The following is a 54767-nucleotide window of genomic DNA, read 5'->3' as shown; positions in this document are numbered from 1 at the left end:
TCGATCATGAGTAGCGACGAACCACGACAGACGATCCACGGGAGCACCGCACCGTCGACGGATACCCGCGAGGCGCGGATGGGTGAAGGGGCCGACGACCGCTTCAACTCGAAGCTTCGGGAGGCGTTCGGCACGTCGCCGTTTATCCTCACGAAGTTCGACCAGTTCATGAACTGGGTTCGCGGCAACTCGATGTTCATGCTACAGTTCGGGATCGCCTGCTGTAGCATCGAGATGATCCACACCTACGCGATCAAACACGACGTCGACCGCTACGGCGCTGGTGTCCCCCGCGCCTCGCCGCGGCAGGCCGACGTCATGATCGTCCCCGGGACGATCGTCTCGAAGTTCGGGCCGCGCATGAAACGCGTCTACGACCAGATGCCCGAACCCAAGTTCGTCGTCGGGATGGGATCGTGTACGATCTCCGGCGGTCCGTTCCAGGAAGGGTACAACGTCGTGAAAGGTGCCGAGGAGATCATCCCGATCGACATCCACGTCCCGGGCTGTCCACCACGGCCCGAGGCGCTGATCTACGGCATCCTCAAACTCCAAGAGCGGATCCAGAACGGCGAGTCCTCTCCCGTCGTCGTCAAGCCCTACGAACTCGAGGAGTTCGGCGACCTTCCGGAGGACGAACTCGTCCAGAAACTCGCAAGCGAGATCGACGAAGACGACCTGGTCATGCGCTATAACTGGGCTGATTCGCCATGAGCACGGGAACGGAGTCGATGCCGGAGGAGGAGACCGACCGGGTCGACGAACTGGCCAACCTGCTCGGTTCCCGCGCGCTCGCACGCGACGATCACGTCAACGCACCCGGATTCGTCGTCAACCCGGAAGACGTACAGGACGTCCTCTTCGACCTGCGCGAGAAAGCTGGCTACGACCACTGCTCGTGTATCACCGCACAGCAGTACGAGGATCGCTTCGAGACGATCTATCACCTGAAGAAGTACGCCGACCCGACCGACGAGGTGAGTATCGTCGTCCCGACGCCCCTCGACTACCCAGTCAGCCAGAGTGCCGAACCGGTCTACCGGACGGCAGACTGGCACGAACGCGAAGCCTACGACCTTGTCGGCATCGAGTACGAGGACCATCCGGATCTCCGTCGAATCCTCCTGCCGGAGACCTGGCAGGGCCACCCGCTCTCTGCGGGGTACGATCAGGAGAAACCACAGGTCGTCACTCTCTCGGAACACGCGAACCCGCTCGAGCCCGACCACGAGGATCCCGAGTCGGATACGATGTTCCTGAACGTCGGGCCACACCACCCGGCGACTCACGGCGTCCTCCACGTCAAGACAGTTCTCGACGGCGAGACGATCGCCCACCTCGAGCCGGACATCGGCTACCTCCACCGCTGTGAGGAGCAGATGTGCCAGCAGGGCACCTACCGTCACCAGATCATGCCCTATCCCGACCGCTGGGACTACGTCTCCTCGGGCTTGTTGAACGAGTGGGCGTACGCACGCGCGATCGAGGATCTCGCAGAGATCGAGGTACCCGAGTACGCACAGATCGTCCGGACGCTCGGCGCCGAACTGTGCCGGATCGCCTCGCACATGCTCGCGCTCGGGACGTTCGCACTCGACGTCTACGGCGAGTTCACCGCGACGTTCATGTACACGTTCCGCGACCGCGAACTCGTCCAGGACATCTTAGAGGACCTGACGGGTCAGCGGATGATGTTCAACTACTTCCGCGTCGGCGGCGTCGCGTGGGATCTGCCCGAACCCCGCGAGGAGTTTTTCGAACAGACCCGAGACTTCCTCGACGAACTCCCCGCGAAGGTCGCCGAGTACAACGACCTGATCACCACGAACGAGATCTTCCAGACGCGGTGTATCGACACCGGGGTCCTAGAGCCCGACGTCGCGAAGGACTACGGCTGTACGGGACCGGTCGCCCGCGGCTCCGGCGTCGACTACGACCTTCGGCGCGACGATCCCTACGGCTACTACGAGAACTTGGAGTGGGACGTCGTCACGCGAGACGGCTGTGACAACTACGCCCGGGTGCTCTGTCGGATGGAGGAAGTCGAGGAGTCGGCGAAGATCGTCGAACAGTGTCTCGACGTCCTCGAGGGGTGGCCCGAGGACGACCGTGAGGTGCAGGCGAACGTGCCGCGAACGTTGAAACCGGATGCGGACGCGGAAGTCTACCGGGCGGTCGAGGCCGCGAAGGGCGAACTCGGCATCTACATCCGCTCGGACGGGACGGACAAGCCGGGGCGGTTCAAGATTCGCAGTCCCTGCTTTTCGAACCTGCAAGCCCTAGAGGAGATGTCACAGGGAGAGTACATCCCTGACCTGATCGCATCGCTTGGCAGCCTGGACATCGTACTCGGAGAGGTGGATCGATGAGCGCGGTGACTCCCCTTCAAAACGGCGACACGGTGTTGTTGCCCGAGCGGATCGCCGACCTGACCGGGCTCGGCGAATTCGGTGTCGCCGGCGAGTTACTCGCGGCCTTTCTAGGCGCGTTCGTCATCGCCAACCTGATGATGGCGATGACCGGCGTTGCCGGCCCGTGGGCGAAACGAAAGATTACTGCCGCGTTCACCGACCGGATCGCGGTCAACCACCTCGGCCCGGCCGGTATCTTCATTATCGTCGCCGACGCGGTCCGACTCCTCTCGAAAGAGAACATTATCCCGGAGAACGCGGACCGACCGGCCTACGACCTCGCGCCGATCGTCATCGCGGGGTCGGCGTTGCTCGGCTTCGCGGTGATTCCGATGGGAAGCGGCATTCACCTCGCGGATCCCGAAGTCGGACTCGTGTTCGTCTTCGCCGTCGCCGGTATCGCTTCGATCGGACTGGTGATGGCCGGCTACGCGTCGGGCAACAAGTACTCGATGCTCGGCGGGCTGCGGGCGGTCGCACAGAACGTCGCCTACGAGATTCCGCTCGTGGTGACCGGGATGTCGGTCGTCCTCTTTGCCGGCTCGCTTCAGATGGGGACGATCGTCGAAGCGCAAGCACAACCGCTCGTCGACCTCGGCGTGGTCTCGATCCCGTCGTGGTACGCGCTGGTCAACCCGTTCGCGTTCGTCCTCTTCCTGATCGCAAACTTCGCCGAGGTCGGACGGAACCCGTTCGACATGCCCGAAGCACCTGCGGAGCTGATCGCTGGCTACCAGACTGAGTACTCCTCGGTCTACTTTGTGCTCGTCTACTTAGGCGAGTTCCTCCACATCTTCCTCGGCGGGGCGATCATCGCGACGATCTTCCTCGGCGGACCCGCTGGACCCGGTCCGGCCGAACTGGGCATCGTCTGGTTCCTGCTGAAGATCTGGGCCGTCTTCTTGCTCACGCAGTGGCTCCGCTCGGCGATCCCGCGTGTACGTATCGACCAACTGATCGAAATCGGCTGGAAGGGCCTGCTGGTCCTCTCCTTTGCGAACCTTGCACTCACCGCGGCAATCGTGGGGGTGATCGCATGATCGGACTACTCAAATCCATGGCGACGACGATGAAACACGCATTGAGCGGCTCGACGTTCACCGTCGAGTACCCCGAGACCGCACCGGACGTCTCACCCCGGTTCCGAGGCGTCCACAAGTTCAGCCAGGAGCGCTGTATCTGGTGTCGTCAGTGTGAGAAGGTCTGTCCGAACGACACGATCCAGATCGTGATGGACGACCAGCGAAACGGCGAACAGTACAACCTCCACATCGGACAGTGTATCTACTGTCGGCTCTGTGAGGAGGTCTGTCCCGTCGACGCCATCTTGCTCACGCAGAACTTCGAGTTCACCGCCGACACGAAACACGAGTTCGTCTACAACAAAGAACAGCTCAAGGCCGTCCCGTGGTACAAGGACATCGACCCGCTCGAGTCGCGCGAACCCGACCGGGGCGCGTGGATCGGCGAAGGTGAAGGGGAGGTCGACTACCAGTAACAATGATGGAAACGATCGCGTTCGCGCTGTTTGCGTTCGTGACGGTCGCCAGCGCGCTGGGCGTGGTCCTCCTGAAGGACCCCTGGCACTCGGCGCTGATGCTCGGCGTCGCACTACTCAGCGTCGCCGTCCACTACGTGATGCTGGCGGCGGAGTTCGTCGCCATGATGCAGATCCTCGTCTACGTCGGCGGGGTGCTCATCCTCATCACGTTCGCCGTGATGTTGACCCAGCGTGACGAACCCGAGACAGCCGCGGACTCCGACGAGGTGGTACAGCCATGACGAGACGACCGGAACTCAGGCTCGGCACCACGCTCGCCCCAGGCCTCCTCGCGGTCGTCCTCTTCGGCATGATGGGACTGATCGCGTGGAACACACAGTTCGGCGGGATGGCCGGCTTTCCAGATGGGATCTCGATCACCTCCGAGATCGGTTACGCCATGTTCGACCTCGAGCCGCTGCAATCCGAGGAGGGCGCGATCGGCGAGACCGAAGCGTTTCTCGCGGCGTTCTTGCTGATCGCGATCACGCTCGACGCGGCGCTCGACGCCTCGCTCGTCCTCGCGAAACGCGAGGAAAGCGGTGAGTCCGTCACGGCACTCATCAGCCGAAGTGGGGATTCCACGAGCGCCGCCGGCACCGGAGCCGCGGCCGCGGACGACCGATCGACCGCCACCGACGGCGGTCGCGACTCCGACGCGTCGACGGCGACCGTCGATTCGAGCGACGGAGGTGAGTCCCGATGACGGTCGGAATCGAGTACTACGTGCTCCTCTCGATGCTGTTGTTCTGCATCGGGCTGTTCGGTATTCTGACGCGCCGAAACGCACTGATGTTCCTGATGTCCGTCGAGCTCATGGTGAACGCGGCGAACATCAATCTGATCGCCTTTGCGTTCTACCACGGCAATCTCACCGGGCAGGTGCTCGCGCTGTTCGTGATGGCACTTGCCGCCGCGGAGGTCGCGATCGGACTCGGGATCATCCTGGTGTTGTACCGCAACTTCCGTGACGTCGACGTCACGGTTCCGACGACGATGAGGTGGTAAGATGGAAGGTGTATTCGACTTCGCGCCGGCGATCGCGGTGTTCCCGCTCGTGGCGTTCGTCATCGCGCTCGCCTTCGGCAAACATCTGCCGAAGAAGGGGGCGATACCGGGTATCCTCGCGACGGGGGGCTCGTTGCTCCTCTCTGCGTTGATGCTCGTGGCCGTCTCGAGTGGCGAAGTGTATCACGAGACGTTGTACGAGTGGGCGGCAGGCGATGCGACCAGTGCGACCGGTGTCGAGGGGATCGCGTTCACGTTCGGGATCCTGATCGATCCGCTCGCTGCGTTGATGCTGGTTATCGTCTCGCTCGTCGCGTTCCTCGTCCACGTCTTCAGCCTCGGCTACATGAACGCCGAGGGAGAGACCGGGCTGCCCCGATATTACGCCGGTCTCGGCCTCTTTACGTTCAGCATGCTCGCGTTCGTCTACGCGGACAACCTGCTGATGGCCTTTATGTTCTTCGAACTCGTGGGGCTGTGTTCGTTCCTGCTGATCGGCTTCTGGTTCCGCACGAAATCCGCCCCGTCGGCGGCGAAGAAGGCGTTCCTGGTCACCCGATTCGGGGACTACTTCTTCCTGATCGGGGTCGTCGCTATCGCGGCGACGTTCGGTACGCTCCAGTTCGCCGGCGACGACTCGTTCGTCGCGGCCGCACAGACGGCCATCGACGACGGTGGGACGCTGTTCGGCTTCGACGCACAGACGTGGGTGACGATCACGGGACTGCTCGTGCTGGGCGGCGTACTCGGCAAGTCCGCGCAGTTCCCGCTTCACACCTGGCTCCCCGACGCGATGGAGGGCCCGACGACCGTCTCCGCACTGATTCACGCGGCGACGATGGTCGCCGCAGGCGTCTACCTCGTCGCCCGGATGTTCGGTTACTACGCGCTGTCCCCGACGACGCTCGCGATCATCGCGTTCGTCGGCGGTTTCACCGCGCTCTTTGCCGCGACGATGGGCGTCGTCAAAGACGACATCAAGCAGGTGCTTGCGTACTCGACGATCAGCCAGTACGGCTATATGATGCTCGGACTCGGCGTCGGCGGCTACGTCGCCGGGGTCTTCCACCTCATGAACCACGCCTTCTTCAAGGCGCTTCTGTTCCTCGGCGCTGGGGCCGTCATCGTCCTCATGCACCACGAACAGGACATGTGGAAGATGGGCGGCCTCAAAGAGAAAGCGCCTGTTACCTACTACACGTTCCTCGCCGGCGCGCTCGCACTCGCGGGGATCATCCCGTTCTCGGGCTTTTGGTCCAAAGACGAGATCCTCTACGACGCGTTCATCGTCGGCCTGGAGGAGCCGGTGATCATGGCCGCCTACGCGATGGGCCTCGTGGCCGTCTTCTTCACCGGCTTCTACACGTTCCGGATGGTCTTTTTGACCTTCCACGGCGAGCCGCGATCCGAGGCGGCCGAGGATCCACATCCGATCGGCTGGTCGATCAAGGCACCGTTGATCGTCCTCGGCGTTCTCGCGGTCGTCGCGGGCGTCGCTAACCTCGCGCCGGTGTACAAGCTCACCGGCCTCGAGTTGACGTTCCTCGAGTCCTGGCTCGACGGCGAGTACGGCGCGATCGAGGCGCTGACGTACGGTGCCTACGGCGAGATGCTCCACTACGAAACCGGCGTGGTCGGCACTGAACAGCTGACCGTCATGATCGCCGCCGGACTCTCGCTGTTGCTCGCGTTTTCCGGCGCTGGAGTCGCCTGGAAACTGTACAACGTCCCAGAGCCGGTCGTCTACCGCGACCGACTCGGCCGCGTGGGCGACGTCATCGAGGCCAACTACTACCAGGACGAGTACCAGGTCTGGCTCGCCGAAGGCGTGACGTTACCGCTTGCTCGAGCGGCCGACCGGTTCGACCAGACGGCGATCGACGGCGCTGTCGACGGCGTCTCGACTGCGAGTCTGTTCGGCAGTGATCGGCTGAAACGAATCCAGACGGGTATCGTGACGAACTACGCGGCACTCCTCGTGACCGGGTTCATCGTCCTCTTACTCGTCCTCGGCTACGCTGGAGGGTGGTTCCTATGATGATCGAGATACTGATCGGGGTCGCACTGGTCGGCGCGTTCGCGACGTTCCTCGCGCCGAATCGCATCGCTGGCAAGCTGGCGTTCGCGATCAGTCTGATTCCCGCGGGGCTGTCGCTATGGATGTTCTCGGCGTTCGACGGCAGCGGAAACGCCTTGCTCGGCGGTGATCTCGCCTTCGAATCACAGGCGGCGTGGATCACGCTCGGCGCATACGACATCACGTGGTTCGTCGGTCTCGACGGGATCAGCCTGCCGTTGGTCGTGTTGACGACGATCCTCGTCACGCTGGCGATCGTTAGCTCGTGGACGCCGATCGACGACCGCGAGTCACAGTTCTACGGGCTCGTGTTGTTCATCGAGGCGAACCTGATCGGCGTCTTCGCGGCGCTGGATTTCTTCCTCTGGTTTGTCTTCTGGGAGGCCGTGTTGATCCCGATGTACCTGTTGATCGGGATCTGGGGCGGCCCGCGCCGGAAGTACGCCGCGATCAAGTTCTTCGTCTACACGAACGTGGCGTCGCTTCTGATGTTCGGTGCGTTCATCGCGCTCGTCTTCGGTCTCGGTGACTCCGTGACGAGTTTCGCCTTACCCGAGATCACGGCCGCTATGGCGGCGGGCGAACTCGGGAGTTTCTACGGTCTCGATGCGACGACGCTCGCCTCGGCCGTCTTCGTCGCGATGTTCGTCGGATTCGCGGTCAAGGTACCGATAGTGCCGTTCCACACGTGGCTTCCCGACGCTCACGTCGAGGCGCCGACGCCGGCCTCGGTGTTGCTGGCCGGCGTCCTCCTGAAGATGGGGACGTACGCCTTGCTCCGATTCAACTTCACGATGTTCCCGACCGAGATCATCGAGCCGTTCGTGCTCCCGATCGCGGCGATCGCGGTCATCAGCGTTATCTACGGCGCGATGCTCGCGCTCGCACAGACGGACCTGAAACGGATCGTCGCGTACTCCTCCGTGTCGTCGATGGGCTACGTCATCCTCGGGCTGATCGCATTCACCCAGTTCGGAATCGGCGGCGCAACCTTCCAGATGGTTTCTCACGGCCTCATCTCCGGACTGATGTTCATGGCCGTCGGCGTCATCTACAACGCCACCCACACCCGGATGGTCACCGACATGTCCGGGATGGCAGACCGAATGCCCGTCGCCGTCGGCATCCTGATCGCCGGCGCGTTCGGCTACATGGGGCTGCCGCTGATGAGCGGCTTCGCCGCGGAGTTCTACATCTTCTTCGGCGCGTTCGAATCGACGTTCCTCGAGTACGCGCCGATATTCACGGCGCTGGCGATGTTCGGCATCGTCGTCGTCGCCGGCTACCTGCTGTTTGCGATGCAGCGGGCGGTCTTCGGACCGTACAACCTAGAGACCGACTACGAGGTGGGTCGCGCGCCGCTTCACGACGTCGCCCCGATGTTCGTGTTGCTCGGGCTGATCATCGTCCTGGGCGTGGCCCCCGAACTGATATTCGAGATGATAACCGACGCAGTCGATCCGATCCTCGACGGAGGTGAGCTGTAATGGCGGTCGTCGAACTTCCCGAATGGGCCGCGCTCGCACCGGTGTTGATCCTCGCCGGGACGGCGCTTGCACTGTTCGTCTTCGACAGCATCAACCCGCGATCGACCAACCGGACGGTACTCGCCGGCACCGCAGCCATCGGCTCGTTGGTCGCCCTCGGCGTCGCCGTCTGGTTCACCGTCGCCGGCGTCGGTGCGTCCGGTCTCGAGGGCTTCGGCGCCATCGAACTGTTCGACGGCCAACTCGTCGTCGATCAGATGGCGCTTTACTTCATGATCATCGTCGCCGTCGTGACGGCGCTCGTCTCGGTCGCGAGCTACGACTACATGGAGGGCCACACCTACCAGGCCGAGTACTACTCGCTGGTCATGCTGGCGGCGACCGGAATGGCGACGATGGCCGCGGCCAACAGCCTCGTCACTATTCTCATCGCCCTCGAGTTGGCGAGCCTGCCGTCGTACGCGCTCGTCGCGATCTTGAAGGACAATCGTGGAAGCATCGAAGCGGGGCTGAAGTACTTCCTGATCGGCGCGCTGTCGTCGGCCATCTTCGTCTACGGCATCTCGCTGGTCTACGGTGCGACCGGCTACCTGCAACTCGACGCGATCGCGACCCAACTCGAGACGGGTGCCGCCGACGGCGAGTTCGCTTACGGCGGGCTGCTCGGTCTCGGGATCCTCATGCTGATCGGCGGCTTCGCGTTCAAGACCGCCAGCGTCCCGTTTCACTTCTGGGCGCCCGAGGCCTACGAGGGCGCACCCGCGCCGATCGCGGCGTTTCTCTCCTCGGCCTCGAAGGCCGCTGGCTTCGTCATCGCGTTCCGCGTGTTCACGACGGCGTTCCCACTCGATGCGACCTCGGCGTTGATCGGCGTCGACTGGACGCTCGCGTTCGTCATCCTGGCGATCGTCACGATGACGGTCGGGAACTTCGCCGCGGCGACCCAGCAAAACGTCAAGCGGATGCTCGCGTACTCCTCGATCGGCCACGCCGGCTACGCGCTGATCGGCCTCGCCGGACTCGGTGCGGGAAGCGAGCTCGTGATGGGTGCGGCGATGATGCACCTGCTGGTCTATGGCTTCATGAACACCGGTGCGTTCCTCTTCGTCGCGCTCGCAGAACACTGGGGCGTCGGACGGACCTTCGAGGATTACAACGGCCTGGGTCAGCGAGCACCGGTCGCTTGTTTCGCGCTCGTCATCTTTATGTTCAGTCTGGCGGGCATCCCGCCACTCGGTGGCTTCTGGAGCAAGTACTTCCTATTTACCGGCGCGATCGAGGCCGGCTTGCTGGTGGTCGCGGCCGCACTGATCGTCAACAGCGCGCTCTCGCTGTACTACTACTCGCGTCTGGTGAAGGCGGTCTGGTTCGAGGAGCCACCCGCCGCCCGCGACTCGCTCGGACAGCCGACGGGGCTGTACGCGGCGATCGTCTTCGCCGCAGTGATGACGGTCGTCTTGCTCCCCGGCTTCGGACCGGTCGTCGAGACCGCCCTCGACGCGGCGGCGGCCATGATCGCTTGATCTGCGCGCAGACCCGGTACTTTTTACCCGGCGGCGTTCCAACCCGCGACAGATGGTTTTCCGGCTCGTGCTCGGCTGTGGGACCGTTGGCCGCCACGTCGTCGAACAGCTCGCCGAGCGCGACAGCGCTGGACGGTTGCTGGTCGTGACGGACGACGAGAGCGTCGTCGGTGCACTTCGAGACGAGAGCGTTCCAGCACGACACGCCGATCCAACCGAACCGACAGTTCTAGAGAACATCGAGCAGCCGGACGTGATCTTCGTCGGCGGCGATCGAACCGACGTCAACCGCGCGACGCTCGAGGCAGCCAGTGATCGATTCCCTGCGGCCTCGATCGTCGCACACATCGGCGGGAACCCGACCACGGCCGACCGACGGAGCTTCGACGACCTCGCAGACCACGTCGTCGATCCGAACGACGCCCTCGTCGACGGCGTCTTAGACGAGGTCGCCCGACCGACGACCGAGGCCGCGATCGAGTTACGCTCTCACCTCGAGTCGATCGACGGCCGTCTGGGCGTCGTCATGCACGACAATCCAGATCCGGACGCGATCGCGAGCGCCGTTGCACTCGTCGATCTCGCCGAATCCGTCGGTATCGAGGCTGAAGCCTGTTACTTCGGGGAGATCTCCCACCAGGAGAACCGGGCGATGATCAACTTGCTCTCGCTCGACCTTCGAAACCTCGTCGCCGGTGACTCCCTCGAACGATACGACGCGTTCGCGCTGGTCGATCACTCGCGACCAGGGGTAAACGATCAGTTGCCGGAGACGCTGCCGATCGAGATCGTCATCGACCACCACCCACCGCGCGCCCCGGTTTCAGCCGCGTTCGTCGACCTGCGCGAACACGCCGGCGCGACGAGTACCGTGCTGACGGAGTACATCGATCAGTTCGGCGTCGGATTCGACCCGACGACGGCGACCGCGTTACTCTATGGGATCCGCGTCGATACGAACGACTTCACACGCGAAGTCTCTCCGGCGGACTTTCGTGCGGCATCGATCCTCTGGCCCCACGTCGACACCTCCGTCCTCGAGCGGGTCGAACAGCCAACGATCGAGGGCGACACGCTCGAGACGATCGCTCGAGCGATTAAGAACCGAACACAGGACGGATCGATCGTCGTGGCGAGCGCCGGCCGGATCACGAACCGGGACGCCTTACCGCAGGCGGCGGATCAGTTACTCGCGATGAACGGCGTCGACACGACGCTCGTGTTCGGGTTCAGAGACGAGATGGCGTTTCTCTCCGCGCGCTCGAGAGCCAGCGAGATCGACCTCGGCGAGACGCTCCGGGACGCCTTCGACAGGATCGGCAGCGCCGGCGGACACGCCGACATGGCGGGTGCCCAACTCGAGATCGGCATTCTCGGCGACGTCGACGACGCCGACGAGGTCGAGTCGATCGTCAGCGTCGTCGAGGAGGTCATCACGAACCGGTTTTTCGAGGCGATCGAGACGCGTCCCGGCGTCCCCGTCGGTGCCTACACGCAGACGAGCGAGTGGCTGTTCACTCGAACCGGCGATCCCGAAGACGGCGAGTCAGCGTAGTCGACGTCGACACCGATCGTCCCAGCAACTCGGTGACAGCGCTTTTGCGCACGGACCGCTTACGATCCACGTATGGATGTCGTGTCGGAAAGGAGAAAACCCCAGGTCGAAGAGTACATGACCCAGGACGTGGTGACGGTTTCGCCCGACACCACCGTCGGGTCGGTCGCAACGCAGATCGCAGAGAGCGAGAAACACAGCGGCTTCCCCGTCTGTGAGCGCCGTCGCGTCGAGGGGTTCGTCAGCGCCCGCGACCTGTTGCTGGCAGACGACGACGAACCGATCTTCAAAGTGATGACGACCGACCTCCTGGTCGCCCATCCCGAAATGAAGGTCACCGACGCGGCCCGCGTCATCCTCCGGTCGGGCATCCAGAAGCTACCCGTCGTCGACGACGCCGGGAACCTCGTCGGGATCATCTCGAACGCCGACGTGATCCGGAGCCAGATCGAACGCGCAACCCCAGAAAAGGTCGGTAAACTCACTCGAACGCTCGAGCAGATCCACGATGTCGACCTCGAAGAAGATCGGCGAACGGTCGCGCTTGCCGAGCTCACACCGACGCAGGGCCGGGTGTACGCCGACGAACTCGAGGGGCGGCGCTACGAACTCGAGCGTGGACTGGCCGAACCGCTGGTGGTGATCGACAACGACGGCACGCTGTTGCTCGCGGACGGCCACCACCGCGTGCTCGCAGCGGACCAACTGGGAATCGACGAGATGGACGCCTACGTGATCGTCATCGATTACGAGATCGAACTCGGCATGGCGGAAACGGCAGAGAAGGAGGGCCTCGAGGGTATACAGGATATCGATATCGTCGACTACGCCCGACACCCGCTGGTGCAGACGACGAAACGCCTCCAGTCAGACGGCTGACACGGTCTGCTGTAAATCGTTACCGGCGAAACCCCGAGCCGTCCGTGGTTTCACCGGTACACCGGTACAGCGATCCGTATGAGCCCGAAAACGACTGTCGCCAGCAACCGTTCGTGTGCGTACGCGATCTCGGGGGCCGATCCGTGACGTCGCCACGGAGGTCGAGCCTACTCGTGGCGGTTCGCCTCCTCGAGGAAGACGAGTGCGCCGCCGAGCAACGCGACGTTCTTGCAGAAATTGATCTTGTTGGCCTGTCGCTCCTCGCCCTCCATCGTCCAGAAGTCGTGGATTCCAGGCGTCGTCCCGAGGAAGAAGACGATGAGCGCGCCGGCAGACGCTCGCGGGAACTTCCAGAGCAGGACGCCGAGGTTGGCGACGAAGAGCATCCCGGTGACGAACGGCACGAGCACGTCCGCCATCGGGACGCCCTTCTCCTCGGCGACCGCGACTCGCTTGTCGTTGTTCTGGAAGCCGTCGACGGCCATGTACATGAGGATTCCACTGTACAACATGCGGCCGAGACGCGACGGGGGCTCGCTCTCGCTCTCACTCGAGGTCGCCGCTGGAGATTGCGATCGTGTCTTCGTCATCGATCAGACCACCTCGAGGCGGCTGACGTTTGCGGGGAGGTGGCCGACGGTCTCGTACTCGCCGTCGTCGGTGCGGCGCATGATTCGCCCCTCGACGTCGTCGCGCTGGTCGGGGACGTCGAACAGCCCCGAGCCACAGACGACGTCGCCGTCGTGGACGACCCACGCCTCGACGATCTCGTGTGGCTCGCCCGGGAACGGAACTCGCTCGAAGTCGCGACCGAAGTTCGTCGATTCGAACAGTGCCACGTCGTGGTCGTCGTTGACCCACGCCGGCGGCGCCTCCTCGCCGCCACAGAAGAAGAGGGTCCCGTCGTGAACGAACGCACATCGGATGTACGAGAAGTCGTTGCCCTGATCGAGCCGGGTCCACGACTCGCCGGCGTCGGTCGTCCGGTATAGCCCGCCCTCGCCGACCGCGTGGCCGAGTCCGAGGTTCTCGAGATCGAGGTCGAGGTAGCCGGTCGCCGCCAGCCAGACGTCCTCCGAAATCGGCAGCACCTGATGGACGTCGTCGACGATCGTATCACGACGATCGATCCACGTCTGCCCGCCATCTCTGCTCAGGTGGATCCCGCCGGCCTCGACGCCAGCGATCAGCTGATCCGGTCGCCCCGGCACGGTCTCGAGCGCTCGCAGACGAGCGTAGTGGGGGTCGATCGGCGACTCCCAGTGGCCTCTCGAGGGGAGTTCGCGAAAGCCCTTCAGTTCGGCCCACGTCTCCCCGTCGTCGGTCGAGCGGAACAGGTACGGGTCGTTCGTGCCGGCGTAGAGCACGCCGTCGGCGGTCGCCAGGATCGACCAGACCTCGCTCTCGCCGGCGTGCCAGAAGCGATCACCGAGTGGCACCTCGAGGTCGGTCCACGACTGACCCCCGTCTCGAGAGCGGTACGCGCCGGTCGAGGAGGCGATGAACACGCCCTCGGTGTGGTCCCACGACTCGACGGCGGTTACCACGCCGCAGTCGAGTACCTGTTCGGCCTCGTCGCGGTCGAACGGTACCTCCTCGACCCGATACAGTCCATCATCTGTACCGATCAACAGTGACATACTACGTGTGAGCGTTGCCCACATAATAAAGTTTTACCAAGCTGTAAAACGCTACGTTAGACCGAGTCGAACGGGACTCGAGGGAGATTGGCCACGAGCGACGATTTCCCAGTCTTCACACCACCCATGACTTCGACACAGCCAACCCGACGCCCGACGGACGCAGCGCACCTTGAGGACGAGCCGGATCTCCCGAGAGAACTCCTGAACCTGCCGTGGATCGACTGCCACAACCACGCCCACACCCTCTCGTGGGACGACCGCGAGCGCTACGCCCTCTCGGGCTGTCGATCGATGGTGATGGTTGCCTCGGGCTACCACTGGACGCCGTACAAACCCGTCCGCGGCGAGGACATCCGCTACCTCTGGGACGACGCGATCAACCGCCGCGCGGCGATCGAGCGTAACCACTTCTTCGAGGCGAAACTCGGCCTCGGCGTCCACACCGGCGTCCGAATCGAGAACCCCGACGAACTGCTCGAGGCGATGGACGACTACTGCCAGCTCGAGGAAGTCGTTGCGGTCGGCGAAACCGGCGTCACGCCCGCCCAACACGTCGAGCGCTGGGACGTCGACCACCAGCAGGCCGTCGTCGAGGCCCAAATGGGACTCGCGGCGCGCCACGATCTCCCTACCATCCTACACACGCCGAATCAGTCGGCCGACTCGAGTCGCTCCTACCGGCCTGAACTCGGGACGCCGGGCTACGAAAAGAACACCACCCTCGGCCAGGAGCCGGTACTCGAGGGCGAGAACCCGGCTCTCGAGGCGGTGAAACTGGACCTCGAGGCGGCCCACGCGGCGGGACTCGATGAGGAGCGGGTCGTCGCCTCCCACGCCGACGGTAACAACACCGAGTACCTGATGGAGGAGACCGACTGCTACCTGAGTTACACCATCGGCCACTCGTGGCTGATCGGCGTCGACGCCGCCGACGTCGCGGACGCGATCGACGCCTACGGCCCGGAGCGGATCATGGTCGACACCGACTGCGCCAACGTCCTCAGAACGGACCCGTACGCGCTGAAGCGGGCGATCTTCGAGCTGTACCGGTACGGAATCGATGTCGACGCGATTCGACAGGTCGTCTACGAGAACCCGCGCGAGGTCTTCGGACTTGCCGACGGCGGTTCGGAGTGATCGGGCGGCGCTACTCGTAGGCGCAGTCGTTCGTCAGCGTCCCGAGCTCCTCGATGCCGACCGTCACGCTGTCGCCGTCCTCGAGCAGCGTCGGCGGCTCGCGGTAGACGCCGACGCCGGGGGGCGTCCCGGTGAAGATGAGATCGCCCGGACGCAGCGTAAACGCCTGACTACAGAACGAGACGAGTTCGCCGATCCCGAAGATCAGGTTCGACGTCGTCGATTCCTGCAATCGTTCGCCGTTCACTTCCGTCCAGATCTCGAGGTCGTGGGGATCGGACACCTCCTCGGGCGTGACCAGTTCCGGGCCGATCGGTGCGAAGGTGTCGAGGCTCTTGCCCCGAACCCACTGGCCGTCGCCGTGCTGGAGGTCACGCGCCGAGACGTCGTTGCCGATGAGGAAGCCGGCGACGTGGTCCATCGCCTCGTCCTCGTCGACCCGTCGCGCCTCCTGGCCGATCACAATCACGAGTTCCGCCTCGTAGTCGACCTTCTCGGTGTAGTCGGGGTCCCACGAGATCGTCTCGCCGGGGCCGGTCACCGCCGTCGGGAACTTCGAGAAGAGGACCGGCTCGTCGGGGATCGGATTGTCCCCCTCCTCGGCGTGATCTCGATAGTTGAGGCCGACGCAGACGATCTTCTCCGGCTCCGTGATCGGCGCGAGCGACGTCACCTCGTCACGGTCGTAGACGCCGACGCCGGTCTCTGCGGCGTACTCGAGAGCGAGTTCGGCTTTCCGTTCCCACTCCCAGGTCTCGAGGAGGGCGACGCTTCGCTCCGGGAGGGAAATGTCGATCGCCGCCCCGGATTCCGAGAGGTTGACGACCGTTTCGTCGTCGGTCGCGACGCCACACCACGGTTCATCCGCTGTCGCCGTTTGCGTCTGATATTGTCCGAGTCGCATGGTTAGAAGTCGAGACCGGCTTCGTCGATCAGTCGGCAGCCGGACTCGACGAACCGATCGAACTCCTCGTGGACGAGGGGGTTCTGGAGTTCGCCGTCACGTTTGACCGGTTCGCCGTCTACGAGCACGGTGTCGATGTGGGACGGATCGGACTGGAAGACGACGGTCTCGATCGGCGAGTGACACGGTGCCGTCATGAAGTCGTCGGCACGCACCATGACGATGTCCGCGCGCTTGCCGGGCGTGAGCGTCCCGATCTCGTCTTCCAGACCGAGCGCCTTCGCGCCTTCGATCGTCGCCATCTCGAGGGTGTCCCTGGCCGTCGTCTGGACGCCCGTGACTTCCTCGTCGCTCTCGAGGATCGCCTGGTTCTCGAACATCCGCTGGACCTGCAGGCCGACCCGCATCTGGCTGCCCATGTCGCCGCTGATGTTCGAACAGACGTCGACGCCCCAAGCCGGTCGGCCGCCGGCCTCCAGCACCTTCCCCGTCACGGGGATGCCGTGGCCCATCTGCATCTCGACCTCCGGCGTCGCCGAGAAGGAGACGCCCTGCTCGACGGCGTGGTCGATGTCCTCCTGGGCGAAGTGGTTCCCGTGGGCGATGTTGACGTCCGGCCCGAGCATGTCCTCGAGCGCGCCGAAGCCCTGGTAGTCGTCGCCGTAGACCGAGGACGGCCAACACGCGGCGCCCATGTGAAGCGTCGCGAGGGCGTCGAGTTCGCGGGCCAGTTCCAGATCACTGCGGGCGGTCTCGTCGGTACAGAAGTCCGGCCCGCGGAGCCCGAGCGCGAGACTGAGCAGATCGTCATCCTGGATCTGATCGGTGTAGAGGTCGCGGATCTTCGCTTCGGGGAGGCCGACGTCGCTGTCGAACCACCACTTCGCCGCGTCGTCACCCGGCGGCCCGTAGGTGTACACCGCGCGCAGTCCAGCATCCTGCAGCGCGTCGACGGCCCGTTCGCCGTGCTCGAGCGTATTGGGGTACGACCAGTCCAGTGCCGTCGTCGTCCCCGTATAGAGCTTCTCGAAGGCACCGAAGAGGCCGCCGAGATACATGTCTTCGGGCTGGTAGAGCCCGGTGATGTTGCCGAGCATGTGCTCGAAGTATTCGCCCATGAGCGACCAGTCACCGGCGATGCCCCGTACCTGGGTCTGTGCGAGGTGGATGTGTGAGTCGACGAATCCAGGGAGGACGATGTGGTTCTCCGCGTCGATGACCTCCGCGTTAGACGTCGAGAGCCCGTGGCCGATCTCGACGATTTCGCCGTCCTCGATGAGGATGTCCGCCTCGTCGTGTTGTCCGACATCCGGATCGAGGGAGACGACCGTTCCGTTCCGTATGATTGTTCGTGTCATGCTCAGTTAAAGGATCTGACCAAGAGGGTAAAAGTTTACCGCTCGGTAAAAGACTGGTTCGCCGATCGGAACAGTCGTATTATGTACCTCTCGCCCCGAGTGATCGTATGAGCGACTCCAGCGAGACGGTCTCCGCAAAAGACACCGAGGAGGTGATCATGGAAGCGACGTTTCGTGCGTTGAGCAAGCACGGCTACACCGACCTCCGGATGCGCGACATCGGCGAGGAGATGGACCTCACCCGACAGGTCATCCACTACCACTTCGACGGGAAGTACGATCTGATGTCGTCGTTTCTCGAGTACGTCATCGAACAGTACGAAGGGAGCGTTCAGGTCGACGAAGAGACCGATCCACGGTCCGAACTCGACGCCCGGATCGACCAGTGTCTGTTCGGACCGGAGTTCGAGGAGTTCACCCACTGGGATCGGATGAAAGTGTATCACGAACTGTACACGTACGCCCAGAACGACGGCGAACACAGAGAGATTTTCGACGACCACTACGAACGTATCCGCGGAAGCATCGTCGAGGTCGTCGAAGACGGAATCGAGCAGGGGCAGTTCCGATCGGTCGACGCCGAACGAATGGGACAGTTGATCACCGACGTCATCCACGCTGCCCGCGGACGGCGGATCTCACTCGGACACGAAGACGCCCCCGAGGAAACCCGCCGAGCTATCGACGAGTTCATCCTCGATTCATTGCACTCCTGACAGCTCTTCTGTCCGTCTTCCGGAGAGTGCCAGACGGCAAACCAAGTAAGGAATCGAGACAGCAGTGCGTATCATACGGACTGCGACGTGTCCGTCCGGCCGATCGCACACCGGCGGGCGATCGACCGGCAATCAGTCATCACAGATCGTATCTACACGTCGCGGTCGACGACGAACCGAGTAAACTCGCGAAGCGTTTCCGACGTCTCCTCGTCGAGGTCGAGTCTGTCGATCTCGGCGCGAGCCTGTGCCGCGAGTTCCAGCGCGCGTTCGCGAGCGTCGTCGATGCTTCCGGCCTCCTCGATGATCGAGAGCGCCTCGAGCACCTCCTCGTCCGTGTTAGTGTCGGCCTCGAGGATCCCCTGCAGTCGGTCGGCTTGCTCGGGTGGACTCCCCTCGATAGCATCGATCACGAGCAACGTCTTTTTTCCCTCGCGAACGTCGTTGCCGAACTCCTTGCCGAACTCGCCGGCCCGACCGAGCGAGTTCTCGACGTCTAAGATGTCGTCGCCGATCTGGAACGCGACGGACGTCAACTCGGCGTATCTGGCGACGGCCTCCTCGACCTCCGGGGGTTGGTCGGTGATGATCGCCGCGAGCCGGGCGACGATGCGGCCGAGACAGCCGGTCTTGCACGCACCCATCTCGAGGTACTGTTCGGGCGTGATCCGCACTTCACGTTCGTTGTGCCAGCAGATGTCCATCCCCTGGCCGAGGTGGGTGCGATTGAGTTCGTACATCAGCATCTCGTAGGCAGCGAGCCGTCTGTCGGCCGGGAGATCCGCCGGATTCTCGGTCAGGATCTTGAGCGGTAGGAAGTACATCGCGTTGCCGGCGTTCAACGCGACGTCCTCTCCGTAGATGTGATGTAACGCCGGTTCTCCCCGGCGCATCGACGCCTCGTCTTCGACGTCGTCGACGATGATCGTCCCGTTGTGGAGGATCTCCGGAATACACGCGTACGGCAAATACTCGGACGGATCGTGTCCGAACCCGTCAACGAAAACGAGAAAGAGCACTGCACGCCAGCGTTTGCCGCCCCGATCGAGCAGATCCCAGAGGGGATCCGACAGCGCCCGCTGGATCCCCTCGGGATCGTACTCGTAGGTCGGCTCGCCGAAAAACGACTCGAGGTATTCGGCGTCGATCTCCCGTGGGACGAGGTCGTCGATCGCCTCGTCTACGGCCGGCCGCCACTCGGCAAGCGTCTCCCGCATACCCGTCTCGAGAGTGACCGGGGTAAAAAAGATTCAGTTATTCGTGTACCAGACCGATTGGACGAATTACAGGTCGAGAGGTTGTTGCACGATCGATGAAAAGAGAAGTCGACGACGCGCAAGCGACGCCAGTTCGTTCGAGGTTTCCGTACTCAAGTCGACGGCCGCCGTCGTCGAAGACGATTCGTCACTCGAGGCGGTCGCGGTGTTCGCTTGTGATCTCGCGGGCTCGCTCGAGGGTGTGTGTCTCCGTCCAGCGCACCTGGTCGCCGTCGCCGTAAGCCAGGGCCGTCTTGAGTTCGTCGCGGAGGACGCCGCTCTCGACGGCGAGTACGGTCCCCGACGAATCGCCCAGTTCGTAGACGCCGGGGCGGTCGGGTGCGCTCGAGACCGTCGATCGATCGAGGTCGCGCCAGGGTTTTTGGAGTGGCATTGGTCAGGCGTCGTGGTCCTCGTCGACCAGTTCGTAAGCGTGTTCGCTCATCTCGTCCTCGGCGAAGACGAACACCCGGCCATCGACAGCCGAGAGATCCGCCTCGACGTGGATCGAGTACGCCTCCGTCGACACCGTCACGCCCGGAAAGAGGACCTCCTCGTCGTCTCCCTCGAGCATCACCCGCCCGACCCCGGTCGTCTCGAGGATGCCGTCGTGGGTGTCGCGGTCGTTGACGTAGGTCATGACGCCCTCGACGCCGTCGGGGTCGGTGACGAGGACGTGGACATCCTTGCCGGGCGGCGTTTTGATCCACCCCGTGACGGGTTCGGGCGGACCATGGTAGAAGACTTCCCGCCCGTCGAGGTACTGGACGACGACGCCGCCCTCGACGAAGTCGACGCCGATCGTACTGGGTGCGACGTTGCTCCGTGTGCTCATCGGTGTCGTATTCGATCGGACGGGGGAAAAGCGGTGTGTTCTCGCGGCTTCGCCCGCTCGTCGGTGAAACCTATCAATATTCAGAGAGGATACCATCTGTCGAGACCGTCAGCCGTAAATACGCCCTCTGTGAGTGATTTCGTATGGACGGCCGCGCCGTCGCACCCGCAGCCGGAACGGTTCTCAACGCACTCGCCACCGGAACCGGATCCGCGTTCGCGATCGACCTCGAGACGACAGCCACGGTCGAACTCACCGACGACGGCGAGGTCGTCGGCGACGTCGACGAACAGCCCGACGCCGACACGACACTTATCGAACGCTGCGTCGAGGTGACAGTCGACGAGTACGCCGAGACCGCCGGGCTCGATCCGTCGACCGTCGGTGCCAGCGTCAGAACCGAAAGCGAGGTCCCGATGGCCGGCGGGCTGAAGAGTTCGAGCGCCGCAGCCAACGCGACGGTGCTCGCGACTCTCGACGCGCTCGCCGTCGCCGACGCCGTCGAGCGAACCGACGCCTGCCGACTCGGCGTCCGCGCGGCCCGCGAGGCCGGCGTTACCGTGACCGGTGCGTTCGACGACGCCAGCGCGAGCATGCTCGGCGGCGTCACAGTCACCGACAACGAGACCGACGAGTTGCTCGCTCGCGACGAACTCGACTGGCACGCGCTCGTCTTCACACCGCCCGAACGGGCCTACAGCGCCGACGCCGACGTCTCCGCCTGCGAGCGAATCGCGCCGATGGCCGATCTCGTCGCCGAACTCGCCCTCGAGGGACGATACGGCGAGGCGATGACCGTCAACGGCTTCGCGTTCTGCGGGGCGCTTGGCTTTTCGACCGGGCCGATGATCGACGCCTTGCCCGACGTGACCGGCGTCTCGCTGTCCGGAACGGGTCCAAGCTACGTCGCAGTCGGCGACCGCGAAATGCTCGAGGCGGTGTCGGAGCGGTGGAACGAACGCGATGGAACGATGCGACTATTGCAAACGCGGACCGACGGAACACGAACGATATGACTCGAGAATCCACAGCCACGGGAGAGGAGACGAGGGGTCGAACCCCGGAGGAGATGAGCCTGGACGAACTCCGCGAAGAGATAGAGACGATCGACCGCGAGATCGTCGAACTGATCGCACAGCGAACGTACGTGGCGGACGCGATCGCCCAGGTCAAAGAGGAACAGGGCCTGCCGACAACGGACGAATCCCAAGAACAGCAGGTGATGGATCGCGCGGGCGACAATGCTGATCAGTTCGATGTCGACGAGAATCTCGTGAAAGCGATTTTCCGACTGCTGATCGAGTTAAACAAGGTTGAACAAAGGAATAGCAGATAGCGCTAAGCGGGCCTCTGAGTGCGTGTACTGCCCTACCAACGAACGGAGATCTTCCGGTTGCTGTCCAGTTGGTTCAGTAGAGTGAGTACATTGGAACTGGCGGACACTACACGTGCCTATTGACCGCTGAACGGTCTATCAAGTCTGGTAGATATTCAGAATATCGTGCTGAATAGAGAGCGCATATCTTGCATGGGGTTTCTCCAGAAGTAGCCCCCACCGAGTGCTCAATACAGTCATCAGTATTGTCCGCAATCAGTTCACCGGCTCTTCCCTACTGATTCATCAGGGAACGGGCCGTATCGTCGTGTATGAAGACAATTCACCGGTTCGGGGTGGCGGTTGGACTCGTGGTACTCTCGGGCATCGTGAGCCTGTTCGCAGCTCCGTCGCTCCCCGCCGACCTTGTCACGCACTGGAACGCCGCCGGAGAACCGGATGGCACCATGTCGAAGCAATTCGCACTCTGGCTGTTTCCCGCGATGACCGCAGGGCTGTTCGCTGTGTTCGCCGTGATTCCTCGGATCGGTCCACTCCGTGAGAACATCGCGGAGTTCCGGGCCTACTACGACTGGTTCGTCGTCATCTTCACCGGATATCTGGTCCTCGTCCACGCCGGGGTCATCGCATTCAACCTCGGCTACGAGTTCGATTTCACGGCCCTCATCTTGGTCGGCGCGGCTGGTCTGTTCTACTACGTCGGCATCTTCCTCCCGCACGCCGAGCCGAATTGGTTCGCCGGTATCCGGACACCGTGGACGCTCAGCAGCGACGAGGTCTGGAATCGGACCATGCCCTCGGTAGTTGGCTGTTCAAACTCACCGCCGTCCTCACGCTGGTCGGACTCTTCGTCGGCGACCTAGCGATTTATTTCGTTCTCGTCCCACTGCTCCTGACTGCCGGGATTACTGCCGTATACTCGTACTACCTGTACGAGCAAATCGAAGGGGAACCAGATTCGGCCTCGGGATCGGATCTGTAAGTCGCGGCCCCGAAATTCCGGTTACGTGTCCCGGCTGCGGTTTTTGATCTCGTTCAACGCAATGAGTAGATACAGCACGCCGAACCCGCGAATTACTGGAATGAGTCCGTCCTTCCATTCGACTGTCTCTGGGTTTTCGTACGAGATGTTCATACTGAACCGGAGTGCCCGCTTCGGAACGAAGAGTGCAATAGCACCGGCCAGTCCAAGGACGTACATCGACACACGATACACCGTTCCTCCCAGTACGCTCACGACCACGAAAATCACGCCTTCCGCTCTAATCGCTGGCGTAAACGAGGGGCTGGGGCTCACCTCATCAGACTTTTTGAGGGCGAGTTTCTCGAACGCTTCTCGAACTCGTGCTGGAACCAGGGCCATGACGAGTCCCACGAGGACGAAACCAACTCGGGCCATAACTGACAGTAGGTCGGGAGAGACAATAACGGTATGTCTCCGTTGAGTCCACTTTCTTCGCCCCGTGATTGACCGCAGTCCCAGCTCAGTAGTCAAATCCCAACTGTCTCGTGACGTTTCCTTCTATGTACGTCGAATGTAACCTCCGATACAACAAAATGGAGTGGATGCAAAGGATGAGGTTATGGGAGTAATCGAACTTGACGGGTTGACAAAGGATTATGGAGATGTTCTCGCTAACGACGACGTCTCGTTCACCGTCGAAACTGGCGAAATCTTCGGATACCTCGGGCCAAACGGTGCAGGGAAGACGACGACGATTCGAACACTGCTGGGGTTACTCGAACCGACATCCGGAACAGCGACTGTTCTCGGCGCAGATGTTCACGATGAGGGCGCGCTCATCGACGCCAAGCAGCGAATCGGGTATTTACCGGCGCATCTCGGATTCAACGAGGAAGTGACTGGCGCAGACGTCTTGGACTATCATGCATCCGTCAAGGGTGGTGACCGGCGAGACGAACTCCTCAATATATTCACACCCCCGGTGGAGCGTCCTATCCGCGAGTATTCATCCGGGAACAAACGCATGCTCGGCATCATCCAAGCCTTCATGCACGATCCCGAACTCGTGATTATGGACGAACCGACATCCGGCCTCGACCCGCTTAAGCAAGAGGAGTTTAACGAATTCGTCAGGAACGAATGTGAGCGGGGAAAGACGTTATTCTTCTCGTCTCACGTGCTGAGCGAGGTCCGACGCGTCTGTGATCGGGTCGGGATACTCCGCGACGGGAAACTCGTTGGATTAGAGGATATCGAGACGTTGATGGACCAAGGTGGGAAGCGTGTCCGACTTCGAACGACTGACGAGGCGAGAACTGAACTCGCAGCACTCGATGGGGTCAGTGATGTGCAGACGTTCGCTGACGGAATCCAATTCATTTACACTGGCGAGTACAACACGCTTCTCCGCGAACTTGCGACACATGACGTGCGTGAGATCGACATCAGCGAACCACCGCTCGAAGACGTCTTCATGCACTATTACGGGTCAGCGGGAGCAGGAGAAGCCAACCAGGGGGTTCATTCGGATGCTTGAAACCACGCGATATGAGACGAGTCGGCGTCTTCGAGGAACGGTGATTCTGACGATTGGGGTGAGTCTCTACGTGGCCTTTATCGTCTGGTATTTTTCTCTCGTTGATGCATCCGCTTACGCGCAGATCGCGGAGTCAGTGCCGCCTGCGATGAGGGAAGCGTTCGGCATTCAAACGATTGGAACGATAGAAGGGTGGCTCGGGGGACAGATTTACACGTTCGTATGGTTGGTGGGGCTCGGAATCTACTTTGCATACTCAGCAGCGGGGAAGATTGCAAGCGATATCGAGAATGACCGAATGGATCTGTTGCTCTCATTTCCGGTATCTCGGAGCCAGTTACTTCTCGAAAAATTCGCATCGATGGTGCTTCCACTTGTCCTGCTGAACGTAGTTGTGGGCGGTGTCACGTACGGTCTCGTACTGGCGATTGGCGAAACGATTGATCCGATGCATCTCGTGTTGGCGCATCTCCTCTCGATTCCGTATCTCCTTGTCTGCGCTGCGATTGGAACAGTTCTCTCGGTACTCGTGAACCGGGCGGCGGTTGCAGAGCGGGCTGCCATCGGGCTGATGTTCGTTCTCTGGCTCGTTGAGTCCGCAGTTGGCGCGGCGGAGGAATTCTCGTGGATTCAATACATCAGCCCAACCCATTACTACTCTCCAACACCGGTTCTTATTGATGGTACGTACGAGGTGATGGATTCTGGAATTCTCCTTGCTGGATTTTTGGGATTACTCATCGTGAGCCAAGTACTGTTCCAGCGGCGAGATATCTAGGGAAGCTTGGCTCAGAGGCTCTGTTGAAATCTCAGCAAGTAATATATTTGACCCGGTTGCGGTCAATACAGGGGAAGGACGCATCGTTCAGTACAGAGACTGTAGTCATTATCTGTGTTCACCACCGACTACGTTTATCCTCAAGAAACGTGTACTGTTAGCTATGGCTTCCGGTGATCCTGTTGTGGTTGAGGAGTGGTTTTGGATGCGCCATTCGAACCCAAAAAGCGTCTGGACGCGAATTCCGGTTGCTCCTGCTGTTGCGTATGCTATTTACCGGCGTTCTTGGCGTCTCTTGTTACTCTCGATACTGTGGGGAGTGGTCAATCCAATCTTATTCTCCCCACCCAAAGATGAAGAAGCATGGATGACGCGGGGCGTTCTCGCTCAACAGTGGTGGGTTCGAGGAGAAGGCCACGGTATCCTCGGGGTATCCAAGCCAAACATTTTCAGCACGGCAGCTGTGCTGACAAGCATCTATACGCTGTATGCTGCGTGGCGTCAGCGCCCGTTGAAGACCGCTCTTGGAACCATTCTGACCGTCGTGCTGAACTTCTGGTGGTTACGACATCTGGTTGAACGTTACGACAGACATGTTACGTAGCAATAATCGCCGTGCTGAATATATCCTCTATATTCAGCGGGCACTCTGTTGACTTATCACTGATATACCTCCTTTCAATTCGGGGGCGCAGCGTTCTTGTGGTGGATGACGGACGACTATCATCAGTCGAGTGAATGGGCACAGCAGCACCGACAATCCTTGACGACGCGGCACACCCACGAGGACGTACTCACGGACAGAGAGTTTGAACTCCTCCTAGAAGCGTGTAGTTCACTGCCGGAACCGCGAGACTTGCAGGCACGATTCGTATGTCTGGCTGCTGGCCGACTCGGACTCCGGGCTGGCGAGATTGCGCACTTCCGTGCAGATTGGCTCGATTGGGATCGGATGCTGCTTCGCGTTCCACAACACGAACCCTGTGAGTGTGGTTATTGTCGTCGCCAGGCTTCACAAGAAACCACCCACAATGAGCAACTCACACAGGAAGAGGCAATGGAAGCGCGTTGGCATCCGAAGACGGTTGCTTCCGCCCGCTCGATCCCGATTGATTTGTCGCTCCGGCTGGAGTTGTGTCTGGAGCGATTCACTGACCAGTGCGCATCGTTCCCTCGGTCACGAACCACAGTCAATAGACGAGTGAACGCTGTCGCTGAGGTCGCAGATATTGAGGGTCGAGTATATCCCCATTGTCTCAGGGCGACCGCTGCCAGCTACCACGCATATCAAGGGGTCGCACCCGTTCCACTCCAGGCGCTGATGGGCTGGAGCGACCTGGCGACAGCGCAAAAATACATTCGCATTTCCGGGAGAGCCACTGCCGACGCTCTTCGGCAAGTCCATCACCGGTGAAGGAAGCGAGAGCTATCGCCACATGCTGTAGCCCTACGCCTGACAGGTTTTGAGGGCTATGCAAGATACAGGGCGCAAATGTGGCACGAGATTCGGCTTGATCTGCGAAGGGGTGATCGGTCAGCACAGCGGGCGCATTTATCGGTGCAGGCTGTGTACGTTCTCCTGTATGCCTGAAGAAGTCCTGTTCAAATCAGAGAGCAACCAGAGTCGAGAAGAGATCGCATCGTACCTCCGGAAAGTCGCGGACAACCTCGAAAGCGGAAACCCCATCAACCTGAAAGCAGGCTCCGAGTCTGTAACACTGAATCCCCCTGCCCGGCCGACCTTCGAGGTCAAAGCTGAACGCGAAGGTCCGGCTGGCAACATGACTGAACGCAGCATCGAGTTCGAGCTCGAATGGGACGAGAACGACGGTGGGGAAGGCACTAAAAGTGGTCAGTTAGAAATCGAGTAGTCACTCCGCACGTGTAGTGAGCAGATAGTTCACTGATTTCGGTCTGAAAGAAACAGAGGCGTCGTGCTGCAACCACCCTCTCTATCCAGCAGGCGGCTTTTGGCAGAGTTCAGAAAAATCGGTCGTGTCCCAAACTCGTCTAGAGTCGTAACTGACTCCTGTGGAAACAGGGTCACCTCTGGTACCTACCCCGAAGTGACCCATGCACGCCACAATCGACGCGCAATTCACAGTTAGTCTCGACCCAGACAAAACGCTACCGCTTGCCACGCTCGCTGAATCTCTTACCGAGATTCAGATCGAGGCCACTATCCTTGAGGAGATCCTCAGAAGCCTCGACGAGGTGCTCGTCGAGACGTATTGCGGGGAGAAACACGCGCGCGGAAACGGCGACCGCCGTTTCCAGCGCGCTGGCACCACGACACGAACAGCCGTTACAACTGCTGGAGAACACGAATTCACGCTCCACCACGTCAAAGATACCGCTGCTACTGAGGACGATCTAACCTACTTCCGGCCACTCGAGGATCTCGTCGAATTCGACGGACAGCGCATCTATCAAGAGGATGTTTCGCTCCAGAGTACCGACCTCGCTACGTCGCTCAGCTTTCGTGATTCCGTCGCCCACGGCGACGGCTTCACTCCGATGCCTTCGAAAACGACGATCAGCCGTCGAGTCCGCGAGTACGGTAGGAAACTCGGTGACTTCGTTCGTGATCGGCTTCCTGGGACGAACGCAGACACTGTCGTTCCTGACGGAACGAAGTGTCATAGCCAGGACGATCACTGCACGTTCCACGACGTTAACGTCACCCTCGGACAGACCACCGAGGAAGACACGGAAACGACGCTTTTAGACGTCAATCTCAACGATTCTTGGAATGAGACAGCAGCGACTCTCGAGGAGACCGAGGCGATCACTGACGACGCGTAATGAGTACGAAAACTTTTGTGAGTTAATCTCGATGCATGAGTAATGGAACGCTCACGTCGAAAGGAGATTAAGCGTCACTTAGCTGAGGAAGAAATCGATGAACTGCTGCGCGAGGCTGAAGACGACCATCACCTCCGTCGGCTTGGGTTTTTGAAAAATCTCTACCAGGGCGACTCAATTCCGGAGGCCGCCGACCGAGAAGGTCGGTCGGCCACCACCGGTGGTCGCTGGGCGGATGACTGGAACGAAGACGGGTTAGAAGGATTGATGCCGAGTTTCGGAGGCGGCCGGCCTCCGAAACTCAACGAGAATGAACAAGAGGAGCTGGTCGAGATGCTTCGAGACGGTCAATCGTGGAAATCGCAGGAGATTCAGCATCTTCTCCAGGAAGAATTCGGCGTTTCTTACAGTCCAAATTACCTCGGTACCTTCCTTCGTGAGCTTGGTCTTTCGTACGCGAAACCACGGCCAAAGCGTCCATACCGGCCAGAAAATCCTGATGAAATCCTCGAAGAGCGCGTCAACGACGCGCTCGACGAGGATGACCAGCCACACAACAAACATGAGCAAGAAGACGAAGGAGGGTGGATGGTTGACGACGATATCTGCACTGATGGCGGTACCGTCCTCGGGTTTTTTGATGCGTCGAAGCCACAGCCGTACGATAATTCGCGGCGTGTCTGGTATGTAGACGATCCACACATTGAACGGGAGTTAGTCAAGACGCACGATTCTGCAGTTGGATTCACGCCCTCAGCGGGGAGAGTTTGGTGACATTCACCAAAGACGAAAAGAAAGAGCGGATTTGTGGCGTCCTAGAACAGGTACGCGAGCAGAATCCCGGCAAGCGGATTCTGCTCGTCTTGGACAAGCACGGAGCACATAGGTGTAAGTACACGCGCAAGCGCGCGCATCAACTTGGGATCGACCTGATTTTTATTCCATCAGGTTCACCGCACCTGAATCCAATCGAACAAGTCTGGGATTATCTCAAGTGGACAATGGCACCGATCGTCATTGAGAACGAAGACGAGTTCAAAAACCTCGTTCAGGAGACTTTCGAGAAAATAACGCAACGCATCAGCTTCGCAAAGAAGTGGTGCGAGAAGTTCCTTGACTTTCAAAAGTTATCTTAGTCATTAAGAGCAGGTTCGCTGCGCTCGCCTCTGAGCGAAACACTTTAACTGGGAACATAGTCGGGTGATGCTAACGCATCATCCTTGCCCGCTACGCTTTCACAGCGCCAGCTCTGTTCGATCAACAATCTGCTTCCGAAGAGCGTCATCGAATCTTCGTCCTCGCCGTACCTCGTCTTCACACCTGTCGAACTCGATAAGTCTCATGTCCGCCAATTGGGGGAGTAGAACGTGATGGAGTTCGTAACAAACCGTGAGGTACTCCCCGGAGTTGAGAGTTTCTCCCTTACGAAGAATCGGATCAGCAGACATCGAACTCTCGTCGAGGAGCGCAGTAATACTCGTCGCTGTTGCGCTGAGAGTACCCGTTTGATTCGATCTTGGTTACAGCGTTCGTCACTCACAGGTTAAGTAGTTGCTACCGATTTGGCCACGCTCGTCTTTGGTCACTCCGAATGCTCGTTCTTTTCGACTTCTGTGACGATCACGTCCCAGTCGGGATGTTCGACCCCATTCCGACATTCGAACCCGCCTTCCACATCGATTCCACTCTCGTAGGCCCTGCGAAGGAGGGCTTTCAGCTCCGCGTTCAATTCCTCCTTCGACGTAAGCGAGGTTTCCTCAGACGTCATCTTCCCGCGCCCCTTTCGTGTTTCTCCACTGTGAGTTCGTGTTCTGGTGTGATGGTGATCTCACCGTAGCTGTGTACGGTTATTGCGTGCCCCTCGTGCGTGAATGCAGCGTGGGTATCCCCGTTCGCCCCGTTGCGAACGCGGACGAGCGCATCTAATTCGTCGGCGTCAACAGTGGAATGGAGTGGGTCGAGTTTTACAGGATCAGTATCCATTACGTCCGCCAGCGTTGCGACAACAGCCATGCTCGCTGGTGTCTCCTCCTGATCAAACTGTGCGCGAACAGTCCCAGATTCCTGAGAGTACTCGACCGCTTCGACTCCAACCCCAGCTACCTTCGTGTCCATCTTGCCCGATTCTAGCCGCCTGCGTCGGTTCAATAGGAACACTGATTATACAGGGGGTTTATAAAAGTCGCACTCCGAACGATCACAGCGAACTGCTGAGCGTCGCTCCAATGAGACGTCGATGCCCACGTCGAAGGCGTGAGGAGAGCGATTGCTGGGTGATATCGAGCTCGTCAGCGATCTCTTCGAGCGACACCTCGCGTGGGGTGTCGAAGTAGCCCCGCTCGTAGGCCAGTATCAGCGCCTCGCGTTGGGTCTCGGTCAACTCGTAGCCCTCGCCCTGGATCGGAAGCATGGCGTGGACGGCGGTGATTGTTATCGGAATATCGTTTTCCTGGCAGTACTCTCGAAACTCGCCGATTGTCTCCTGACTCTCGCCGCGCACCTCGAATCGCCACTCGTCTTTCGTACCGATTCCGGAGAGCACGACGACGTTGGCCTTGGCCAGCGCGCTCAGGATGCCGAAGTACTCTTGTTCCCACTCGGCACGCATGAGATACTCGTCTTCGATGCTATCGACCATTCGGATGTTGCTCACGCCGGCGTGTTGTTCGAACTCAGCTTCGATGTCCTCCGTTTCCACATCGCGTACCCAGAAGTAGGGGATAATCAGCGTCTGGTGTGGAATCAGCCGCTCCAGTTCGACCGTCACACCCGGCAAGTTTTTGAACACACTCCCCAGTGGGAACTCCGCTGTCGGACTCGTAAACTCCATCACAGTCGCCATGCGGAACCCTTCGTCTAGCAGACAAATAACCGGCATGGGTGGTGTATCATGGCTTCGAGACGAGCCAATGCACAGTTGGTGGCCGGGATAGTGTATGCTGCAAGCGGGGAGTCCGTTTGATACCCGGAAAGCCATGGTACACCATGTCATCTCCTTTTGTACGACCGGGCAATCTAGTCGCACAAGCGAGCATGAGTGTAATAACGGAGATTCGCATCCCATCCGATGCTTTTGAACTCGGGCAAATTCTCAGTCTCGAGGATGCGTCGGCAATCGAACTCGAAACGCTCGTCCCGAGTGGGGACGTCACCGTGCCGCTCTTCTGGGTCTACGAACCGGTCGAAAACGGCTTTCTCGATACGGTCGAGCGCTATCCAACGGTTAATAGCGTCACGGAGGTGGACGTGTTCGACGACCGGACGCTGCTCAGGCTCGACTGGGATGCGAGTCAGGATCACTTTTTTCAGTGTATATTGGAACACGACGGGCAGATACTGGGTGCGACTGGATCGTCGGAAGGGTGGAATTTCGAGATACGATTCTCAGACCGCGAAACGTTTAGTCAATGCCAGACCTGTTGTGAGGATGCGCACATCTCCCTGGAATTAACCCGTATATACAATCCGACGGACCCCGATGCTGGTCCGTGGTACGGCTTGAGTGAGCCCCAACGAGAAGCGTTTTCGCTTGCCATTCGAATGGGATACTACGACATTCCACGCGGCTGTACGACCGCGAAGTTGGCTGACGAGCTCGGAATTTCCGATCAGGCAGTAACGGAGCGACTGCGTCGTGCTATTGGTACGTTCGGGAGATACGCACTTCTCACTCCCGAATCAGCGGCACAAGTGGACTGACTGTTCCCATGACACACCATGGGATAGAGCCAGGGATTTGAGCGTACGTTGTGTGAGTATGGATAAGAGTCGAGAGCTGGGGACACGTGATATCCAGTCAGTTGATGCGATTTCCGGTTCTTCGGGGCGTGAGAAATCGATCTCCCCCAATACGATTCTGTCGGCAGTGGCGAATGAACATCGACGTGCCATCCTCAACGCGTTGGACAACGCTTCCGAGAGGACACTGGAATACGATGTGCTCGTAGATCGCGTTGCAGACCGGGTTCGGGACGAAGATGCGAACCTGGAGTCAGCCGAACACCGACAACGCGTCCGGATCGCACTTCACCATACCCATCTTCCAAAACTGGACGAGGCTCGGATAATCGACCATGAGGCTGAAACGGGGCACGTCCAGTTTGTTGGCGGTGAACTGGAACAAGATCTCCTGACGTTGGTCGAGCCGTACGAAGCCCACGAGTGACAGAATATCGGATCGACTTCCCCTTCGTTCGAATTGAAACGATCTGGGTGAACGAGGATGGGGAACAGTTGATTGATACTACAGTTCCATCGCCGCGTCGAGGGTAGGATCGGCATCAAGGATCGTAGACAGGGTCGGCTGTATTTGGTCTAATTGCTTGGTCGGGGCTACGAGTTGGCGCTCTGGAGCATAGTTTATGTATCCTCCTGCGGCCAACTTCGGGAGGTGGATATGAAGTGGGGGCCACACCCTATCGTGAACGAAGGCGAGACGGTTTGCGTGATCTCGGATCACCTTGCACAGGAGGAGCACGCCGTTGAGTCACCATTTACGGGCCTGCTAATCGGGATTCTGGCGAACCCGCGGGTGCTGCCCGGTCGACCGTTGGCCCAATTGGTCGAACTCTCTGAGGACGAATACGATGCGGCCGAGTCGACGTTCGAGCAGATCGGGTTTCAGGCGCAGCGAACGTTTCATTGGATGGGCCAGAAGAGCGAAGACATCGTCAAGACGACTCTCGATGATGCCGACGACGTAACCGAGGGAAAAATCAACGATGGATGAAATAACGAAGACGACGACGCAATCACAGCGACTGTTGACACGCCGTAACGCCGAAACCTCTCCACGTTTGATAGATAAATCCTCTGAGTCGGTCACGCCCTTCCTGACAGAAGCCGGGTAGTTCGAACAACCAGTGCTGAACTCCCAGTGCTAATGCCGCACGAGATTCAGCTCGATTTGCGAAGGTGGTGATCGTTCAGGACAGTGTCGATACTGATTCAGCGAGGAGGAGCCGATACTGTACCAGGCCGACAAGCTGGGCACTGACCACCTGGTCGAGTCCACGCTGGCGGACGGTTCGCTCGTTCACACCGGCTGTGAGGACAACAACCAATTCTCGAGGCCGTGGAATCGGGCTAGCCGCCGGTGTTGAGCACGATCGATCACGGTCTGACGGTCCAACGCGTGATCGACGTGATCTACCGGTTGGCCGAACCGGTTGGCCGAGGTGGAAACGTCGATTTCGATCGAGTAGCTTCCGATCTCAGCCCTGGGAATCCCGTAGGATCAGCGGACCGATCGCGAGGGTCCGCTTCGCAGCCGTTGCGATCCGCAGGATATACGAGGTCAGCAGGAAGAACGGAACGAGCGTGATCGTGAAGGTAATCGCGACGACCCAGAGCAGCGTCTCGATCCCGAGGATCACCCCGGTGAACGTCGTCGCATCGACGAATGTTATCATCATCCCCGAGACCAGCAGCGCCGGAATCGCGGCGTACAGAATGTACCGCGAAAGATTGATCAGCTCCCACTGAAAGTACAGCGTCTTGATGTGCTCGCGAGCCGGCCCGAACATCGCGAAGGACCTCCGGAGGTCCTCGAGGGCGTCGTGTTGTTCCTCATCGATGTCGTCCTCGTAGTCGGCCAGCAGGCGCTCGATCTGAAAAATCTTCCAGGAGTAGTTGTAGTCTATCGAGGCGTGGACGACATCGAACGTGCCGAATTTCGCGCCCTCGAGCTTGTTGCGGACGGTCTCGGCGTTGCCGGTGATGCTGTCGACAAACTCGTCGACCTCGTCTCTGAGGTCGTCGTTGTCCGTCGACTCCATGGTCTCGTCGAGGGTCTCGGCGCGCTGCTGTGTCGCATCGATGATCTCACGGAGGAACGCTGACGGATCGGCTGGCGCCGGCTTGTCGGTAAGCTCTTTGATGTAATCCCGGAAGTCGAGCGTCTCGCTCATCCGCGTTCGCTGTTCGCCGAGCGGGCCGTTCTGCTGTGAAATTATCAACTGACTAATGGTGACGACGAGGATGACACCGGTGATCAGCGCGCTGATCATCTGTGCGTACAGCGACTCGATGATGCCCCGAGTCTGCAACAGCTCCGAGAGCGTCGGTTCGAGGAGGCTCCCGATCATAAACAGCCCGAAAAACGATCCCGCGAGCACGCCAGTGACGAGCTGTCGGTTCGCCCCCATGAGCAGCCAGAGCTTGATCCGACTCTCGTCGGCCCGCTCGCGCACCGTGTTCTGAGTGCTGACTTCATCCTCGTTCGCGTCGTCACTCATCGGTATCACCACTCGCCTGCCGTTTGAACACGAGGAACTTGGTACCGCCGCCAGAATACTCGATCGTGCTGACGAATTCCCAGCCCTCTCGCCCGTACTCGTTGAGAAGTTCCTGGGGATCGCTCGCTTCCTCCATCGTCGCCTCTCGGGGTGGCCGGGCCGTCTTGTACTCCCAGATGGCTCCCTGGTCTGTCGTCATACTCGTATATCGACGATTCGCGGAAAAAGGATTCGCGTTGTCACTCCGGATCGGCGACTCGAGAATCGGCCGACGGTCGCGGGACCAACCCATGCAAAATAACGCAATCGCAGTACGACATACCTCCTGCGTACTATTCGATGTTCTCCAGTACACGACACTCAGAGTACGCTGTCATCACAACTGCTTATGGGGCGAGGAGATGTCTCTCCTCTATGACCGATTCGAGTAGCGACGAGTTCGACCCAACAGCACCAGACCAACGGGAGATCGGCCGCGAAATGGTCGACGACAGTACGGGGCTCGGTTCGGTGATGGCTCACGCCTACCGCGGAGAGATAGACCGAGTGGGGACGTGGCGCCAGCGCCTCGACGAGACGACGACGTGGGCGGTGACGCTGATGGCAGCAATCTTGACGTGGGCGTTTTCGAGTCCCGATAACCCACACTATATTTTGCTGATCGGGATCGTTGTCGTCACCATCTTTCTGGGCATCGAAGCACGGCGGTACCGGGACTACGACGTCTTTCGCTCTCGTGCTCGAGTCATCCAAGAGAACTTGTTCGCAAACGCCCTCGATCCGTCCCAAGGCACTGAAAGTCACGACTGGCGAGCGGAACTGAGCAGGGACTATCGCAGGCCGACGCTGAAAGTTTCGGTATACGAGGCACTCGCAAACCGGCTCCGGCGTGTGTACCTTGCGCTGCTCGGTGTCCTCTTGATCGCGTGGGTCTTCAGGATTACAGCGTTCGCGCCGCGCCAAGACTGGTTGACAACCGCTGGAATCGCCCGTATCCCCGGGATTGCTGTGGTTGCCGTTGTGGGTGTGTTCTACGTCGTATTGCTGGGCGTCACCTTCTGGCCCCACGAGCGCCATGCCAAGGGAGAATTCCGTGAAGGGGACCCGGACGACTGGAAAGAGACAGACCGATAAATTCGTTTTCTGTGCTGTCCGATTCAATTTCGACGCATCGATGCCCACTACGCGTGCGTACGGATCGTTCCTTGTTCACTCACTCAGTTAATCAAAACAGCAACTGCTCATGCAAACGTTGCATATTTAACAAGATTGAAGACAACTACATATCAGGGGGTTAGAATGATCGGAAATGATAAATAATTTGATGATTTGGCTGACAGCCGTCGACGCCAGTTGTTAGTCGAGTTGTTAACCCACAACCCGCAACACGTTCCGGAACTATCTAGAAAGTCACAAGAGATCGCTAAAGCTGACGAGAAGCTCTTCCAACAACACCTGTCCAGCTCCCGAACGATTCCAGGAGTGGACGAGGGAGTCCTTCGGTTGCACTACATTCATCTTCCCAAATTGGCCGACTACGGTTTCATCGAGTGGGACCGAAACGCCCACGGTTCGACAAGATGAGGCCCTTGCTCGAACTATTGAGCGACCAGCAAAAAGAAGAGACCGTTGTACTCCTTCGTGAGTGAGAGGGTACGGCGTTCAATGTTTCACCTGTACTTCCCATTCCCTACGAGTTCAATAGGCCTGTGACTGGTTCTATAACACGCTATCCAATTGGTTCCCAGCAGGAGCCTGTTCGGTAATCACCACGGTTTCGTTCTCCGGAGATTAGCGGTTGGATCGTCGAGTCGGTTAGCTACCGCTGTGACAAGTCGGTCGATCAGAACGAGTCCAACGTGCGTTTCGACGCGTCAACGACCGTGGACGCGGAACGTCAGCTTTCGTGCATCTCCTTTGAGCCCGCTGCCCTGAGCGCGTCATGGTCAAGTTGAACATCGTGTTCTTCGGCTAACGCCTCTACTCGGAACACGATATCCAGCGGTTCAGCCGTGTTTCGCGGGTTGTACGTACAGATTGGAAGCGTCTCGTAATCGATACATCCCTTGTGGAATTCGAGCGTATCATACGCTGAATCGCCCAAAACCTCCGTTACCGTCGTATTTACACGCAGTCGGTCAAAACACTCGAGCGTCGCTGTTTCTGGATGCTGTTTACGCTGGGTAACGACTGCGCCAGCGGGAAGATCGCTGGCGCAGTCGACCGCGACGAGCAATCCATAGCCGTAGACCCACGTCTGATCGATAGAATCCCACGCCCACGCACCGATCCCGACGGTGCGTGGGCACTCCAGATGCGTCGAATCAAACACGAACCGAGAGCCGTAGAAGCCGAGTTCGTCGAGGAGCTGAACGAAATGGTCAAACAGCCGCTGAATGAACGGTTGGACACGATTCCAGAACTCCCAGATCGTGCTCAACACAGGCGTCTCATCTACGGGTTTGCAGATGAGACGCCCAAGCACTGAACCGAAACAGTCCTCGAGTTCCCTGAATTGAAACTTCGTCTCGGCGGTGCACAACAGCAGTCCACGCATCATCTGCGAGCGCGGATACCGTGGATTGCGACCCGGCCTGTTATCCATCCACTCATCGAGAACTGATAGGTCAAGCGCCGCGAGGACGCGGCGCTTTGCCGACCGAAGGATGTTTGTGGCAGGTACGTCGTCTAGTACATCGGCTGGTGAGGGCGTTTGAGAGGACACACTTAAACTTCCATCACCGGCCACTTTCACACTTACACCGACAGAATAATCGATAGCCACCGACGGGCCGGATCAGTCAGCGATTTACCGAACAGGATCCGAGTCGCCGGCCAACACCGCGGGGGTTTTGGTTCGGGCACGAATACCAACGGCCAATGAACGACGATCTGCGAGAGCGCGTCGAGCGCGAGGCCGAGAAACACGCGCTGTTGAACGCCGTCAAACACGAGAGCGACGCCGACGTCGGTGCGATCATGGGGCCGCTGATGGGCGAAAATCCCGACTTCCGCCCCCACGGTGACGAGATCCCGGGAATCATCGGCGGCGTCGTGGGCCGGGTCAACGACCTCTCTTACGAGGACAAACGCGACCGACTCGAGGACCTCGCACCCGAGGAACTCGCGGAGATCGAAGCCGAGGACGAAGAGGACGAACACGACCTTCCCTCGCTGCCCAACGCCGTGGAGCCAGGCTCCACGAGCCCTGACTCGCAGGCTCGTCAGGACGCAGACGACTACGACGAGGTCCGGATGCGCTGTGCGCCCAACCCGAACGGCCCGTGGCACGTCGGCCACGCCCGGATGCCCGCCGTTATCGGCACCTATCGTGATCGGTACGACGGCTGGTTCTGCGTGCGCTTCGACGACACCGACCCCGAAACGAAGCGCCCCGATCTCGAGGCATACGATGCCATCTTAGAGGATCTCGAGTACCTCGGCTTCGAACCCGACGACGTCTACCGGGCGAGCGACCGCCTCGAGATCTACTACGACCACGCCCGCGAACTGATCGAGATGGGCGGGGCCTACACTTGCGACCTGCCGGGCGAGGAGTTCAGCGAGCTGAAAAACGCCGGCGAGCCGTCGCCGAACCGCGACAAGGACCCCGAAACCGTGCTCTCCGAGTTCGAGGCGATGATCGACGGCGAGTACGAGAGCGGCGAGATGGTCCTCCGGGTGAAAACCGACATCGAGCACAAAAACCCCGCCCTGCGCGACTGGGTCGCCTTCCGGATGATCGACACGCCCCACCCCCGCGAGGAGGCCAGCGAGTACCGCTGCTGGCCGATGCTCGACTTCCAGTCGGGGATCGACGACCATCTGCTCGGCATCACCCACATTATCCGCGGCATCGATCTCCAGGATTCGGCGAAACGACAGGGGTTCGTCTACGACTACTTCGGCTGGGAGTACCCCGAAGTCGTCCACTGGGGCCACGTCCAGGTCGACGCCTACGACGTGAAGATGAGCACCTCCACGATTTCGGAACTGATCGCCGAGGGCGAACTCGACGGCTGGGACGACCCCCGGGCACCGACGCTGAAGAGTCTCCGCCGGCGGGGTATCCGCGGCGAGGCCATCGTCGAGTCGATGATCGGACTGGGTACCTCGAGCAGCGACGTCGACCTCGCGATGAGCGCCGTCTACGCTAACAACCGAGACCTGATCGACGACGAGGCCGATCGCCGGTTCCTCGTCCGCGACGGCAACCAGCTTCCCCTCGGCGGCAGCCCACCCGAGGAGGCCAACCCGCCGTTACACCCCGACTACGAAGAGCGCGGCGTCCGCGAGATTCCCGTCGGCGACTCCGTGTTGCTTGAGCCAGCGGACGTTCCCGACCGCGAGGGACGCGTCTGGCTCAAAGGACTGGGCTGTTTCCAGTACACCCGAGACGTCCTCCAGTACACCGGCGAGGAGATCGACGTGGTCCGCGAGGGCGACGTCGACGTCGTACACTGGGTTCCCGCCCGCGAGAGCGTCCCCGTCCGAATGCGGACGATGGACGGCGACGTCACCGGGCAAGCAGAACCCGGCGTCGCCGACCTCGAGGCCGACGAGCTGGTCCAGTTCGTGCGCGTCGGGTTCGCCCGAATCGACCGTCCGGCGGACGAAGCGGACGGGGAGACGGTCGCGTACTGCACCCACAGCTAACGGGAGTTACACAGCCGTCTCGAGGCCCCCAAACGTCGCCGTTGTGGGGGGACTCGATCCGCGGTCCGGATTGGGGGTGGAACGTTCCGGTTTCGGAACCCTTGATAGCGCCTGTCGGAAACGTAGGCCGTGGCCCGCGCTCGTCTGTTCGCGTCTCTCTGTGCACTTGTCTTCTTCCTCAACCTCGCAAGAATCGTCTTCGCACCGCTTCTCGACGTCTTTATCGCGGAGTTCGGGATCGGCGAGGCGACGGCCGGTCTCATCGCTACGCTCGCGTGGATCGGGAGCGCGTCCCTCCGACTTCCGACCGGGTGGATTCTCACGAAAGTTCCGAGACACCACGTCGTGATCGGCTCCGGTGTCGTTCTTGCGGTTTCGTCGTCGATCGCTGCCACGTCGACGACGGTGCCCCAGCTCATGGTCGGGGCCTTCTTCATGGGTATCGCCTCCGGTATCTACTTCGTCTCGGCGAATCCGCTGTTGAGCGAGCTGTATCCCGATCGCGTCGGTCGGGTCGTGGGGATCCACGGAACCGCGAGTCAGATCGCCGCCGTGATCGCAGCACCCTTCGTCGTCCTCACGCTCCTGATCGACTGGCGACTCTCGCTGTGGACGATCGCCGTCGGCGCTGCGGCGGTAACCGTCTACACCGCAATCGTGGCGAGCCGGACCGAGATGCCGACGGCGGGCGAAGCGGACCGTGATTTCGTCGCCGGCGCGCTCTCGGAGTGGCGCATCATCGTGGCAGCACTCGCGATCGCCGGCATGGCTTCGTTCGTCTGGCAGGGCGTGTTCAACTTCTACGAACTCTACATGCAATCGAAGGGACTCTCCCCGCAGGCGGCTGGCACCATGCTCACGATCGTCTTCGCGGCCGGCGTCCCCGCGTTCTACTTCGGCGGTGACCTGGCAGATAGACTTCCACAGGTCCCGTACCTGCTCGGGATCGTCGGCGCGTTCTCGGCGTGCTTGCTCCTGTTGACGGCTGCCCAGGGGTTCGTCGCACTGATCGCCATTTCCGCACTCATCGGATTCGTCGTCCACGCGCTGTTTCCTGCCGTCGATACCTATCTCCTCGCGACGCTCCCAGACTCGGCTCGGGCCAGCGCCTACGCCGTCTTCAGTTCGGTCTGGATGCTGGTCCAGTCGCTCGGTTCGTTCGTACTCGGCCTGTTCCTCGAGTTCGGGTTCACGTACGACTCGCTGTTCGTCAGCGCTGCCGTCGTCCTCGGGACGTCGGTCGTCGTCCTCGTGATTATCGAACGCGCAGGATGGCTCCCCGGTTGAGATCGATGCCCCTCGAGGTCGAACGTCTACCGGTTCGACGGGGATCGAGATCGTTACTCCGACTCGAGTGGGACGATCAGTTCCGTCTCCCGACCGAACCTGACGAGTACGCCACCGCGTAGCGGCCGGTAGCCGGGTGCCTCGGCCTCGACGGCGTGCTGGCCGTGTTCCCGGTCGACGTCAAACGTCCCATCGTCGTCGACCGGCACTCGCTCCCCGTCGATTCGTACCGTCGCGTTCTCGACGGGTTGGGTTTGCTCGTCGACGACCCGACCGAACACCCGGCCCGTCCCAGGAATCGTGGCATCACCTTCCTCGAGTTTGGCCCACGCGAGTTCGGTCTCGCCCGCCTCGACGTACACCTCGTCGTAGCCGTCGTCGTAGCCGGCGGCGTCGGTGATTCGGACCTCCCACCAGCCTTCGCTCACCCTGAGCCCACGGTCCCAGCTGCCGGAATCAGGAATGCCTCCTTCCGGGGCGTCCGCCTGATAGACCTCGTCGCCGTAGGCGGTGATTCGACACGGAATTCCCGATCCGCCCTCGGGTTCCGTCGCGTACACGCGAAGTTCCCCTGTTTCGTCCCCCCACGCACGTCTGAGCGAGGCGTTCACCGTCACTGCCTCGTCGTCTGCGAAATCGATCTCTCTCGACCACTCGGCGTACCCGGAGGCCTCGACCGCGAGACGCGCCTCGTTTGCGTCGGTGGCCACCCTGTAGCGGCCGTCCTCGTCGGTCGTCTCGTCGACTCCCTCGAGGGAGACGACGGCGTCCTCGACGGGTTCGCCGAAGTACGACACCGTCCCGGTGACCCGATTCTCCGCGTCCGCCGCCGCTCGCCTCGAGGCGACCGTCGCCGGCAGACCCAGCACGCTCGCACCCGCGAGCGTCGACCCCTTCAAAAGCGTCCGTCTCTCGTATCTCATACAATTCTCGAGCGATACACGACTACATCCGGGCATAATCTTTGTGTACTGGATAACGATATGGGAACGATACAGTCAGCTTTCGAAAAATATCGGTACTTCTGACGGGAACTGGAATCGCACTCGTCACTCGAGAAGGTCGTCGGCGCTGTCGGGGCGTGGATCGGCGACGACCCCGTCTTGCTGACCGAGGACGCGAGCGTGGGGTGCACAGACGAGTCGGTTTTCGTCCCAGGGAACGTGCAACTTGACCGTCGCGGGCCGGTCGCAGTCGTCTTCGGAACACTCCATACTCGTGCGAACGCGGGCCAGAACGTCAGTGTTTTCCCGGATTCGGTGGTTCTCCGACTCCGCGCTGACGGTGGTCGATCACCGGGAACGCCTCGTGACGCCGTCGACAGACAGCACAGCCCGAACGGTTCACAGCACGACGACGGCGACGGCGAACCCGAGCAAGATCGACAGCGCCAGCAGAAACTGCACCGCCGTCGACGCCAGGATGCCGACCGTCGCGTAGAGCGCCGATCGAGCGCTTCGCTCGAGTTCGCCGTTTCTGACGTACTCGAGAGCGAAGACGGTCCCGAAGAGGCCGGCCAGCAGCCCCAGCGGGCCAGTGACGATCATGAGGACGATGCCGACGACCGCGGCCGCACCCGTCGTACGCCAGGAGGCGCCGCCGGCTTTCGCGGCGGCAGAGCCGCCGAAGAACTCGGCAAGGAGCGTCAGGAGGCCCAGTGCGGTGAGGACGCCGAGTGCTATCGGCCCCGGCTCGGTGAATCCGGTGTGCCACCAGTAGAGGTAGAGTCCCGACAGCGAGAGCAGACCGCCCGGGACGAGCGGGATCAGCGTCCCGACGATTCCGGCGACGAGCAACGCGACCGCGAGAACCGCGACGGCCTCGACCATACCCGGTCTGACGGCGTATCGAGCCAAAATCCTGTCGTTTCTCGCACCTGACGGTCGCTTCTCCACTACCTCGCTCGTTCGTTTTTCCCTCTCCGGTCCGATCGGGGACGGCGACAGCAGAGCGTGTGAGTTCTCAGGTCTCACGACGGCGGCGACGAAGCCACAGCCCTCCAGCGACGAGGGCACCGATTCCGACGATCAACGCGCCGCCGCCGAGGATCGCAACGCCTGCGAGGAGCACCCACCCTCCCCTGCTCGAGCCGTGGTGTGGCGGGCCGAGCGTCACCACGTAGTAGGTGCCGTCGTCGACGACGATCATCCGCCCCGGGGTATCGCCGGGATACTCGACCGGTTCGCCGGTTTCGATCGTCTCCCGAATGGGATCGGGAGCGTCCTCGAAGTCGACCGCGAGTTCGTCGGCGAGAGATTGCGGATCGCGTTCGGTGGTTTCGATGACGACCCGATCTCCGTCGATGTCGGCGTCGAACTCGTAGAATGTCCCCTCGAAGCGGACGAACTCGTATCGCTCGTTGTTGAGGAACGTGTGCTGGTCGGACGCGTTCTCGATCGTTCCCTCGTAGCGACCGTCTTCGGCCGCAATCTCGAGCGCATCGCGGATTTCACCCCTCGGCAGACTGGCAATATCCGCATCGTGAATGCTGGGGCCACTCGCGAGTTCCTCGTGGTCGGTTTCGGGATCGAACTCGGTCGCGGACAGCGACGGTGTGCCGGCGAAACCGACGGTGCTGGCCGCGAGCATCATCGCTACGACGACGACGACGACACAACCGAAAGCGAGCCGGAAGCGCCCGCTATCGAGGGCGAGTCGTGAGCGCCCGCCATCGAAGCCGAATCGGAGGGGAGGTCGCGGGGACATACACGACGCTCTCTCGAGAACGCCCATATATGTATTGGACTGCCAACCAATAGCGGGCGACCGACGGGCGTATACCCGATACCGTGTGCCGTCGGGCCGCGTACCCGATCAGCACCGTTATGTCGCCCGTTCGAAAACGAGGGCGTATGCAGCGAGCGATCATCGTCGGCGCGTCGTCGGGAATCGGCGAGGCGCTGGCTCGAGAGCTCTCCGCGGCGGGCTACGAGGTCGGGCTGGCGGCTCGCCGTCGGGAACGGCTGACCCGGATCGGCTCCGAGTTGCCGACGAAGGCGTACGTCGCGACGATGGACGTCACGGACACCGCAGACGCCCGCGAGGCGTTCGCCGAACTCGTCTCGGCGATGGGGTCGGTCGACCTCGTCGTGATCAGCGCCGGCGCCGGCCACCTGAACCGTGACCTCGAGTGGGAACCCGAACGGGAGACGATCGATGTCAACGTCCGCGGATTTACCGCAATCGCCACGGCGGCGATGGACCACTTCGACTCCCGCGGCGGCGGCCACCTCGTCGGCATCTCCTCTGTCGCTGCGAGATTTGGCAATCCAGGCGCACCCGCGTACAACGCTTCGAAGGCGTTCGTCTCGACCTACCTCGAGGGGCTTCGAAACCGACAGGCGACACGCGAGACCGAGATATCGATCACGACCGTCGAGCCGGGGTTCGTCGACACCGAGATGGCGATGGGAGACGACGACGACCTGTTCTGGGTTGCCTCGCCCGAAACCGCGGCCGCTCAGATCGCCCGAGCGATTCGCAAGCGCCGCGACCACGTGTACGTCACTCGCCGGTGGCGGCTGGTCGCCTGGTTCCTGACGGCGATGCCGGAATCGATCGTTCGCCGTGTACTCTCGTGACCCTGCACCACCGGCTGACGCGGCGTACGCAAGCGGGAACCGTTTCCGCCCAGTACCCGTCTCGGTCGGTATGTCCACGACAGCCACGCGCGATCGAACGACGCTACTGAAAAACGCCGGCGTCGTCACGACGCTTCTCGACGCCGCGATGGAGTTCTCGAAGGGGCGTCACAGGAGCGGTGCCCTCCTGATCGGCGCGGCCGTAATCTCTTCGCGGGTTCCGGGCTTCGGCACCGCCGTCTCGGTCGTACTCCGGGCGTACCGCCGATTGCGGTGACGCTCGACGCGTTTCCCACCCGCTGGTCCGTGGTTCATCGAAGCACGGACTCGAGATTCCGATACCTGAGGTCGGCCCACGCCTCGCGCTCGAGGTCGAAGCGGTCGAATAGCTCGAAGTGGTCGATCGGCTGACCGGGATAGATGTAATCCGTCCCGAAAACCAGTTGATCCGAGTGCTCCTCAAGGAACTCCTGGGCGTACGCCTCGTCCCGCGTGAGCGCGTTCCAGCCGGAGTGGCCACCGAGGTCGCCGTAGACGTTGTCGTACGTTTCCAGTAGTTCGGCCACTCGACCGCCCGGTTCGATCGGCCCGTCCGGATATCCACCACGGTCCTCCCAGCTCACGTCCGCGGAGATGTGTGCCCACCAGGCGTGGGCGTGCGCCAGGAAGTCGACCTCCGGATACGACGCCAACACGTCCTCGAGTCGAGGGAGACCGACCTCGTCCATCATCGCCTTCTCGTCGATGTGAAACAGGATCGGCAGGTCGTACTCGGCGCAGTACTCGTAGAGCGTCTCGAGGCGCGAGTCGTCGATCGGGAGTCCGGCTTTCAACTCACCGAAGCCACGGGCTCCCCGTTCGACGTACCGTTCGATCAGGTTCTCGACGGGCTCGTCGCCGTACACCAGCGTCCGCGGATCGACGGTACAGAACGGAACGAGCCGGTCCGGGTACGCCTCGGCTTCCTCGAGCACCCACCAGCTCGAGGCCTGAACCGGGTAGCTCTCGGGCGAGTCGAGCGCGAGCACGACGGCGCGGTCGACGCCGACCTCGTCCATCCAGTCGACGAGTCCCTCGGCGTCCAGCGGCGGACGATCCAGCGTCTCCTCGGGAATCACGTGCGTGTGGGCGTCGAAGAGCGGGAGATCGTCGACGGAATCGTCCTGTCGACTCCGTCCGACTGTAGCGCCGTCCGTGTCGGCCGCTCGAGCGTCCGTAGTCGCGCCGACTCCGCCCGTCGTCCCCACGATTCCGAGGGAGACCCCAGCGGTGCCCTCGAGGACTCGTCGCCGTGTCGATGCCGAAAGCGTCGCCGGTCGTCGATTGTCGTCTCGGCTCTCGTCAGTCGGTCGAGTCATGCCACGCCCTCCACCGAGCGCGGTGAAAAACTCCGGGGGACCGAACGAAATTAGCCCCGGCGGGTCCACGGATTCGATCGAACTCGTGCCAGCCAACGTACTCCTCGTCGGTACCGGTGGTAGCCGCGATCAAAGCGGGACCGACGGACGGCGTTCTCGGCGCAGTGAAGCGGCGGTCGGACGTCGACCGGTTCGCGGTCGACACAGAGACGCGCGACGACCTCCCCGAGCGACTCTACGAGTGGATTCGGACTCGATGACGTGACGGTCGCTCCGCCAGGCGGATCGACGTTACTTCTCGAGTACGAGGTAGGTCCGTGCGCCGCGCTGTTCGAGCGAGACGTACTCGGTGTCGACGCTCTCTTCGACGAACTCCTCGATGCCCGCGGCGTGTAAGTCGGTGACGTCGATGCGTTTTCGTTCCGTTTCGTTCTCGAGGGTCGAACCGTCGTCCGTGCGCTGGTGGCCGGCACCTCGATCGACGATCAGTGTCATACGCGTTCGTTGGACTATCAGTACGTCAAACCGACCCGTCCGTGGTGAAAGTGAAAGTGGTCCGAATAGCCGCTGACGCGGGCGATTCTCCCCTCGGAGCCGCTAGCCGAGCCGTTTGACGTCGACGCGATGGGGTTCGTCGCCGATCTCGAGTTCGACCGCGTCGACGATCGACTCGCGTGCCCTCGAGCGCCAGGCGTCGACGGCTTCGGCGTGGCGCGTGCGAACCTCCTCGGTCTCCGAATCGGTTGCGAGTGCGTCCTCGAGGCTCGGATAGGCGGCGACGACGTCGTCCTCGAGGAGCTCTTCGGGTGGGACGTGGATCGCGTCGGTCAGCGCCGCGTCGTCGACCCGATAGACGTGAATTCGCGCGCGCATTCGGCCGTGAAACGGCGGGATCACCCGGAGGATCGCCCGGCCCGGATTCTCGTGGGAGTACGCGTACGCGTCCGCGACGTCGTCGGCTGAAACCGCGAGCGAGCGGATCGGCGTGGGGTCGTCCCCGGTCATCGACCGTACGTTGGGACCGGTGTCGGTTAACCGTACTGTAGCCAGAATCCCCTCCGCAGTGAGGCAGATGCGGATCGGGTTCCCGTCCTCCGGTTCGATCGTCCCCATCGAGTTCCCGTCCTCCGGTTCGTACGGTTTACTGTCAGTCGGTTCCGGCGCACCCGCCCAGGGGTTGCGGGTGCGCCGGGACACCGGTACAGCAGACCGTATCAGTCTCCGTCGCCCTCGAGGAGCGGGCGAAACACCCGCGCCCGTCGATCCGTCGAGATGCCGTGTTCGGCGTCCGCGACCGACTCCGGAATCTCCGTTCCGTCTCCGTACCGCGACCGGAGCGACGCCCGGACGGCCTCCCGGACGCAGGCTCGGGTTGCCGCGCCGACTGGCGTTGCGCTCCCCGAGAATTCGGCCCTCGATCCGTCCGGATCGTGCCCGACGACAACGGCGTCGGTCGTCGTTCCGGGAAACCCGGTCTCCCCGAGCAGCGTCGTGGTTTTCGCCTCGACGGCGACCGCGAGCAGGTTCGCCAGGGCGCCGGGGGCAAGCGCCCGCGTCGTACCGACGATCAGGTTGACGGTTCCCGCGCCGGTGAAGGTGGGATCGGCCGCCGACTCCGAATCGGATTCGGTGGGGTGTGATCCGCCAACCGGATCCATCGGTAACGCCGCCGGGTTCGAGATTCCGGCCGTCGCGTAGACCGTCACCGAGCCACGCCGCGCGCCGCGGGCGTGCTCGAGATCCACGCCGGTAAACAGGACGAGCGGGTCGTCGTTCCGTCCGACGCTCCCGTCACGGTTGTACCCTGCAGCGGTTCCCTCGAGTCGGCCGAATTCGGCACGCTCGAGCCGGTCGTCGGCGTACGACTCGAGATCCGTCCGGTTCCAGCCGTCGGGAACCGAGACGTTGTAGGCGCAGTCGACGCGTCGCCGGCCGCCGTTCCAGCCACTCGAGAACCACTCCGCGCCCGGCTGTCCGACACGGAGGACGCCGTCGCGTCGGGTCGCCCGGTACGCGCGGTCGCCGTCGGTCACCGGTTCTGCCCTCCGTCGCCCACACTCGTTTCACTCGTCCGATTCTCGCTCGCACTCGTTCGGTTTCGGATCGCGTCGTTCGTCCTCCTCATTCGTTTCTCACCCTTTCCCCTCATTTACGTCCACGTCGATCGGCCGACTCGCCGACGCCCAGCGCACCGAGCAGCCGGTCGTTTCTCTCGCGATCCTTGATTGCGACGCGAATGTGGGCGTCGAGGCCCCGGAACGTCGTCGCGTCGCGGATCGCGACGCCTCCCTCCCGCGCCGACTCGAGGAGCTCGTCGACGTTTTGGTCACCGACGTCACAGAGGAGGAAGGGCGCGTCCGAGGGATGAACGTCGAACCGTCGCTCGAGTGCCTCGCGTATCCGCTCGCGCTCGCGTTCGACGTGATCGCGGGTTTCCGCGACGAACTCGCCGTCCCGCAGGCAGTGTGCGCCAACCCGCGCGGCCGGCGTTCCGAGCGACCACGTTCGCCGAGCCGTCTCGAGTGTGTCTCTTCGGTCTCCGGTCGCCACGGCGAATCCGGCTCGCAGCCCCGGCAGGCCGAACAGTTTGGTGAGCGAGCGTGCGACGATCACGTTCTCCCGCTCGAATCCCGCAGCCGACGGTAGTTCCGTAAAGCCCAGGAAGGCCTCGTCGACGAGCAGCGTCGTTCCGGCGTCCCCACAGCGATCGGCGAATGCGGCGAGCGCGTCTGGATCGGCCGCGTCGCCGGTCGGGTTGTTCGGCGTACAGACCACCGCCACCGCGGCGGACTCGAGGGCCGCGGTTCGCAACTCGAGCAGATCGTCGTACCGAACGAACCGCGGTCTCGCGCCCTGGAGTCGAACCTCGCGGGCGTACTCCCCGAAACTCGGGTACGGAACCAGTACTTCGTCGCCGGGCTCGAGTGCGATTTCCATCGCGAGTCTGATTGCCGCCAACCCGCCGGGTGTCGGAACCACCCGTTCGGGACTACAGCCGACGAATTCAGCCGCTGCGGCCCGAAATGAGGGATAGCCGTCGTCGGGGTATCGGCGGGATTCCTCGAGTGCGGCCGCGTAGAGTTCTTCGACGCCCTTCGGCGTTCGGGGGTTCGTATTCGCCGAGAAATCGAGCACGTCGGGATCGGTCTCGCCGCCGTGAGGAACTCGACTCGCGGCTCGGATCGAATCAGGGTTCACGATCCGTCTCCGCCCTCGGTTCCGATTCGGGATCGTCCCCGTCGGCGGGGGTGGCCCCGTTCGCGTCGATCCCGAGCCGATCACAGACGACCTCGAGTCGGTCCCGAACCGCGCCCATCTCGCCGTCGGGAACGAGCGAGAGCGCCCCGCCCATCGCGACGCCCTCTTTCGCCTCGCCGGCGCAGTAGCGCTCCATCGCGACGTGATCGCCCTCGTCGAAGCCGGGATCGGTCACGAGCAACGCGCAGTCGAGTCGGTCGCAGGCCCGCTCGAGCCGATCGCCTTGCTCGTCGGCGACGAACGACGTCGTCGCGATCGACAGCGGCGCGTCGATCGTCGCGTGGCGGAGGAGAGCAGCGACGGCGACCATCTGCGTGCCGCCGGCGAGTGTCACCCGGGTACCGGACTCGAGTGCACCCGCGGCGATCCCCGTGGCGGTCGTCTGGACCGGATCGCCGACGGCCCGGACCGCGGCGAGGGGGTCCCCGGCGCAGTCGCCAGCCTCGAGATCGCTCGCCTCGAGAGCGTCGTCGACGACGCGGCGCTTGCGCTCGATCGGGTTCTCCGGGAGCGACGAGGAGACGCTGGCAGGTTCGCCGAGCGCGGTGAGCACGCCGAGCGCCGTCGTCGTCCCGCCCGGGACGGTTTCGCCGATCACGATTTCGTCGTCGGGCAGGCTCGAGCCGAAGCCGTGGGCGCGATCGAAGACCGCCGCGGCGTCCGGGACGGCCTCGAATTCGCGGACGTCCTCGCCGGCTTCGACGCCGAGGTCGACCGTGGGCGCGCCCGTCGATCGGGCGAGGCCGGCGTCGATCACGACGCAGTCGAAGTCGATCACTTCGCGGACGGCGCGGGTCACCGCCGCGGGTGTCGGACAGCCCGTCGGACTCACCGGCGTCACCGGTGCGGTCGTCGGCTCTCCGTACTCGAGGATCTCGACGTCGGCCGACGGCGTGTGGACCATCAACTCCGGCGTCGCGCCGGCCGCGCTGATCCCGTCGATCAGCGCCGTTTCGGTCGTCCCCGCGGGCAAAAGCAGGCGCATCTCAGTCCCCCTCCTGCCGGTCGAGCAGACGGGTCGCGAGTTCGGCGTCTTCGAGTCGGTTCACGTTGACTGCGAGTCGGTAGTCGTCGTGTACGTGTGTCATAGATCTACTGTCGGTGCCGACGACGTTGACCCCGGTCGGCACGGGGCGATCGGTCGCGTCGTACCGCGACTCGACGCTCGCGCCGAGTCGCCGCTTGAGTGCCTGCGGAACGCAGACCGTCCACGAGGCGTCGCTGTCGCTGTACGCCGAGAGAATTCCGTCGAGGACGTCTCCCTCGAGCAACGGCAGATCGGCCACGACCGTGAGAACGGGCGTCTCGAGATCGGGTCGGTCGAGGAGCGTCTGCAGGTCGGTGACGTAGCCATCGCCCGGCGTGTCGACGACCTTGAGCGTGCTGTCGGTTACCAGTCCCGACACGAACGCCTCGAGATCGCCGTCCTCGAGATGGTTCCGCGTCTCGGGTGCGTTCGGGGAGACCGCGGCGACGATCGTTTCGACGCGATCCGCCGTCGACAGCGCGGCGATCACGCGGTCGATCATCGGAACATCGGCGATCGGGTGAAGCGGCTTCTCGTGGACGCTCTCGAGGCGCGTCCCCTCCCCGCCACACATCACGATAGCGTCCACGCGATCACCCCCGCGTGGAGACCGACGACGCGCCCGATCTCGTTGGCCGCGCCGAAGACGTCGCCGCTGATCCCGTCCAGGTTGCGGTTCGCCCAGTACCAGGGCAGACCGACGCCCGCGATCGCACCGCAGAGGCCGATCACGGCGGGGTGGGGCCAGGCGAGTGTCGCGCCGACGACCACGACGACCGCGGCCGGGAGGTAGCCGCCGACCGTCGACGAGTCGGTGAACTGCCGCCCCATCCCGCCGTGACTCGCCGCCCCGAACGCGGCCATCGTCGCCATCCCGAGTTTCGCCCCGATCTCGACCGCGACGGCGACGGCAACCGCCTCGAGCGGAGCCATTCCCGCGAGTCCGGCCCCCCCGAGGGCGACGCCGGCGACGACGACCGAGAGTGCGAGCAACGCGCCGACGCCGGTCGTCGTATCCTTCAACACCTCGCGGCGGCGCTCGGCGTCGCCGTGAACGACGAACGCATCGCCCAGATCTGCGACTCCGTCGAGGTGGTTGATCCCCATTACGAGGTAGATCGCGAGCAGATAGCCGAATCCGACGGTCGTCGGTGCCAGCACGCCGGCCGCGAGCAGTGGGATCGCCGCGATCGCTCCGCCGCCGAGACCCACCACCGGGAACGCGGCGGGCGTCGAGCGAAACGCCGCCCAGTCCCCCTCTCGGCTTCCGACCGGCAGTCGCGTCAGAAACGCGAATCCACCGCGAATCGCACGAAGCCAACGCCGGATCATGGACCCACCACCACGTTCTTTCGAGCGAGCGGTTCAGCCTCTGACGTCGCGACTGATTCGAGCTGTTCGACGGCAACGCTAACGGGGGTCTCGAGCGTCGAACTCTCGAGTCCAGCTGCAATCGTCTCGATCGCGATCGCGCCCACGGCTGCGATCAGGACCGCGACGACAGCCGCCAGACCGACGACGGTGATCGCCCGCTGACTGTCCTCGAGCGTCGGCAACCCACCAGCGGGGTTCAACTCGTAGACATCGGGTTTCACCAACCGAACCGAGAGGACGTGTGCGATCGTCGCCATCGGCCAGCCGGCGTTCGGCGAACTCGTCGTCTTCGCACAGGGTCGAGCCTGCCGGAGCGCCAGTGGATCCCCGGCCGCGACGGCGATCGCGCCCGCCGTGAGCCGGGAGGGAATCCACATCACTGCGTCGTCGAGGCGAGCGCTCGCGGTTCCGATCGGCTTCGACGGATAGCCGAGCATCGAATCGAGCGTGTTGACGCCCTTTACCCACGCGGCGACCGCCGCCGCGAGCGGCAACGAAACCGGCGCGAGCAGGGCGAACGGGAGCATCGTCGCGACCAGTCCGTCAGACAGGTTCTCGGCCGCGCTCTCGACGGCCGCACTTCGAAGCTCGCCGGACGAAAGCGCCGACGCGTCGCGCCCGACGAGCCCGCGAACCCGCTCGCGGGCCGTCTCGAGGTCGCCGTCGGTCGCTGCGACGACCTCGTCCGTGAGCTCGAGCAACGACCGGAGGCTGATCGTCAGAAAGAGGACGACGCCAGCGACGACCGCGCCGGCGAGTGGCTCCACGGCGAGTCCGACTGAGACGAGTCCGCCGGCGATCACGGCGGGAACGAGCGGAAAGACGAACGCGATTCCGACGCCAACGAAGCGCTGCCGGCGTTCGTCGGCGCTCCACTCTCGATCGACCGCGCCGACGAGTCGTCCGAACCAGGCGACCGGGTGAGCGGCGTTTCGCGGTTCGCCGACGAGCAAGTCGAGACTGAACGCGAACGCGAGCAACGCGAGCGTCGTCAGCGCCACCGCCCGGCCCTCCGTCGTCTCGGTCGTCTCCGGCGTCTCGATTCCGTCCAACCGACGATTCGACCGCCGGCAGTCACGGGTCCCCTCCGCCGGCCCGTCTTCTCTCGGACTGTTCGTCGTCGACCTGTCCATCCCTGCTCGTTCGCTCGGCCAGCCGCTTTGTGACCGTCTCCAGGGACGGCTCCTCGAGGATCAGCGCGGCCCCACCGATCCGCTCGACTCCACCGTCGGTCCGCGGATCGTCGCCGACGTGGACGAGTTCGCTCGGCGCGACGCCGAGTTTTGCCGCCGTCAGTTCGAATATCTCGGCGCTGGGTTTGCGCCAGCCACAGCCGACGCTCGTCACGATCGCGTCGAACTCGTCGCGGTCGAACGCGGACCTGACGAGTGTTCGTCCGACGAGTTCCGGCACGCTACAGTTCGAACAGACCGCGACCGGTCCCCGATTGCGGGCGGCGTCGACCGCCTCGAGTGCGCCGGGATTCGTCTCGACGGCCGGATCGAACGCGGCGACGACCGCCCGCCTGATCACGCTTCCGGGTGCATCGACGCCTCGGCTCGCGAGGCCGTGTGCGACGTGTGCCGGCAGGGGAACCTCCGCGCCATTCGGAGCGTCGACGTGTCGTTCCCCGTAGGCCGTTTCCCAGTCGTCGGGTACTGAAACGTCGCGCGCCTCGAGTTCGGACGCGACGGCTCTCGCCGGCTCCGCCGGTCTATCCGCGGTGACGAGCGTTCCAAAGAGATCGAACGAAACTCCCACGTGCGTGTAACTAGCCCAATTCGACTTTAGATTCGCGGTCCGGATCGTCGTCGATTCGTGCGGACGACCGCCCCGACCGGCGCACCTGGAGACGGATCGCGGGTATGTTCGACCTGACGGACGGAAGTCCGCCTCAGGGGGCAGCGCTTTGATACTCGTTCAGGCGAGTCGAGCGAACGCGAGGTTGCCGGAGATGTTCTTGATGTAGATTTCGACGACGTCGCCCTCGTCGGCACCGGGGACGAAAATCGTGTAGCTCCCCTTCTCCGCGACCCCGTCGCCCTTTCGTCCGGTGCCGGTGATCTCGACGGTGTAGGTTTTGCCCTCCTCGACGGCGTCGGCCTGTTGTTGTTGCTGGCTGCTCGTCGACCGCTTGGTCACCGGTCGGAACGCACCACAGGCGTCACAGCGAAGCATCGGCGTTCGGTCCTCGCGAACGAGACGGGTGTCGGGCAGCCCACACTCCGAACAGAGGACGTATTCGTCGACGTAGGCGTCGATCGCCGCGTCGAAGTCCGACTCGGAGAACGTCCCGTTGTACCGCCCACGTCCGTCCTCGAGTTTCCCGCTGGTCCCCATCTCACGCTGGACGAACCGGTGAAGGTGTTCGTCCTCCCGTGAGAGGACGTCGGCGATCTCGCCGAGGTTTGTAAACCGCGTAAACGCGCCGTCTTTCTGCGTCTGCGCGTCGGGGATCTGTAACCGCTGTTCGTCGCCCCCGATGTCGGGGACGTCGTCCATCGCTCGGTCGAGACTCGACTCGTAATCCATATGCGAGGACAGACGTCGCTGACGTAAATCGGTTCTGCTCTCACAATCCAGGGGACGACGCGGGGATCGTCCGACGCCGCGGACCGCTCCTCTGGCCCCTTAGAGCGTGTCGCTCCCGCTCTCGCCGAGCGACACCTGCTTCTCCTCGTCGAGGTGCTCAATTCGCGTTCCGGGTTCGCCTCGTGGTGATCGCCCGCCTCGCCCGTGATCTCCCCGTAGACCGCCTCGCGGACCTCCGCTGGACTGTCGTATTGCTCGCCGGCGAGTCGATCGAAGACGCTTCCGAACGACTCCGTTTCGTTCGGGAAGTCGATCGGCTCGTTGTTGTACTCCGCCGCGATCTCTTCGCTTCTGATGGGATACTCGAGATCGCCGAGACGCTCCTCGAGAATCGATTCGGCGTGATCCGCGCGTCGACTCTTCGCCGTTCGGCCCGGTCCTGTGCGCGGTCGACGGTCGGATTCTCCTCGCTCACACCCCGTCTATCAACAGCGCGGTCAAAAGGAACTGGCCAGCATGTGCGCCGGCTTTCGTGGTGGCTCAGCGATCGGTGTACAACGAGTTCAGTGGCTACTATACTATCGGCGAATCTCGATGGCGTTGGTATGATGACGTTTGCGCGCTACTGACCCCGCTCGTCCACGAACGACGTCGGCAGGTACGAGGCGATCTGGCTACCACTCACGACAGAAATGTATTTAGTATCGTATTCTAAATAGGGATTAGTCAAATGAAGTATGAATTCACACACGATCCGTCCTACACCATCGTCTCGGCGAACCTCGACTCTGGTGAACGGATAACTGTCGAAGCCGGCTCCATGATGTCTTACAGCGAGCACGTCGAAATGGAAACTCACAGCAGTTCCGACGGGTTGCTCTCGTCGGTGAAAAACTCCGTCCTCAGCGGTGAAACGCTGTTCCGGAACACGTTCACTGCGACCGCCAACGGGCAGACGGTCCGCTTTGCACACACGCAACCGGGGGACGTCACGGGAATCAGCCTGGATTCGGAATCCGTCTACGTCCAGTCGGGTTCGTACGTCGCGAACGAAACGGGCATTTCCACCGATTCGGCCTCGGGAGGACTCGATTCGATACTCGGTGGAAAAGGACTCTTCTTCCTCGAGGCCAGCGGCACGGGCGAACTGTTCATCGGGAGCTACGGCGGCATCCTCGAGCAGGAGCTAGAGCCCGGAGAGCGGCTGACCGTCGACGCCGGTCACTCCGTCGCGTGGGACGAATCGGTCGAGTTCAACGCACACCGCGTCGGCGGACTGAAGAAGACGATGTTGAGCGGTGAAGGGTACGTCGTGACGTTTACCGGACCCGGAACCGTCTACCTGCAGACGCGTGATTACGACACCTTCCTCGGGGAGATCATGTCCCGGATCAACACCAACTAGTACTCCGCTAAACGTCGACCAATGGGAGAACCCTGACGACGGTTCGGGGGGCCGAGTTCATCCACGGGGATGACGGCAGTACCACCGCCAGGGATCTCGAGACCGGATTGCATCGTTCGGTGAGGCGAAGGCCGAAGCGCTCGAGATGCTTGCGGAGGCGCTGACGCTTCACGAGGGTGGCAGTGAGCCAGTTACTGACGACGATCTCATAGTGATTAGGACGAATCTTTACCAGTAAGATACGGCCAGATGTTTGGCTCGTTGATCGCGCTCAGTCCTCGTGGAATGTAGTCTTTCAGCGTTG

At 62.1% G+C, this 54767-nt stretch carries 61 protein-coding genes and 3 pseudogenes (1 of these 64 running past the window's edge); 34 read left to right on the top strand and 30 right to left on the bottom strand.

Annotated elements, in window-relative coordinates; translation table 11 throughout:
* From GRS80_RS10710 to GRS80_RS10650, 13 genes are all read left to right on the top strand, one after another.
* Window positions 1–10 carry the final stretch of an NADH-quinone oxidoreductase subunit A gene (locus GRS80_RS10710; RefSeq protein ID WP_149082449.1) on the top strand. 404 nt of this gene lie to the left of the window's left edge, so only the last 10 of its 414 coding nucleotides appear in the window; the start codon falls outside the window, past its left edge; the stop codon is at window positions 8–10.
* Window positions 7–714 carry an NADH-quinone oxidoreductase subunit B gene (locus GRS80_RS10705; RefSeq protein ID WP_149082448.1) on the top strand — a complete coding sequence of 236 codons (708 nt, stop codon included), beginning with the start codon at window positions 7–9 and terminating at the stop codon, window positions 712–714. The genes GRS80_RS10710 and GRS80_RS10705 overlap by 4 nt, the downstream gene beginning before the upstream one ends.
* Window positions 711–2369, top strand: a complete 1659-nt coding sequence (locus tag GRS80_RS10700) for an NADH-quinone oxidoreductase subunit D (protein ID WP_160047546.1) — start codon at window positions 711–713, stop codon at window positions 2367–2369. The genes GRS80_RS10705 and GRS80_RS10700 overlap by 4 nt, the downstream gene beginning before the upstream one ends.
* Complete coding sequence (locus GRS80_RS10695) at window positions 2366–3451, top strand: complex I subunit 1 family protein (protein ID WP_149082446.1); 1086 nt, start codon at window positions 2366–2368, stop codon at window positions 3449–3451. The genes GRS80_RS10700 and GRS80_RS10695 overlap by 4 nt, the downstream gene beginning before the upstream one ends.
* Entirely contained in the window at window positions 3448–3909 is a 462-nt protein-coding gene (locus tag GRS80_RS10690; RefSeq protein ID WP_160047545.1) for an NADH-quinone oxidoreductase subunit I, read from the top strand. The genes GRS80_RS10695 and GRS80_RS10690 overlap by 4 nt, the downstream gene beginning before the upstream one ends.
* A 2-nt stretch (window positions 3910–3911) precedes the next feature.
* The gene (locus GRS80_RS10685) at window positions 3912–4193 is read left to right on the top strand and encodes an NADH-quinone oxidoreductase subunit J (protein ID WP_160047544.1); all 282 of its coding nucleotides are present in this window, start codon (window positions 3912–3914) and stop codon (window positions 4191–4193) included.
* Window positions 4190–4657 (top strand): hypothetical protein, encoded by a 468-nt coding sequence (locus tag GRS80_RS10680; protein WP_160047543.1) that lies wholly within the window; start codon window positions 4190–4192, stop codon window positions 4655–4657. Before GRS80_RS10685 ends, GRS80_RS10680 begins: the two co-directional genes overlap by 4 nt.
* On the top strand, window positions 4654–4959 hold the full coding sequence (gene nuoK / locus GRS80_RS10675) for an NADH-quinone oxidoreductase subunit NuoK (RefSeq protein WP_149082442.1): 306 nt from the start codon (window positions 4654–4656) through the stop codon (window positions 4957–4959). The genes GRS80_RS10680 and nuoK overlap by 4 nt, the downstream gene beginning before the upstream one ends.
* Before the next feature lies 1 nt (window position 4960).
* Window positions 4961–6997: an NADH-quinone oxidoreductase subunit L gene (gene nuoL / locus GRS80_RS10670; protein ID WP_160047542.1), complete on the top strand. Its 2037-nt coding sequence runs from the start codon at window positions 4961–4963 to the stop codon at window positions 6995–6997.
* Complete coding sequence (locus tag GRS80_RS10665; RefSeq protein WP_160047541.1) at window positions 6994–8523, top strand: NuoM family protein; 1530 nt, start codon at window positions 6994–6996, stop codon at window positions 8521–8523. The genes nuoL and GRS80_RS10665 overlap by 4 nt, the downstream gene beginning before the upstream one ends.
* Window positions 8523–10046 (top strand): NADH-quinone oxidoreductase subunit N, encoded by a 1524-nt coding sequence (locus GRS80_RS10660; RefSeq protein ID WP_149082439.1) that lies wholly within the window; start codon window positions 8523–8525, stop codon window positions 10044–10046. The genes GRS80_RS10665 and GRS80_RS10660 overlap by 1 nt, the downstream gene beginning before the upstream one ends.
* Before the next feature lie 52 nt (window positions 10047–10098).
* A complete protein-coding gene (locus GRS80_RS10655) occupies window positions 10099–11601 on the top strand; it encodes a DHH family phosphoesterase (protein ID WP_160047540.1) in 1503 nt (500 codons plus the stop codon).
* 72 nt (window positions 11602–11673) lie between these two features.
* Entirely contained in the window at window positions 11674–12480 is an 807-nt protein-coding gene (locus tag GRS80_RS10650) for a CBS domain-containing protein (RefSeq protein ID WP_160047539.1), read from the top strand.
* A 167-nt stretch (window positions 12481–12647) separates the two neighbouring features.
* Here the strand turns inward: GRS80_RS10650 and GRS80_RS10645 are convergent, their stop codons facing one another.
* On the bottom strand, window positions 12648–13070 hold the full coding sequence (locus GRS80_RS10645) for a DoxX family protein (RefSeq protein WP_160047538.1): 423 nt from the start codon (window positions 13068–13070) through the stop codon (window positions 12648–12650).
* Between the two features lie 3 nt (window positions 13071–13073).
* Entirely contained in the window at window positions 13074–14120 is a 1047-nt protein-coding gene (locus GRS80_RS10640; protein ID WP_160047537.1) for a sialidase, read from the bottom strand.
* A gap of 126 nt (window positions 14121–14246) precedes the next feature.
* Here GRS80_RS10640 and GRS80_RS10635 point away from each other — a divergent pair, with 126 nt between their 5' ends.
* Window positions 14247–15260: a TatD family hydrolase gene (locus GRS80_RS10635; protein ID WP_160047536.1), complete on the top strand. Its 1014-nt coding sequence runs from the start codon at window positions 14247–14249 to the stop codon at window positions 15258–15260.
* Between the two features lie 10 nt (window positions 15261–15270).
* Here the strand turns inward: GRS80_RS10635 and GRS80_RS10630 are convergent, their stop codons facing one another.
* Window positions 15271–16164: a fumarylacetoacetate hydrolase family protein gene (locus GRS80_RS10630; RefSeq protein WP_160047535.1), complete on the bottom strand. Its 894-nt coding sequence runs from the start codon at window positions 16162–16164 to the stop codon at window positions 15271–15273.
* 2 nt (window positions 16165–16166) lie between these two features.
* Complete coding sequence (locus tag GRS80_RS10625; RefSeq protein ID WP_160047534.1) at window positions 16167–17522, bottom strand: amidohydrolase family protein; 1356 nt, start codon at window positions 17520–17522, stop codon at window positions 16167–16169.
* Between the two features lie 107 nt (window positions 17523–17629).
* Here GRS80_RS10625 and GRS80_RS10620 point away from each other — a divergent pair, with 107 nt between their 5' ends.
* Window positions 17630–18238: a TetR/AcrR family transcriptional regulator gene (locus tag GRS80_RS10620; RefSeq protein WP_149082431.1), complete on the top strand. Its 609-nt coding sequence runs from the start codon at window positions 17630–17632 to the stop codon at window positions 18236–18238.
* Window positions 18239–18390: 152 nt separating this feature from the next.
* Here the strand turns inward: GRS80_RS10620 and GRS80_RS10615 are convergent, their stop codons facing one another.
* From GRS80_RS10615 to GRS80_RS10605, 3 genes are all read right to left on the bottom strand, one after another.
* Window positions 18391–19455, bottom strand: coding sequence for a polyprenyl synthetase family protein (locus GRS80_RS10615; protein WP_160047533.1), 1065 nt, complete (start codon window positions 19453–19455; stop codon window positions 18391–18393).
* Window positions 19456–19642: 187 nt separating this feature from the next.
* Window positions 19643–19888 (bottom strand): hypothetical protein, encoded by a 246-nt coding sequence (locus GRS80_RS10610; protein WP_160047532.1) that lies wholly within the window; start codon window positions 19886–19888, stop codon window positions 19643–19645.
* Between the two features lie 3 nt (window positions 19889–19891).
* Complete coding sequence (locus GRS80_RS10605; RefSeq protein ID WP_160047531.1) at window positions 19892–20329, bottom strand: DUF5796 family protein; 438 nt, start codon at window positions 20327–20329, stop codon at window positions 19892–19894.
* A 143-nt stretch (window positions 20330–20472) separates the two neighbouring features.
* Here GRS80_RS10605 and GRS80_RS10600 point away from each other — a divergent pair, with 143 nt between their 5' ends.
* The 3 genes from GRS80_RS10600 (at window position 20473) to GRS80_RS10590 (ending at window position 22528) form a co-directional block, all read left to right on the top strand.
* Window positions 20473–21345, top strand: a complete 873-nt coding sequence (locus GRS80_RS10600; RefSeq protein WP_160047530.1) for a shikimate kinase — start codon at window positions 20473–20475, stop codon at window positions 21343–21345.
* The gene (locus GRS80_RS10595; protein WP_160047529.1) at window positions 21342–21665 is read left to right on the top strand and encodes a chorismate mutase; all 324 of its coding nucleotides are present in this window, start codon (window positions 21342–21344) and stop codon (window positions 21663–21665) included. Before GRS80_RS10600 ends, GRS80_RS10595 begins: the two co-directional genes overlap by 4 nt.
* A 311-nt stretch (window positions 21666–21976) precedes the next feature.
* Complete coding sequence (locus GRS80_RS10590; protein WP_200840370.1) at window positions 21977–22528, top strand: DUF1648 domain-containing protein; 552 nt, start codon at window positions 21977–21979, stop codon at window positions 22526–22528.
* 140 nt (window positions 22529–22668) lie between these two features.
* Here the strand turns inward: GRS80_RS10590 and GRS80_RS10585 are convergent, their stop codons facing one another.
* Window positions 22669–23064 (bottom strand): hypothetical protein, encoded by a 396-nt coding sequence (locus tag GRS80_RS10585; protein WP_160047528.1) that lies wholly within the window; start codon window positions 23062–23064, stop codon window positions 22669–22671.
* 184 nt (window positions 23065–23248) lie between these two features.
* On the opposite strand from GRS80_RS10585, the gene GRS80_RS10580 reads away from it, so the two are divergent.
* From GRS80_RS10580 to GRS80_RS10550, 6 genes and pseudogenes are all read left to right on the top strand, one after another.
* A complete protein-coding gene (locus tag GRS80_RS10580) occupies window positions 23249–24166 on the top strand; it encodes an ABC transporter ATP-binding protein (RefSeq protein WP_160047801.1) in 918 nt (305 codons plus the stop codon).
* Entirely contained in the window at window positions 24159–24944 is a 786-nt protein-coding gene (locus tag GRS80_RS10575; RefSeq protein ID WP_141465267.1) for an ABC transporter permease subunit, read from the top strand. Before GRS80_RS10580 ends, GRS80_RS10575 begins: the two co-directional genes overlap by 8 nt.
* 163 nt (window positions 24945–25107) lie before the next feature.
* Window positions 25108–25548, top strand: coding sequence for a DUF6653 family protein (locus tag GRS80_RS10570; protein WP_160047527.1), 441 nt, complete (start codon window positions 25108–25110; stop codon window positions 25546–25548).
* 979 nt (window positions 25549–26527) lie between these two features.
* Window positions 26528–26815 carry an amphi-Trp domain-containing protein gene (locus tag GRS80_RS10560; RefSeq protein WP_160047525.1) on the top strand — a complete coding sequence of 96 codons (288 nt, stop codon included), beginning with the start codon at window positions 26528–26530 and terminating at the stop codon, window positions 26813–26815.
* A gap of 202 nt (window positions 26816–27017) precedes the next feature.
* Window positions 27018–27746 (top strand): annotated as a pseudogene (locus GRS80_RS10555) (ISH6 family transposase); the annotation flags it as partial.
* A gap of 45 nt (window positions 27747–27791) precedes the next feature.
* Window positions 27792–28885 (top strand): annotated as a pseudogene (locus tag GRS80_RS10550) (IS630 family transposase).
* Between the two features lie 446 nt (window positions 28886–29331).
* Here the strand turns inward: GRS80_RS10550 and GRS80_RS10540 are convergent.
* From GRS80_RS10540 to GRS80_RS10530, 3 genes are all read right to left on the bottom strand, one after another.
* Window positions 29332–29517, bottom strand: coding sequence for a hypothetical protein (locus GRS80_RS10540; RefSeq protein ID WP_138783275.1), 186 nt, complete (start codon window positions 29515–29517; stop codon window positions 29332–29334).
* Entirely contained in the window at window positions 29514–29864 is a 351-nt protein-coding gene (locus tag GRS80_RS10535) for a HalOD1 output domain-containing protein (RefSeq protein ID WP_160047523.1), read from the bottom strand. Before GRS80_RS10535 ends, GRS80_RS10540 begins: the two co-directional genes overlap by 4 nt.
* Before the next feature lie 82 nt (window positions 29865–29946).
* A complete protein-coding gene (locus GRS80_RS10530; RefSeq protein WP_160047522.1) occupies window positions 29947–30591 on the bottom strand; it encodes a helix-turn-helix domain-containing protein in 645 nt (214 codons plus the stop codon).
* 191 nt (window positions 30592–30782) lie between these two features.
* Between GRS80_RS10530 and GRS80_RS10525 the strand changes: the two genes are divergently transcribed.
* The 3 genes from GRS80_RS10525 (at window position 30783) to GRS80_RS10515 (ending at window position 32478) form a co-directional block, all read left to right on the top strand.
* Window positions 30783–31448, top strand: a complete 666-nt coding sequence (locus GRS80_RS10525; RefSeq protein ID WP_160047800.1) for a helix-turn-helix domain-containing protein — start codon at window positions 30783–30785, stop codon at window positions 31446–31448.
* 58 nt (window positions 31449–31506) lie between these two features.
* On the top strand, window positions 31507–31914 hold the full coding sequence (locus GRS80_RS20700) for a hypothetical protein (protein ID WP_235019713.1): 408 nt from the start codon (window positions 31507–31509) through the stop codon (window positions 31912–31914).
* 231 nt (window positions 31915–32145) lie between these two features.
* Window positions 32146–32478 (top strand): hypothetical protein, encoded by a 333-nt coding sequence (locus GRS80_RS10515; protein WP_160047521.1) that lies wholly within the window; start codon window positions 32146–32148, stop codon window positions 32476–32478.
* Between the two features lie 484 nt (window positions 32479–32962).
* On the opposite strand, the gene GRS80_RS10510 is transcribed toward GRS80_RS10515, so the two are convergent.
* Both GRS80_RS10510 and GRS80_RS10505 read right to left on the bottom strand, forming a co-directional pair.
* Window positions 32963–33985 (bottom strand): hypothetical protein, encoded by a 1023-nt coding sequence (locus GRS80_RS10510; protein ID WP_160047520.1) that lies wholly within the window; start codon window positions 33983–33985, stop codon window positions 32963–32965.
* Entirely contained in the window at window positions 33978–34184 is a 207-nt protein-coding gene (locus GRS80_RS10505) for a DUF4177 domain-containing protein (protein ID WP_160047519.1), read from the bottom strand. The genes GRS80_RS10510 and GRS80_RS10505 overlap by 8 nt, the downstream gene beginning before the upstream one ends.
* Before the next feature lie 215 nt (window positions 34185–34399).
* On the opposite strand from GRS80_RS10505, the gene GRS80_RS10500 reads away from it, so the two are divergent.
* Complete coding sequence (locus GRS80_RS10500; protein WP_160047798.1) at window positions 34400–35119, top strand: DUF2270 domain-containing protein; 720 nt, start codon at window positions 34400–34402, stop codon at window positions 35117–35119.
* Window positions 35120–35882: 763 nt separating this feature from the next.
* Here the strand turns inward: GRS80_RS10500 and GRS80_RS10495 are convergent.
* On the bottom strand, window positions 35883–36710 hold the full coding sequence (locus tag GRS80_RS10495) for a transposase (RefSeq protein ID WP_160047518.1): 828 nt from the start codon (window positions 36708–36710) through the stop codon (window positions 35883–35885).
* A gap of 155 nt (window positions 36711–36865) precedes the next feature.
* Between GRS80_RS10495 and GRS80_RS10490 the strand changes: the two genes are divergently transcribed.
* Window positions 36866–38641 carry a glutamate--tRNA ligase gene (locus GRS80_RS10490; RefSeq protein ID WP_160047517.1) on the top strand — a complete coding sequence of 592 codons (1776 nt, stop codon included), beginning with the start codon at window positions 36866–36868 and terminating at the stop codon, window positions 38639–38641.
* A 129-nt stretch (window positions 38642–38770) separates the two neighbouring features.
* The gene (locus GRS80_RS10485) at window positions 38771–39928 is read left to right on the top strand and encodes an MFS transporter (RefSeq protein WP_343161532.1); all 1158 of its coding nucleotides are present in this window, start codon (window positions 38771–38773) and stop codon (window positions 39926–39928) included.
* Window positions 39929–39981: 53 nt separating this feature from the next.
* Here GRS80_RS10485 and GRS80_RS10480 read toward each other — a convergent pair whose 3' ends face one another.
* From GRS80_RS10480 to GRS80_RS10470, 4 genes are all read right to left on the bottom strand, one after another.
* Window positions 39982–40851, bottom strand: coding sequence for a carboxypeptidase regulatory-like domain-containing protein (locus GRS80_RS10480; RefSeq protein WP_160047516.1), 870 nt, complete (start codon window positions 40849–40851; stop codon window positions 39982–39984).
* A gap of 126 nt (window positions 40852–40977) precedes the next feature.
* A complete protein-coding gene (locus GRS80_RS20410) occupies window positions 40978–41142 on the bottom strand; it encodes a hypothetical protein (protein ID WP_200840369.1) in 165 nt (54 codons plus the stop codon).
* Between the two features lie 129 nt (window positions 41143–41271).
* A complete protein-coding gene (locus tag GRS80_RS10475; RefSeq protein ID WP_160047515.1) occupies window positions 41272–41757 on the bottom strand; it encodes a DUF456 domain-containing protein in 486 nt (161 codons plus the stop codon).
* Between the two features lie 133 nt (window positions 41758–41890).
* On the bottom strand, window positions 41891–42634 hold the full coding sequence (locus tag GRS80_RS10470; RefSeq protein ID WP_235019712.1) for a hypothetical protein: 744 nt from the start codon (window positions 42632–42634) through the stop codon (window positions 41891–41893).
* A 146-nt stretch (window positions 42635–42780) separates the two neighbouring features.
* On the opposite strand from GRS80_RS10470, the gene GRS80_RS10465 reads away from it, so the two are divergent.
* Complete coding sequence (locus tag GRS80_RS10465) at window positions 42781–43509, top strand: SDR family NAD(P)-dependent oxidoreductase (RefSeq protein ID WP_160047514.1); 729 nt, start codon at window positions 42781–42783, stop codon at window positions 43507–43509.
* Between the two features lie 70 nt (window positions 43510–43579).
* Entirely contained in the window at window positions 43580–43786 is a 207-nt protein-coding gene (locus GRS80_RS10460) for a hypothetical protein (RefSeq protein WP_160047513.1), read from the top strand.
* Between the two features lie 34 nt (window positions 43787–43820).
* Here GRS80_RS10460 and GRS80_RS10455 read toward each other — a convergent pair whose 3' ends face one another.
* Window positions 43821–44867: an amidohydrolase family protein gene (locus tag GRS80_RS10455; protein WP_160047512.1), complete on the bottom strand. Its 1047-nt coding sequence runs from the start codon at window positions 44865–44867 to the stop codon at window positions 43821–43823.
* 116 nt (window positions 44868–44983) lie between these two features.
* On the opposite strand from GRS80_RS10455, the gene GRS80_RS10450 reads away from it, so the two are divergent.
* Window positions 44984–45127 (top strand): hypothetical protein, encoded by a 144-nt coding sequence (locus GRS80_RS10450; RefSeq protein WP_160047511.1) that lies wholly within the window; start codon window positions 44984–44986, stop codon window positions 45125–45127.
* A gap of 31 nt (window positions 45128–45158) precedes the next feature.
* Here the strand turns inward: GRS80_RS10450 and GRS80_RS10445 are convergent, their stop codons facing one another.
* The 11 genes and pseudogenes from GRS80_RS10445 to GRS80_RS20695 all read right to left on the bottom strand — a co-directional run bounded on the left by GRS80_RS10445 (window position 45159) and on the right by GRS80_RS20695 (window position 53533).
* A complete protein-coding gene (locus tag GRS80_RS10445) occupies window positions 45159–45362 on the bottom strand; it encodes a hypothetical protein (protein ID WP_160047510.1) in 204 nt (67 codons plus the stop codon).
* A 102-nt stretch (window positions 45363–45464) separates the two neighbouring features.
* Window positions 45465–45872 (bottom strand): hypothetical protein, encoded by a 408-nt coding sequence (locus tag GRS80_RS10440; protein WP_160047509.1) that lies wholly within the window; start codon window positions 45870–45872, stop codon window positions 45465–45467.
* Between the two features lie 209 nt (window positions 45873–46081).
* Entirely contained in the window at window positions 46082–46900 is an 819-nt protein-coding gene (locus GRS80_RS10435; protein WP_343161531.1) for an adenosylcobinamide amidohydrolase, read from the bottom strand.
* 112 nt (window positions 46901–47012) lie between these two features.
* Complete coding sequence (gene cobD, locus GRS80_RS10430; protein ID WP_343161530.1) at window positions 47013–48065, bottom strand: threonine-phosphate decarboxylase CobD; 1053 nt, start codon at window positions 48063–48065, stop codon at window positions 47013–47015.
* On the bottom strand, window positions 48055–49110 hold the full coding sequence (gene cobT / locus GRS80_RS10425) for a nicotinate mononucleotide-dependent phosphoribosyltransferase CobT (protein ID WP_160047508.1): 1056 nt from the start codon (window positions 49108–49110) through the stop codon (window positions 48055–48057). The genes cobD and cobT overlap by 11 nt, the downstream gene beginning before the upstream one ends.
* A gap of 1 nt (window position 49111) precedes the next feature.
* Complete coding sequence (locus GRS80_RS10420) at window positions 49112–49726, bottom strand: NTP transferase domain-containing protein (protein WP_160047795.1); 615 nt, start codon at window positions 49724–49726, stop codon at window positions 49112–49114.
* Complete coding sequence (locus GRS80_RS10415) at window positions 49726–50484, bottom strand: adenosylcobinamide-GDP ribazoletransferase (protein WP_160047507.1); 759 nt, start codon at window positions 50482–50484, stop codon at window positions 49726–49728. The genes GRS80_RS10420 and GRS80_RS10415 overlap by 1 nt, the downstream gene beginning before the upstream one ends.
* The gene (gene cbiB / locus GRS80_RS10410; protein WP_343161553.1) at window positions 50481–51527 is read right to left on the bottom strand and encodes an adenosylcobinamide-phosphate synthase CbiB; all 1047 of its coding nucleotides are present in this window, start codon (window positions 51525–51527) and stop codon (window positions 50481–50483) included. Before cbiB ends, GRS80_RS10415 begins: the two co-directional genes overlap by 4 nt.
* Before the next feature lie 73 nt (window positions 51528–51600).
* Complete coding sequence (locus GRS80_RS10405; protein ID WP_343161529.1) at window positions 51601–52287, bottom strand: HAD family hydrolase; 687 nt, start codon at window positions 52285–52287, stop codon at window positions 51601–51603.
* 159 nt (window positions 52288–52446) lie between these two features.
* Window positions 52447–53058: a translation initiation factor IF-2 subunit beta gene (locus GRS80_RS10400; RefSeq protein ID WP_160047505.1), complete on the bottom strand. Its 612-nt coding sequence runs from the start codon at window positions 53056–53058 to the stop codon at window positions 52447–52449.
* A 99-nt stretch (window positions 53059–53157) separates the two neighbouring features.
* Window positions 53158–53533: pseudogene (locus GRS80_RS20695) on the bottom strand (hypothetical protein).
* 255 nt (window positions 53534–53788) lie between these two features.
* Here GRS80_RS20695 and GRS80_RS10390 point away from each other — a divergent pair.
* Window positions 53789–54463, top strand: a complete 675-nt coding sequence (locus tag GRS80_RS10390) for a TIGR00266 family protein (RefSeq protein ID WP_160047504.1) — start codon at window positions 53789–53791, stop codon at window positions 54461–54463.
* Window positions 54464–54767: the final 304 nt, after the last annotated feature.

Origin of the sequence: Natrialba sp. INN-245, from assembly GCF_009807105.1 — an archaeon.
In the GTDB taxonomy this organism is placed as follows: Archaea; Halobacteriota; Halobacteria; order Halobacteriales; family Natrialbaceae; genus Natrarchaeobius; species Natrarchaeobius swarupiae.
Note: the sequence above shows the minus strand (reverse complement) of the source record. Positions and strands in the feature narration are given on the sequence as shown.

Excerpts from the sequence above, each read along its gene's own strand:
- GRS80_RS10570 (WP_160047527.1), top strand. The coding sequence starts at position 25,108 with ATGGCTTCCGGTGATCCTGTTGTGGTTGAGGAGTGGTTTTGGATGCGC.
- GRS80_RS10665 (WP_160047541.1), top strand. The coding sequence starts at position 6,994 with ATGATGATCGAGATACTGATCGGGGTCGCACTGGTCGGCGCGTTCGCG.
- GRS80_RS10530 (WP_160047522.1), bottom strand. The coding sequence starts at position 30,591 with ATGGCGACTGTGATGGAGTTTACGAGTCCGACAGCGGAGTTCCCACTG.
- GRS80_RS10655 (WP_160047540.1), top strand. The coding sequence starts at position 10,099 with ATGGTTTTCCGGCTCGTGCTCGGCTGTGGGACCGTTGGCCGCCACGTC.
- GRS80_RS20410 (WP_200840369.1), bottom strand. The coding sequence starts at position 41,142 with ATGGAGTGTTCCGAAGACGACTGCGACCGGCCCGCGACGGTCAAGTTG.
- GRS80_RS10615 (WP_160047533.1), bottom strand. The coding sequence starts at position 19,455 with ATGCGGGAGACGCTTGCCGAGTGGCGGCCGGCCGTAGACGAGGCGATC.
- GRS80_RS10470 (WP_235019712.1), bottom strand. The coding sequence starts at position 42,634 with ATGTCCCCGCGACCTCCCCTCCGATTCGGCTTCGATGGCGGGCGCTCA.
- GRS80_RS10535 (WP_160047523.1), bottom strand. The coding sequence starts at position 29,864 with ATGGACACGAAGGTAGCTGGGGTTGGAGTCGAAGCGGTCGAGTACTCT.
- GRS80_RS10415 (WP_160047507.1), bottom strand. The coding sequence starts at position 50,484 with ATGATCCGGCGTTGGCTTCGTGCGATTCGCGGTGGATTCGCGTTTCTG.
- GRS80_RS10400 (WP_160047505.1), bottom strand. The coding sequence starts at position 53,058 with ATGGATTACGAGTCGAGTCTCGACCGAGCGATGGACGACGTCCCCGAC.
- GRS80_RS10635 (WP_160047536.1), top strand. The coding sequence starts at position 14,247 with ATGACTTCGACACAGCCAACCCGACGCCCGACGGACGCAGCGCACCTT.
- GRS80_RS10590 (WP_200840370.1), top strand. The coding sequence starts at position 21,977 with ATGAAGACAATTCACCGGTTCGGGGTGGCGGTTGGACTCGTGGTACTC.
- GRS80_RS10445 (WP_160047510.1), bottom strand. The coding sequence starts at position 45,362 with ATGACACTGATCGTCGATCGAGGTGCCGGCCACCAGCGCACGGACGAC.
- cobT (WP_160047508.1), bottom strand. The coding sequence starts at position 49,110 with ATGCGCCTGCTTTTGCCCGCGGGGACGACCGAAACGGCGCTGATCGAC.
- GRS80_RS10515 (WP_160047521.1), top strand. The coding sequence starts at position 32,146 with ATGAAGTGGGGGCCACACCCTATCGTGAACGAAGGCGAGACGGTTTGC.
- GRS80_RS10560 (WP_160047525.1), top strand. The coding sequence starts at position 26,528 with ATGCCTGAAGAAGTCCTGTTCAAATCAGAGAGCAACCAGAGTCGAGAA.
- GRS80_RS10630 (WP_160047535.1), bottom strand. The coding sequence starts at position 16,164 with ATGCGACTCGGACAATATCAGACGCAAACGGCGACAGCGGATGAACCG.
- GRS80_RS10600 (WP_160047530.1), top strand. The coding sequence starts at position 20,473 with ATGGACGGCCGCGCCGTCGCACCCGCAGCCGGAACGGTTCTCAACGCA.
- GRS80_RS10640 (WP_160047537.1), bottom strand. The coding sequence starts at position 14,120 with ATGTCACTGTTGATCGGTACAGATGATGGACTGTATCGGGTCGAGGAG.
- GRS80_RS10650 (WP_160047539.1), top strand. The coding sequence starts at position 11,674 with ATGGATGTCGTGTCGGAAAGGAGAAAACCCCAGGTCGAAGAGTACATG.
- GRS80_RS10645 (WP_160047538.1), bottom strand. The coding sequence starts at position 13,070 with ATGACGAAGACACGATCGCAATCTCCAGCGGCGACCTCGAGTGAGAGC.
- GRS80_RS10695 (WP_149082446.1), top strand. The coding sequence starts at position 2,366 with ATGAGCGCGGTGACTCCCCTTCAAAACGGCGACACGGTGTTGTTGCCC.
- GRS80_RS10580 (WP_160047801.1), top strand. The coding sequence starts at position 23,249 with ATGGGAGTAATCGAACTTGACGGGTTGACAAAGGATTATGGAGATGTT.
- GRS80_RS10475 (WP_160047515.1), bottom strand. The coding sequence starts at position 41,757 with ATGGTCGAGGCCGTCGCGGTTCTCGCGGTCGCGTTGCTCGTCGCCGGA.
- GRS80_RS10575 (WP_141465267.1), top strand. The coding sequence starts at position 24,159 with ATGCTTGAAACCACGCGATATGAGACGAGTCGGCGTCTTCGAGGAACG.
- GRS80_RS10595 (WP_160047529.1), top strand. The coding sequence starts at position 21,342 with ATGACTCGAGAATCCACAGCCACGGGAGAGGAGACGAGGGGTCGAACC.
- GRS80_RS10620 (WP_149082431.1), top strand. The coding sequence starts at position 17,630 with ATGAGCGACTCCAGCGAGACGGTCTCCGCAAAAGACACCGAGGAGGTG.
- GRS80_RS10505 (WP_160047519.1), bottom strand. The coding sequence starts at position 34,184 with ATGACGACAGACCAGGGAGCCATCTGGGAGTACAAGACGGCCCGGCCA.
- GRS80_RS10610 (WP_160047532.1), bottom strand. The coding sequence starts at position 19,888 with ATGCCACTCCAAAAACCCTGGCGCGACCTCGATCGATCGACGGTCTCG.
- GRS80_RS10465 (WP_160047514.1), top strand. The coding sequence starts at position 42,781 with ATGCAGCGAGCGATCATCGTCGGCGCGTCGTCGGGAATCGGCGAGGCG.
- GRS80_RS10585 (WP_160047528.1), bottom strand. The coding sequence starts at position 23,064 with ATGGCCCGAGTTGGTTTCGTCCTCGTGGGACTCGTCATGGCCCTGGTT.
- GRS80_RS10460 (WP_160047513.1), top strand. The coding sequence starts at position 43,580 with ATGTCCACGACAGCCACGCGCGATCGAACGACGCTACTGAAAAACGCC.
- GRS80_RS10700 (WP_160047546.1), top strand. The coding sequence starts at position 711 with ATGAGCACGGGAACGGAGTCGATGCCGGAGGAGGAGACCGACCGGGTC.
- GRS80_RS10685 (WP_160047544.1), top strand. The coding sequence starts at position 3,912 with ATGATGGAAACGATCGCGTTCGCGCTGTTTGCGTTCGTGACGGTCGCC.
- GRS80_RS10660 (WP_149082439.1), top strand. The coding sequence starts at position 8,523 with ATGGCGGTCGTCGAACTTCCCGAATGGGCCGCGCTCGCACCGGTGTTG.
- GRS80_RS10420 (WP_160047795.1), bottom strand. The coding sequence starts at position 49,726 with ATGTGTGGCGGGGAGGGGACGCGCCTCGAGAGCGTCCACGAGAAGCCG.
- GRS80_RS10500 (WP_160047798.1), top strand. The coding sequence starts at position 34,400 with ATGACCGATTCGAGTAGCGACGAGTTCGACCCAACAGCACCAGACCAA.
- GRS80_RS10390 (WP_160047504.1), top strand. The coding sequence starts at position 53,789 with ATGAAGTATGAATTCACACACGATCCGTCCTACACCATCGTCTCGGCG.
- GRS80_RS10490 (WP_160047517.1), top strand. The coding sequence starts at position 36,866 with ATGAACGACGATCTGCGAGAGCGCGTCGAGCGCGAGGCCGAGAAACAC.
- GRS80_RS20700 (WP_235019713.1), top strand. The coding sequence starts at position 31,507 with ATGGATAAGAGTCGAGAGCTGGGGACACGTGATATCCAGTCAGTTGAT.
- GRS80_RS10540 (WP_138783275.1), bottom strand. The coding sequence starts at position 29,517 with ATGACGTCTGAGGAAACCTCGCTTACGTCGAAGGAGGAATTGAACGCG.
- GRS80_RS10680 (WP_160047543.1), top strand. The coding sequence starts at position 4,190 with ATGACGAGACGACCGGAACTCAGGCTCGGCACCACGCTCGCCCCAGGC.
- nuoL (WP_160047542.1), top strand. The coding sequence starts at position 4,961 with ATGGAAGGTGTATTCGACTTCGCGCCGGCGATCGCGGTGTTCCCGCTC.
- GRS80_RS10705 (WP_149082448.1), top strand. The coding sequence starts at position 7 with ATGAGTAGCGACGAACCACGACAGACGATCCACGGGAGCACCGCACCG.
- GRS80_RS10625 (WP_160047534.1), bottom strand. The coding sequence starts at position 17,522 with ATGACACGAACAATCATACGGAACGGAACGGTCGTCTCCCTCGATCCG.
- GRS80_RS10440 (WP_160047509.1), bottom strand. The coding sequence starts at position 45,872 with ATGACCGGGGACGACCCCACGCCGATCCGCTCGCTCGCGGTTTCAGCC.
- GRS80_RS10455 (WP_160047512.1), bottom strand. The coding sequence starts at position 44,867 with ATGACTCGACCGACTGACGAGAGCCGAGACGACAATCGACGACCGGCG.
- GRS80_RS10605 (WP_160047531.1), bottom strand. The coding sequence starts at position 20,329 with ATGAGCACACGGAGCAACGTCGCACCCAGTACGATCGGCGTCGACTTC.
- GRS80_RS10510 (WP_160047520.1), bottom strand. The coding sequence starts at position 33,985 with ATGAGTGACGACGCGAACGAGGATGAAGTCAGCACTCAGAACACGGTG.
- GRS80_RS10480 (WP_160047516.1), bottom strand. The coding sequence starts at position 40,851 with ATGAGATACGAGAGACGGACGCTTTTGAAGGGGTCGACGCTCGCGGGT.
- nuoK (WP_149082442.1), top strand. The coding sequence starts at position 4,654 with ATGACGGTCGGAATCGAGTACTACGTGCTCCTCTCGATGCTGTTGTTC.
- GRS80_RS10525 (WP_160047800.1), top strand. The coding sequence starts at position 30,783 with ATGAGTGTAATAACGGAGATTCGCATCCCATCCGATGCTTTTGAACTC.
- GRS80_RS10690 (WP_160047545.1), top strand. The coding sequence starts at position 3,448 with ATGATCGGACTACTCAAATCCATGGCGACGACGATGAAACACGCATTG.